Genomic DNA, 52,328 nt, shown 5'->3' on the forward strand with positions numbered 1-52,328 from the left:
GAGAGAAACAAAGTAAAGAAACGATAAGGTATTTATTGTCGATAAATACCTAGCGCAAAATACAAATCGGCAAGGAGGAAAATTTTTAGAAGAGGGGAGCGGCGGCGCAGGTTGTATTTGCTCCGAAATCGGGTTTTATCTTCTATTAATATTTCAGGTTAATAAAGCAAAAGGCCGTCTGAAAACCCCTCTCTTTTCAGACGGCCTTTTGCTGGGTATAATAAATTTACGAATCATTATTATTTCTGTTTAAATATAGGAGAAACGCATGAGTACCCGTACCGAACACGACACTATGGGCAATGTCGAAGTCCCGTCCGAAGCCTATTGGGGCGCGCAGACCCAGCGCAGCCGCAACAATTTCAAAATCGGCGGCGAAACCCTGCCGCAGCCGCTGATTTATGCTTTGGCTCTGGTGAAAAAAGCCGCCGCCGCCACCAATGTTTCCCTTGGCAGGATTAAGCCTGAGCAGGCGGATTTGATTACGCAGGCGGCGGACGACGTGTTGAACGGCAAGCTCGACGGGCAGTTCCCATTGGTAGTGTGGCAGACCGGCTCCGGTACGCAGTCCAATATGAACATGAACGAAGTGCTGGCGAACCGCGCCAACGAAATCGCCGGTACGGGTTTGGCGGCATATCAGCCCGTCCATCCCAACGACCATGTGAACCACGCGCAATCGACCAATGACGCGTTCCCGACCGCCATCCACGTCGCCGCCGCGATTGAAATCAACCGCCACCTTATTCCGGCAGTAAAAGCCTTGCGCGATACATTGGACAAAAAAGCCAAAGAATTCGCTCCCATCGTCAAAATTGGCCGTACCCATTTGCAGGACGCGACGCCGTTGACTTTGGGACAAGAGTTTTCCGGATACGTTTCCCAGCTCGATCACGGTTTAGGCCGTCTGAACGATGCGCTTAAAGACTTGTATGAACTTGCTTTGGGCGGCACTGCGGTCGGCACGGGTTTGAACAGCCATCCCGAATACGCCGAAAAAGCCGCCTCCAAACTCGCCGAATTGTCTGGCTTGCCGTTTGTCAGCGCGCCGAACAAATTTGAAGCCTTGGGCGGACGCGATTCCGCCGTTGCCGCTTCGGGCGCATTAAAAACGCTGGCGGCAAGCCTGAACAAAATCGCCAACGACATCCGCTGGCTGGCAAGCGGCCCGCGCTGCGGTTTGGGTGAAATCAAAATCCCCGAAAACGAGCCGGGTTCGTCCATCATGCCAGGCAAAGTCAACCCGACCCAATGCGAGGCGATGACCATGGTGTGCTGCCAAGTGTTCGGCAACGACGTTACCATCGGCATGGCGGGCGCGTCGGGCAATTTCGAGCTGAACGTCTATATGCCCGTTATCGCTTACAACCTCTTGCAATCCATCCGCCTGCTGGGCGATGCGTGCAACAGCTTCAACGAAAACTGCGCCGTCGGCATCGAACCTGTACCGGAAAAAATCGACTATTTCCTGCACCATTCCCTGATGCTGGTTACTGCGTTAAACCGTAAAATCGGCTACGAAAACGCCGCCAAAGTCGCCAAAACCGCCTACAAAAACGACAAATCGTTGCGCGAAACCGCCATCGAATTGGGCTTGTTGACAGGCGAAGAGTTTGACGAATTGGTTGTTCCTGCCGATATGGTTCATCCGCGTTAAGCTTTAATAATGAAACATGCCGTCTGAAAATGTGTTCAGACGGCATGTTTTTATGCTTCGCTTGTCTTTTCTTCGAATAGGGCAAAAATCATTGGCAGCAGATTGATGCCCATTAGAAATATGATTGAGCTCAAAAATGTACGCCAGGCGTAATGCCACGCTTCCGTTCTGTCTGCTTGGTGAAGGAGCGATGCAGTATAGCGGTTGTGTAGGGTTTTTGCGGTGTCATTGTTTTCCAAATAATCCAACGAAAGTACCAATAATTTGCCCGTGTCTTTGTGTTGTAAGAATTTGGCATGTTCAACCCAGATGCCCGGCTTGGCGTGTTCGCATAAAGATTCAATGCCGACGCAAGAGGCTAAGCTGTTTTGGTTGTTTTGCAAAATCGACAGCTCGTTTTTTTCAGCCTGCATGGCTATGGGGGAGGTTTGATGAAGGTATGCGCTCATGCCGCTGCGCTCTATTGCTTGAAAATCATGGAGCTGGCTGAATCCGCCATTTTCCCAGGCGACGAATACGGCATAGCATCCGCAGCATAGGCAGATCATGATCAATTTTAAGACAATGTTTTTCATCCTTGCTCCTTTTGTATGAAGATGGCGGCAAAGTCAGGAGGCGTGTTTTCTCGTTTGAAGGTAAGTTTAGGTTTATCTGTTTTTATTGTGAGGTTGAGTGTAACATAGGTAATCAAAAGGCCGTCTGAAAATTTTCAAACGGCCTTTTATTGTGTGTTTAGACGGGTTTAAGCCAACAATTCACGCCAGCGTTTGACTTGGAAACGGACTTGTTCAGGTGCGGTACCGCCCAAGTGGTTGCGCGCGTTTAAGCTGCCTTCGGGTGTCAGCACGCTGTACACGTCGTCGGTAATCAAATCGCTGAAACCTTGCAGGACTTCAAGCGGCAATTCGCTCAAATCAACGCCAGCTTCATCAGCATGGCGCACGGCTTGGGCAACAACTTCGTGGCTGTCGCGGAAAGGCATGCCTTTTTTCACCAAGTAATCCGCCAAGTCGGTAGCCGTTGCAAAACCCTGCATTACGGCGGCGCGCATATTGTCGGGTTTGACGGTCACGCCGCGCATCATGTCGGCGTAAATGCGCAGGGTGTCGATAAGCGTGTCGGCAGTATCAAACAAAGGCTCTTTGTCTTCCTGATTGTCTTTGTTGTATGCCAAAGGTTGCGATTTCATCAGGGTAACCAGGCCGATCAGGTGGCCAATTACGCGACCGGATTTACCGCGCACGAGTTCGGGTACATCGGGATTTTTCTTTTGCGGCATGATGGAAGAGCCGGTGCAGAAACGGTCGGCAATATCGATAAAGCCGAAACGCGGACTCATCCACAAAATCAATTCTTCGGAAAGACGGCTCAGGTGAACCATAATCAGAGAAGCGGCAGCCGTGAACTCAATAGCAAAATCGCGGTCAGATACGGCATCGAGCGAGTTTTGGCAGATTTGTTCAAAGCCCAACAGCTCGGCGGTAATTTCGCGTTGAATCGGGTAGGTGGTACCGGCAAGGGCTGCGGCACCGAGCGGCATACGGTTGACGCGTTTGCGGCAGTCGGCCATGCGCTCGAAATCGCGGCCGAGCATTTCAACATAGGCGAGCATGTGGTGCCCGAAGCTGACCGGTTGGGCAACTTGCAGGTGGGTAAAGCCGGGCATAACGGTTTCGGCGTTTTGTTCCGCCAAATCAACCAAGGCCGTCTGAAGGTTTTGAATCAGGCTTTGAATAACGGTAATTTGATCGCGCAGCCACAGGCGGATGTCGGTAGCGACTTGGTCGTTGCGGCTGCGGCCGGTGTGCAGGCGTTTGCCGGCATCGCCGATTTTGTCGGTAAGGCGGCGTTCGATGTTCATGTGGACATCTTCCAAATCCAGCGACCAGGAAATCGTTCCTTCTTTGATTTCTGCTATAATCTCGGCCATGCCCTGACGGATGGCGGAGAGGTCGTCTTCGCTCAAAACGCCCGACTGTGTCAGCATTTGCGCGTGTGCCAGCGAGCCTTGGATGTCCCATTCTGCCAGTCGTTTGTCAAAATCAATCGAGCCGGTATATTTTTTGACCAGCTCGGAAACAGGTTCGTTAAAACGGCCTGACCAGGTTTTGTCCTTGCTCATATCAGCATCCTTAAAATATAAATAAAAAACAGGGTCTACGTCTTCAATATAGCAGACCCGTCTATACATTATGAAAGAAAACGGTTGAAATCATGTCTATTATACGTCAAATAAACCAGAATTTCGCAGTGCCGGATTTGCGCAATTCCGCAACTTTGGTGCGCCTGCTTATTGTTCTATTAATCAGTTTGTTTATCTTTCCGTTGATGACGGTATCAGGCGTGCCTTATCCGGAACAGATTTTCCAACATTTTTCATGGGCTTGCCCCGTCATCCTCTTAATTTTACTTAAGGTCTATTTTTTACAGGCATTTGCGCCGTCCCTGCTTCGCTCGCAGTATAGTGTCGTGATTTCCTACGTCTCCAACCTGCTGATTTTCTTGTTTGTCGATGTAGTGATTTTGAAGACAGAGATGTGGCCGCTGATTCAACACTTCTTTTTGCTGACCTTTTTTTGTTTCAGTTTCATGTACATCGAAGCCGCCCGCCGCAACAGCCTTGTGCCTTCCATTTCCGAAGCCAGGCTGAGCGCGTTGACGGCGCGTATCCGTCCGCATTTCTTGTTTAACAGCCTGAATGCCGCCATCAGCTTAATCCGTCTGCGCCCGTATGATGCGGAAACTTTGCTGGAAAATCTGGCCAACCTGTTCCGTGCACAGCTGCGCGACGGCAGTCAAAACAGTACCTTGGGGCAGGAAATTGAGTGGGCGCAGGAATATATTGCCATCGAGCAAATCCGCATGGGGCATATGCGCGTACAGGTTATGTGGCAACACCATGCGCCCGACGATGCGGAAACGCCGCATCTGCTGCTGCAGCCGCTTTTGGAAAATGCCGTCTTTCATGGTGTCGAATCCACCCACCGCCCAGGGATAATTACGGTATTAACAAAATTGGAAAAATCCTCTATTTTCATCAGTATCGAGAATCCGTGCGGAACGGAACCTAATGAAAATACCAAGCCGCATAAAGGCAATTCTATGGCCTTACGCAACCTGAAAGAGCGCCTGACTTTGATGTATGACACCGATGCAAAAATCAGAAGCATCCAATCAGACGGCCTGTTCCGCGTTGAAATCATATTGCCGTACCGTAAAAAATCAGCCGAAGTTTCCCGTCTGTTTGGCTAAAACACCTAGAAGAGGGCGGCTTTAGATAGGTTGGACTATTAACACATTAAACAAAATAGTTTAAATTTATTACATTCAGCAACATAACTGTTCCCATTTTTTGAAAACTGGTCTATGATGGTCAAAAGGATTGTTCACAATCCTTAATTGCAAATCATTTGCAACTGCCCAGAAGAAAAAACAGAAAAAGGAACAAAGAGATGTTAGAAGCCTATCGTAAAGCCGCCGCCGAGCGCGCCGCCCTTGGTATTCCCGCCCTTCCTCTGACTGCTCAGCAGACTGCTGATTTGGTTGAGCTGCTGAAAAATCCACCTGCCGGTGAAGGTGAATTCTTGGTTGAGCTGTTGGCTCACCGCGTACCACCCGGCGTGGACGATGCTGCCAAAGTTAAAGCCTCATTTTTGGCTGCCGTTGCCGAAGGCAGCGCATCCAGTCCGCTGATTTCCCCTGAGTATGCTACCGAGCTGTTGGGTACCATGCTTGGCGGTTACAACATTCATGCACTCATCGAACTCTTGGACAACGACAAACTTGCACCTATCGCTGCAAATGGTCTGAAACACACTCTGTTGATGTTTGACTCTTTCCACGATGTTCAAGAAAAAGCCGAAAAAGGCAATAAATACGCGCAAGAAGTATTGCAATCTTGGGCAGATGCCGAATGGTTCACTTCTCGCGCCAAAGTTCCAGAAAAAATCACTGTTACCGTCTTCAAAGTCGACGGCGAAACCAATACAGACGACCTCTCTCCTGCACCTGACGCATGGAGCCGTCCTGATATCCCTCTGCACGCGCTGGCGATGTTGAAAAACCCGCGCGATGGCATCAATCCTGACAAACCTGGCGAAGTCGGTCCGATTAAATTGTTGGAAGAACTCAAAGCCAAAGGCCATCCGGTTGCTTACGTTGGCGACGTGGTCGGTACTGGTTCTTCACGTAAATCTGCTACCAACTCCGTGATTTGGCATACAGGCGAAGATATTCCGTTCGTGCCGAACAAACGTTTCGGTGGCGTATGCCTGGGTGGCAAAATTGCTCCTATTTTCTTCAATACTCAAGAAGACTCCGGCGCACTGCCGATTGAAGTCGATGTTTCCGCGCTGAAAATGGGTGATGTCGTCGATATCCTGCCTTATGAAGGCAAGATCGTGAAAAACGGCGAAACTGTTGCCGATTTTGAATTGAAATCACAAGTATTGCTGGATGAAGTACAAGCCGGTGGCCGTATCAACCTAATTATCGGTCGCGGCCTGACTGCCAAAGCGCGCGAAGCCCTGAAACTGCCTGCTTCTACCGAGTTCCGTCTGCCTCAAGCACCTGCCGAAAGCAAAGCCGGTTTTACCTTAGCCCAAAAAATGGTTGGTCGCGCCTGCGGTTTGTCAGAAGGCAAAGGCGTGCGCCCAGGTACTTACTGCGAACCACGTATGACTACTGTCGGCTCGCAAGATACTACCGGTCCGATGACTCGCGATGAATTGAAAGACTTGGCTTGCTTGGGCTTCTCAGCAGATATGGTAATGCAGTCTTTCTGTCACACCGCCGCTTATCCAAAACCTGTCGATGTGAGAACCCATAAAGAATTGCCTGCCTTCATCTCTACCCGTGGCGGTGTATCCCTGCGTCCGGGTGACGGCGTGATTCACTCATGGCTCAACCGTCTGTTGTTGCCTGATACAGTTGGTACCGGTGGCGACAGCCACACCCGTTTCCCTATCGGTATTTCTTTCCCTGCCGGCTCCGGCTTGGTTGCTTTCGCAGCAGCTACTGGTGTAATGCCGCTCGATATGCCTGAGTCTGTATTGGTACGTTTCAGCGGCAAACTGCAACCGGGCGTAACCCTGCGTGACTTGGTGAACGCCATTCCGCTGTACGCGATTAAACAAGGTTTGCTGACTGTTGCCAAAGCCGGTAAGAAAAATATCTTCTCCGGCCGCATCCTCGAAATCGAAGGCCTGCCTGATTTGAAAGTGGAACAAGCCTTTGAATTAACTGACGCGTCTGCTGAACGCTCCGCTGCAGGCTGTACTGTGAAGCTCAATAAAGAGCCGATTATCGAGTACATGAAATCCAACATTGTGTTGATGAAAAACATGATTGCCAACGGCTATCAAGATCCGCGCACTTTGGAACGCCGTATCAAAGCCATGGAAGCATGGTTGGCAAATCCGGAGCTGCTCGAAGCGGATAAAGATGCCGAATACGCCGCCGTGATTGAAATCAACATGGACGACATTAAAGAGCCGATTATTGCCTGCCCGAACGACCCTGACGACGTGTGCTTCATGTCTGAACGCTCCGGCACCAAAATCGACGAAGTGTTCATCGGTTCGTGCATGACCAACATCGGCCACTTCCGCGCAGCTTCCAAACTCTTGGAAGGTAAAACCGACATCCCGGTGCGTCTGTGGATGGCGCCTCCAACCAAAATGGATGCGAAAGAGTTGTCTGACGAAGGCCACTACGGCGTACTCGGCCGTGCAGGCGCGCGTATGGAAATGCCGGGTTGCTCATTGTGTATGGGTAACCAAGCACAAGTACATGAAGGCGCGACTGTAATGTCTACTTCTACCCGTAACTTCCCGAACCGTTTGGGTAAAAACACCTTTGTTTACCTCGGCTCGGCTGAGTTGGCGGCAATCTGCTCTAAACTGGGTAAAATCCCGACAGTTGAAGAATACCAAGCGAATATCGGTATCATCAACGAGCAGGGCGACCAAATCTACCGTTACATGAACTTCAACGAAATCGACAGCTACAACGAAGTAGCCGAAACCGTGAATGTTTAATGTAACAAGGTAAACCGATTTTCAGACGGCCTTAAATAATAAAGGCCGTCTGAAACGGAAAAATAAAGGACATGTTCATCACGTCCTTTATTTTTAGTTTAATAAAAGGCCGTCTGAAAGATAAGTTTCAGACGGCCTTTGTTAGGATAAATAATCAGAAAACCGATTAATCAGCGTTGTTTACTTTACGCCAAAACCAGGTTGGAGCAGGGCGCAAGGCTGACGCTCGTGACGGCTGCGGCGTGTTCTGCCGGCAATTTTACCGCAGACAATACCCGGATCGTTTTTCTCTTCTGCTTTTTTCGAGTTTTTGTCTGATTTATTCGCGTATTCGCTGCGTTTGTTTCTATCTTCGCGGCGAGAGCGGCTGTCGTTGTGCTGAACTGGTTGCGCTTCGGCTTCATCTTGATTGTCGGTGCCCCACCAATACGGCTCGAAGCCTTCGATGCGTTCCACATTCAAATCGCTGCCGATCAGCTCTTTAATGGATTCAAACATTTTCTGTTCGGTTTTATCCATCAAGGAAATGGCAACGCCGTCGGCACCGGCCCGGCCGGTACGTCCGATGCGGTGGACGTAGTCTTCAGGTTGGGTTGGCAGCTCGTAGTTGATGACGAAAGGCAACTCGGCAATATCCAGGCCGCGCGCTGCAACGTCGGTGGCAACCAAAACGCGTAATGTACCTTCTTTAAAGGCGTTGAGGGTTTCCAGTCGGCTTTGTTGGGATTTGTCGCCGTGGATGGATTGCGCGGCAATGTTGCGGCGGACGAGGTCGCGGGTAACTTGATCGACGCTTTGTTTGGTTTTGCAGAATACAATGACTTGATTCATATGCAAATCAACAATCAGACGTTCGAGCAGGTTGCGTTTTTTGAGTGCGTCAACGGCAATGATGTGTTGCTCGACATTGGCGTTGGTGGTATTTTGCGCAGCCACTTCAACCATTTCGGGCGTGTGCATAAAATCTTGCGCAAGCTTGCGGATAGGCGGTGAGAAAGTGGCGGAGAAAAGCAGGGTTTGCCGCTGTTTGGGCAGCATCTGCATGATTTTACGAATATCGTCGATGAAACCCATATCAAGCATACGGTCGGCTTCATCGAGTACAACGATTTCAACTTTGTTTAAATTGATATTTTTTTGTTTAACGTGGTCGAGCAGTCGGCCAACCGTGGCAACAACGATTTCACAACCGGCGCGCAAGTCGGTAGTTTGTTTGTCCATATTGATGCCGCCGAAGAGGACGGTATGGCGCAAAGGAAGATTTTTAATGTATGCCTGGACGTTTTGATCGATTTGATCGGCCAGTTCGCGGGTCGGGGTCAATACCAACATGCGGACAGGGTGCATGGCAGGGGAGGTGCTGGATGTAGCGTAGCGTTTCAGGCGTTCGAGGCTGGGCAGCATAAAGGCGGCGGTTTTACCTGTGCCGGTTTGTGCTGCGGCCAAAAGATCGTGTCCTGCCAAGGCTTTAGGAATTGCTGCGGCTTGGATAGGCGTCGGGTTTTCATACCCTTGATCGGTCAGGGCAGAGACCAATTCGCTGCCTAAACCGAGTGAAGAGAAAGGATTCATGATGGTGGCTTTCTGTTCAGACGGCCTTTTGAATAATGAGGCCGTCTGAAAAATCTGATTCTGAAATGGACAAACCGCAGTATGATTTTGATTCTGCGGTTTGAAAAAAATGGGGAGCGGAACAATCCGTCAAGTAGTCCATTATGCCATAAAAAGAGGGACTCCCCAAATGATGGTTGCGATTAGGAACAGCCACGTTTTGATATTTTTACAGTGAAAAAAACAGAAAAAATGACTGGTCTGCAAGATTTTGAGTTTATTGAGGATTAAGCATTTGTCTTAACTTCAATAGAATTAATTTATCAAAAACTTACAGGTTGAAATGAAACTAAATTGCACTCATGTACTCAATATTGAGGTACAGAGCTTGTTTTGTAGCCTGTATCTCCCGTTTAACGGTAAACCATAAAATCAAAATTTAGGAATATATAATTATGAAAACTTTATTAATCGCTCTTGCCACCGGTAGCCTGATGTTGGCAGCTTGTTCTTCTTCCAAACCTGAAGAAGCGGCAGCGCCACGCATCACTGTTGAAGAAGCGATGACTCAATGTCAACAAGCATCTGGTGAAAATGCTGATCGTGCTGTATTTGATGCTTGCATGAAAGGCAAAGGCTATCAACGTACAGCTGAATCAGTTGCTTCCGATCCTGCTGCGAGCCTGTAGCTGATTCTGAAACTGCTGTTCCTGCTAAAAAAGCAGCTGTTAAGAAAGCAAAAAAATAAGCTTCATAAAATTCAAGGCAGTCTCGTTCATCAATACTCCGGATGAAAGCAGGCTGTAGAGCAACTTGAAGACAAAGGCCGTCTGAATATGTTTCAGACGGCCTTTGTTTCGTATATGGAATTGTTCGGCAATATGGTTTAATTCAAAAAAAGACGTGTACGGTTACACGTCTTTTTCAAAGAATCAGTTTCACTGTTTGTATTCGCTGCCGTCTTTGCGGAAAAGTTTTGGCTGTTCGCCTTTTTCCACGACCTCTTTATTGATGACGACTTTGGCTACGTCTTTCAAATCAGGCAGGGCATACATGGTGTCCAAGAGGCAGCGTTCGACGATAGAGCGCAGACCGCGCGCACCGGTTTTGCGTTCCATTGCCAGTTTGGCGATGCTGCGCAAAGCGTCTTCTTCAAACTCAAGGTCGACATCTTCCATTTCAAACAAGGTTTGATATTGTTTGACCAAAGCATTTTTCGGTTCGGTCAAGATATTGACCAAAGCGTCTTCGTCCAATTCCGCTAATGTGGCAATCACGGGCAGACGGCCGATCAACTCGGGAATCAAACCGAATTTAATCAAGTCTTCAGGCTCGACGGTTTCAAACAGGGCTGAAATATCGGCGTTTTCATCTTTGCTGTGCACCGCCGCACCAAAGCCGATACCGCCTTTTTCAGTACGTTGGCGGATAACTTTTTCCAAGCCGGCAAACGCGCCGCCGCAGATAAAGAGGATGTTGGTGGTATCAACATTGATGAATTCTTGGTTCGGATGTTTGCGTCCGCCTTGAGGAGGAACGCTGGCTACAGTGCCTTCAATCAGTTTCAGCAAGGCTTGTTGCACACCTTCGCCGGATACGTCGCGCGTGATGGACGGATTGTCGCTTTTGCGTGAGATTTTATCGATTTCATCGATATAGACGATGCCGCGCTGGGCTTTTTCAACGTCAAAATCACATTTGCCCAAAAGTTTGGTGATGATTTGTTCGACGTCTTCACCGACATAACCGGCTTCGGTCAAAGTTGTGGCATCTGCCATGACAAAAGGGACATCCAGTTTGCGCGCCAAAGATTGCGCCAACAGGGTTTTACCTGAGCCGGTCGGACCGATAAGCAGGATGTTGGATTTGGACAATTCGACTTTGCCCTCTGCTTTCGGGTGGCGCAGGCGTTTGTAGTGGTTGTAAACCGATACTGCCAATGCTTTTTTTGCATGTTCCTGGCCGATAACGTGGTCGTTGAGGTTGGCCACGATTTCGGCAGGGGTAGGCAGTTTTTTCTCGGCGTTTTCTTCTTTTGCTTTGGCAAATTCGTTTTCAATCTCGCCGGACTCGTTGTCTTGCAGCATCAGGCCGCAAGTTTCCACGCATTCGTTGCAGATGAAGGCGTGTTCGCCTTCAATCAGATTTTTAACGTCGTTTTCAGACTTTCCGCAGAATGAACAGGTGCGTTTTTCTTCAGACATAATAATTTCTTCGTATGGTTGTATGGAGGCTGTGTTGTAAAGGGGAAACAGATATTTCGGGCGTATTGCCGGATTGAGGGAATGCCTCTGACAAAGGAGCCTAAGTATAATGACTATCTTGTGTTTTTTCAAATCAGAGCAGGTATCGCGCCGTATTGTCTGAGAAACAGATGAGGGCGTGGGATTTGAATATCTCGCAAACAAACGCAAAGTTTTCTCAACTCGCTTTACAATTGCCGAAAAATTTAACAGAATGTTGAATTAAATGTATTTTTTTGAATTGGCAGATATGAAATTCTATAAAACTTTAGGAATGGTATGGACAGGTGTGGCATTGGCCTTTGCTTCTGCGCCTGCCGTTGCCGATGATATGGATGTATTGGGACAATTTTTGGAGCAAAATTTCCCAGTTCAAAATGACCCGATGGAAGCTTTTGCGTTGAGCCATGCCGACCAAGTCGAAGCTCAGGCTGCTTTGGCCGGTCCTCTGCTTTCTTCGCAATCTGCTTTGATTTTCAATAATAAAACTGGTGAAGTGCTGTATCAGAAAAACCCTGATCGTGTCATGCCGATTGCCTCTATTTCCAAATTGATGAGCGCGATGGTGGTTTTGGATGCGCATCTGGATATGAACGAGCCTATTACGATTACCGAGGCTGAAATCGACCGTTTGAAAGGTACGGGCAGCCGTTTGAGCATCGGCACGACGCTGACACGCGGCGAACTGTTGCACCTGAGCCTGATGAGCAGTGAAAACCGTGCTACCCATGCATTGGGTCGTACCTATCCGGGCGGTATGAGTGCGTTTGTTGCGGCAATGAATGCCAAAGCGCAAAGCCTGGGTATGAGCAGCAGCCGTTTCTATGAGCCCACCGGTTTGAATTTCCAAAACGTTTCAACTGCGCGTGATTTGAACCGCATGGTTGCGGCAGCCAGCAAATATCCGCTGATCCGCAAAAATTCTACTTCAAATTACGGCTCGGTTTGGACGGCAAACGGTCGTCAAAACTACAAAAACTCCAATGCCTTGGTGCGTGAGGGCAGCTGGAATATTGAATTGCAGAAAACAGGCTATATCCGCGAGGCAGGACGTTCTATGGTGGTTAAGGCCAATGTACAGAATCAGCCGATTACCATTGTGTTGCTCAACTCTCCGTCTTCCACAACCCGCGTGAACGATGCGCGTAAGATTGAGTCTTGGATGTTGCAGCGCCGCTCTTAAATATTACGCTTAAAGGCCGTCTGAAACCGTTCAGACGGCCTTTTGTGTAAAGAGTATTAAATTTGGGTACAATGTCGTTACATTAACTTAAAAACACAGAGAGAAAACATGTTGAAAAAACTGAATAAAAAATATTGGGCCGGCATGGGCGTGATTTTGGCGTTGACCGGCTGTACTTCTGTAGCAGATATGGTTGGCTACGATACCGCGACTTTAAATGAAGACGCGGCTAAAAGTTACACACAAGTCATTCAGAAAGCGCGCGGTCAAAAAGCTTTGGATGTTTCATCTCCAACCGCTCAACGCGTTCAACGCGTGTTTGCACGTCTGCGTCCTCATGCTGAGCGCGCCAACAAAACCGGCGTGCCTTTCAACTGGCAGATGAATGTTATCCGCAGTGATGAAATGAATGCATGGGCAATGCCGGGCGGTAAAATGGCCGTGTACACCGGCATAGTAGAAAAATTGAAGCTGACGGATGATGAAATTGCCGCCGTTGTCGGCCATGAAATGACCCATGCTTTGTTGGAACACAGTAAAAAAGCTTTGGGCGGACAAGTATTGACCGGCTTGGGCGGTTCGATTTTGGCCAGCTCAACCGGTGTGGATGGTGATTTGGTCGGCTTGGGTGCAGATTTGTTGGCAACCAAACCGTTCTCACGCCATCAGGAAAGCGAAGCGGATGCCGGCGGTGTACGTTTAATGGCTGAAGCAGGCTACAATCCTGAGGCTGCGGTAAGCGTGTGGGAAAAAATGAACAAAGTACAGGGCGGCAGCTCGTTGTCTATTTTGTCGACTCACCCGACCAATCAGGCGCGTATCAATGCAATCCGCAAGATGTTGCCTGAAGTGATGCCGATTTATCAGAAAAACAAACGTTAATTTGACGTATTGATAATTTTGCCGGTTTGAACAGATGATTCAAACCGGCAAAGTTTTATGATTTCAGTCTGACAGTTTGGCAAATTTATCCCAATTTGCCTGAACGTAGGCTGCTGCGGTTTCCAAGTCTTCGTCGGCAACGTCATAATAATCGCCGTCAAGCTCTTCAAAATCGGGAAAAGCTTTGCGGATTTCGTCGAAATCCCTTTGCTCGTCTGCCATTTTTTCAATGGCTTCGCCGTGTTTTTTGTACAGGGCTTTGGCTTTGTCTAAGATTTTCGGTATCGGTTTGATGCGCCAGCGGCGTAGGCTGTCGGCAACCGGATTGCCGAAGATGTATTCTCCGTATCCTGAAGCGATAAGCTGTACAAAGCCGCCTTCTTGAACCTGGCTATCGAGATAGCAAAGGGCTGTCAATGTATGCTGTTCGTCATTGAGGCCGGACATTTCCTCGTCGCCTGCCTGTTCGGTGTGATCCAAATAGGTTGCGCTGAGTGTATAAAGAAATGAAGCAGAATCGGAAGTATCGAAATCTTGAAGGCGGAGCAGGGTGGTCATAATCATCAAAGGCCGTCTGAAAAAAGTGATTATATAATGTTTTCAGTCTGAACCTAGCGGCCGTTTTGCTTTACAATATCGGAAGATAAGAAAACATAGTGAGGAACCAAACCATGAGTACACAGTCTGAAAAAAACGTTGTAGTCATCAAGCCACAGGATTTGCCGCTGCATTGCTCTGGCCCTAATCATGAAACATGGAACGGCCATCCGCGTGTGTTCCTGCCGATTCAGTCCAACAGTGAGATTGAATGCCCATATTGCGGCACTTATTACCGTCTTGATGGCGAGATTCCGCATCATCATTACTAATCTATGCCTATGTTGAACAAAATCATCTGCGCTTTGTGCGTGGGTTTGTGCGCTGCGTGCGGCTCGTATAAGGCCGTGCGCCCTGATGCGCCGTTACCGGTCATTGCACAGGCGCAGACGTATTCTGTCCGTTATCAATCCGCACAAGGTCGGACGATTACTGCAATTTATATCAACAGCCACAGCCCGATGATGGTTGAGCTGCGTGAAGGCAATACGGTTGAGAAACTGGTGCAAGTCCGCTTGCGCAGTCAGGGTGTCGAGTACGCCAATCCAAGCTCGCGTTGGCAGATTGGTGATAGTTTTGCCGTATTGATTCGCGGTGGGAAAGAAGTTGTATTTAAAGAGATTGTGGAATAGGGCGGTTTAGCCTTTAGCCAAAAATTTGATTAAAGGTTTGGGCAAACCATAATCTGCCAAATGTTCCGCTGATACCCAAAGGCCGTCTGAAAGATGTTCAGACGGCCTTTGTTGCGTCTGAAAAGGGGTAATCATCAATAAGCGGTGGGTCAGGCGGTGGGTAAACGTGGTTTGTTCTTCAAGACCGTCTGAAATAATGCCGAAGCGTTCGGCGTAAGCATACAAATCGTCTAATTTTTCAAAACAGGGTACACAATACAGACCGCCCCAAATGCCTTTGGCAGGGCGTTTTTCAAGCAATAATGCGCCGTCAGAGTGATGAATAATCAGCCAATAAAGCGGTAGGGTTTGCACTTCGGGAGCAGTTTTTTTGCGGGGCAGTTCGTCAATGCGGTTTTGTTTTCTTGCTTCGCAGATGTCTGCCATAGGGCATTGATGGCACAAAGGTTTTGTCCGTTTGCAGACGGTTGCGCCCAAGTCCATCAAGCCTTGCGTGTAGGCAGGCATATCGGCGTTTTCAGACGGCAGCAGGCTTTCGGCGAGCGACCAGAGCGAGTTTTCAAATTTTTTGTCTTGCGGATTGCCGTCTTGGGCAAAAACACGGCAGAGAACGCGTTTGACGTTTCCGTCCAAGATGGTTTCTCGTCGGTTGAAAGCAAAGGCAGAAATGGCAGCGGCGGTGCTTCTGCCTACGCCGCAGAGCGTTTCCAAGTCTTTGCGCTCGGATGGAAAGACACCGCAGAATTGTCCGACAACTTGTTGCGCGGCTTTGTGCAGGTTGCGTGCGCGGCTGTAATAGCCCAAGCCTGCCCACAAGGATAAAACCTCGTCTTGCGGTGCGGCGGCAAGCGATTGCACGGTTGGGAATTTGGCTAAGAAACGCGGATAGTAGTCCAATACGGTAGCAACCTGCGTTTGTTGGAGCATGATTTCTGAAAGCCAGACGGAATAAGGGTCTTTGACCTGCCAAGGCAAGTCGTGACGGCCATGATGCCGTTGCCAATCGATGAGTCGTCGCGCGAAGGATGTGGGTGTGTTCATTAATATTTACTTTTTAATTATTTATTTTTAAAACAGTATGTTACACTATAACATACAAAATAATAATCAGGATTGACTTATCTGGTGGAGGGATATATAAATATAGTTAACGTGGATTTACGCTGTATTGTTAAAGTTTATTAACCGCTCAAGGAGATTCACATGAAAGCAATGGTTTATCATGGCGCAAACGACATTCGTTTCGAAGAAAAACCCCGCCCTCAAATTATCGATCCGACCGATGCAGTCGTCAAAATCGTTAAAACCACGATTTGCGGTACTGACTTGGGTATCTGGAAGGGTAAAAACCCTGAAGTTGCCGATGGTCGTATCCTCGGTCATGAGGGCATCGGTATTGTAGAAGAAGTCGGCGATGCTGTAAAAAACATCAAAGTCGGTGATAAAGTCATTATTTCATGTGTCAGCAAATGCTGTACTTGCGACAACTGTAAAATCCAACTTTATTCACACTGCCGCAACGGCGGTTGGATCTTGGGCTATATGATTGACGGTACTCAGGCCGAATACGTCCGTACGCCTTATGCCGACAATAGCTTGGTTCCGCTGCCTGACAACGTCAACGAAGAAGTTGCCCTGCTGTTGAGCGATGCCTTGCCTACCGCCCACGAAATCGGCGTGCAATATGGCGATGTGAAACCTGGCGATACCGTATTCATTGCAGGTGCCGGCCCTGTCGGTATGTCTGCGTTGCTGACCGCCCAACTGTATAGTCCTGCCGCCATCATCGTTTGCGATATGGATGAAAACCGTTTGAAACTGGCGAAAGAATTGGGCGCGACCCATACCATCAACCCTGCTTCCGGCGATGTAAGCAAGCAAGTTGCCGCTATCGTCGGCGAAGACGGCGTAGATTGCGCCATCGAAGCGGTCGGTATCCCTGCAACTTGGAATATGTGCCAAGACATCGTGAAACCCGGCGGTCATATTGCTGTAGTTGGCGTACATGGTCAATCCGTTGATTTTAAACTGGAAAAACTGTGGATTAAAAACCTTGCCATCACAACGGGCCTGGTTAACGCCAATACCACCGAAATGCTGATGAAAGCCATTTCCAGCAGCTCAGTGGATTACACCAAAATGATGACCCACCATTTCAAATTCAGCGAATTGGAAAAAGCTTACGATGTATTCAAACACGCTGCTGAAAACCAAGCCATGAAAGTGGTTTTGGAAGCGGATTGATTTGAAAATCGCTTAATATGTCGCTGATTATAAAGGCCGTCTGAACATTCAGACGGCCTTTTTGTATGGTTTTATTTTTTCTTCAACCAAACACCGCTTTCGATATGGTGGGTAAATGGGAATTGGTCGAACAGGGCGGCGCGTTCGATGGTATGGGTTTGACAGAGTGTGTCGAGGTTGGCGCGCAGGGTTTCAGGGTTGCAGGAAATATAGAGGACGTTGTCGAATCGGGCTATCAATTTGAGCGTCTCATCATCAACGCCGGCGCGAGGAGGATCGACAAAAATAGTTGAAAAATCATAGTTTTTTAAGTCGATGCCTTGTTCTTGCAGGCGGCGGAATTCACGGTTTTGAGTGTAGGCCTCGGTAAATTCTTCAGCAGACAGGCGGGCGATTTTAAGATTGGTAATTTGGTTGGCTTCAATATTCCATTGGGCGGCGTTGACGGAAGTTTTGGAAACTTCGGTCGCCAACACTTGATTGAAATGTTGTGAAAGCGGCAGGGTGAAATTGCCGTTGCCGCAGTACAACTCAAGCATGTCTTTGCCTAAGTTTTGCGCAGCATCACACGCCCAAGTCAGCATTTTTTGGCACACTTGGGCATTGGGTTGGGTAAAGCTACCCTCGATTTGACGATAGCGGAAAGTTTTGCCGTTGACTGTCAATGCTTCGGTTACGAAATCTTGGCTCAATACGATTTTTTGTCCGCGGCTGCGGCCGATGATGTGAATGCCCAAATTGTGCGCCAGCTCTTGCGCGGCTTGTTGCCATGCTTCGTTCAGCTTCTTGTGGTAAATCATGGTCACCAGCATTTCGCCGCTTAAAGTGGATAAAAATTCGACGGAGTACCAGCGGTTTTTCAGCTCGGGATGATTGGACGCGGCTTCAATCAGTTTCGGCATCAAGGCATTGATGGATTCGGATGCGGCAGGAAATTGGTCGCAACGGATCAGGCTTGCCCCGCTTGCCTTTTGCCCGCGTTCAAACATGGCGTAAAACATTTCGCCGCCTTCATGCCAGATGCGGAACTCGGCACGCATCCTGTAATGCTGTTCCGGAGATTCAAAGACTTCGATTTCAGGGAAATCCAGTCCTTGGAAAAGTTGCTGAAGATATTGCTTTTTGTCGGCTAGTTGTTGCTGGTAGGCAGTCATTGGGGCAGTCTTTCAGAAAATAATGGCGAATTATAATATAGTTGGCGCAAAGATACGAAAGGCCGTCTGAAACATCGGTTTCAGACGGCCTTTGATTTCAAAGCATCAGCTTGTCAATCAGCCTTGCATTTGTTTGGCTTGAACGGCAGTCAGGGCGATGGTGAAGACGATGTCTTCAATCAATGCGCCGCGGGACAAGTCGTTAACTGGTTTACGCAAACCTTGCAACAACGGGCCTACGCTCAGGACGTTGGCGCTGCGTTGTACGGCTTTGTAAGTACAGTTGCCGGTATTGAGGTCTGGGAAAACCAAAACGGTTGCTTGACCGGCAACAGCGCTACCCGGAGCTTTGGATTTGCCGATAGATGGAACGGTAGCTGCATCGTATTGCAACGGACCTTCGATAGCCAAATCAGGGCGTTTCTCTTTCGCCAGTTTGGTGGCTTCGATCACTGCATCGACATCAGGGCCGCTGCCTGAGTTGATGGTGGAGTAGGAAATCATGGCCACTTTGGGATCGATACCGAAGGCTTTGGCACTGTCAGCAGATTGAATGGCGATGTCGGCCAGTTGTTCAGGCGTTGGGTTCGGGTTAACCGCGCAGTCGCCGAATGCCAAAACTTGGTTAGGCAACAACATGAAGAATACGCTGGATACGAGGCTTGCACCAGGAGCGGTTTTAATCAGTTGCAGGGCAGGGCGGATGGTGTTGGCAGTGGTGTGGACTGCACCGGAAACCAAACCATCCACGTCGTTTTGAGCCATCATCATGGTACCCAGTACGACGGTATCTTGCAGCTGTTTGCGTGCATCTTCAGGAGTCAGGCCTTTGGATTTGCGCAATTCGCACATCGGCTCAACGTATTGTTCAACCAAAGAAGCAGGATCGATGATTTCCAAAGAATCAGGCAGGGAGATGCCGCGTTCTTTCGCTACGGCTTCAACTTCTTCGCGGGTCGCCAACAGTACGCAACGGGCGATGCCTTTTTCGTGACAGATAGCGGCAGCGGCGACGGTGCGTGGTTCTGCGCCTTCAGGCAGAACGATGCGCATATCGGCTTTGCGTGCGAAATCGATCAGGTTGTAACGGAATTGGGCTGGAGACAGACGTTTGGCTTCGCGTTTGGCCAAAGCGGATACGTCTTGCAGTTTGTCGCTGGAGCCGAAGAAAGTCAGGCCGGTTTGCTCGGCAACTTGTGCGCCTAAAGCAGCGGCTGCGCCGTCAATGATAAAGCCTTCCAATAAGCCTGGGGAGTTGGTGTAGAGCTGTTTGGCGAGGTTTAATTGTTGGGTAACGGCGGCTGCGTCGGTGTTGTCGGATTTCAGCGCCAATACAACGCCTGCGTCCAAAGACAGCGCTAATTCGACGTTTTTGCCTGCCAAGAACAATTTGTCCGCATCAGGAGTGATGCCTTCGATAACGAGGTTATCTGCGTTTAATGCGGCAACTTTACCGACAAGTGCGTCAAACCAGTCGTCGCTCTTGCCTTGAGCCAACAGGGCTTCTGTAGTGGAGTCAACGGCTTGGAAAACTTGCGCATTCAATGCCGCTGCAAATGCTTTTGCCGCTGCATCGGCGCTCAGGCCGGTAGATACCGGTGCGATCAGGATTTTTGCCATTTTGTGTCCTCTCTTTCGTTAATTGTAGAAGGGTGTTGCTGGGGCGCAGCTGGTGCTGCATTTTAACACTTCAGGATTGAAGTTTCTTTAATATATTCACGGTCATATTGATATATGTTATCAGGCCGTCTGAAAAGTATAAACGCAATGGGCTAAATTCATCAATCCCCCATTGCCGCTAAAAGCTCGGCTTGATGCTCGGCAATCAGGGCATTGGTGATTTCTTCTAAATCTCCGTCCATTACAAAATCCAGTTTGTGCAGGGTAAGGTTGATGCGGTGGTCGGTCACGCGGCCTTGTGGGTAGTTGTAGGTGCGGATGCGTTCGCTGCGGTCGCCGCTGCCGATCAGGGATTTGCGTTCGGCGGCTTCTTTGGCTTGGGCTTCGCGTTTTTGCGCGTCGTTTAAGCGGGCGGCGAGGACTTTCATCGCCTGCGCTTTGTTGGCGTGTTGGCTGCGGCCGTCTTGGCATTCGACCACCATGCCTGTCGGCAGGTGGGTAATGCGGACGGCGGAGTCGGTTTTGTTGATGTGCTGACCGCCGGCGCCGGATGCGCGGAAGGTATCGATGCGAAGGTCGGCGGGGTTCAACTCGATGTCTTCGAGTTCGTCAGCTTCAGGCATGACGGCGACGGTGCAGGCGGAAGTATGGATACGGCCTTGGCTTTCGGTGGCAGGGACGCGCTGTACGCGGTGACCGCCGGATTCAAATTTCAGACGGCTGTACGCGCCCAAGCCGATAATGCGGGCGATGACTTCTTTATAGCCGCCCAATTCGCTTTCGTTGGCGGAAACGATCTCAACCTGCCAGCGGTTGCGCTCGGCGTAGCGGCTGTACATACGCAGCAGATCGCCTGCAAACAGCGCGGCTTCGTCGCCGCCGGTACCGGCGCGCACTTCGATGAAGATGTTTTTGTCGTCGTCGGCATCTTTGGGCAGCAAGAGTTTTTGCAGTTCGGTATCGAGCGTGTCGATTTTGGCTTTCGCCGCTTCGATTTCTTCGGCGGCAAAGTCTTTCATTTCGGGGTCGGACAGCATTTCTTCGGCATCAGCCAAGTCGCTTTGCGCCAGCTGATAGTTTTGGAATACTTCGACCACGGGCGTCAATTCGGCGTGTTCGCGCGTGAGCTTGCGGTAGTTGTCCATATCGGACGTGGCTTCGGGCTGTCCGAGCAAATGCGTGACTTCTTCCAGTCGGTCGCTGAGTTGTTGTAGTTTTTCTAAGATAGACGGCTTCATAAATTTTCCAGAATACGGATGCCGTCGAGTGGTCTGCAACGGCGAAATAAGGAGTCATTATAATGGGTTTGAATGAAAATTTAAAAAGATATGATTGATTGGAAAGGCCGTCTGAAACCTGTTTTTAAGTTTCAGACGGCCTTTTTTTATATGGGCTTATTTAGGTGCAGCCAAGATGCCTGTTTGGTTCAGTAGGAACAAAACGGTAAAGCCGGTCAAATAAATCAAACCGATAATGGCGAGGAAGTTCATGCCCATCGTCAGTTTGTGGCGTTTGTCGCCTTTGACGAGGCGGTAGTTCAACCAAGCGAACACTGGGGCGGCAACGAAAGCGGTAATCATGGCGAATTTGAGCAGCTCGGCCATTGCGCTGTTGAACCAGAAAATCACGGCCAAGCCTGAGCCTGCGACCCAAATGTTCCATGCAAACAATTCGGCATTGCCGGTTTTGTCTTTACCACGCAGCAGGCGTACCGGTTCGGCAATCGCGCGGGCGTAGCCGTCCACTACGGTAATCGTCGTGCCGTACATACAGGCAAAGGCGATAAATGCCACCAGTGGACGCGACCATTCGCCGATGGTCACGGCGTACATATTAATCAGCTGACCGACATATTTGCCGCCCGCCATTTGCACTTCCTCTCCGTTGCCGTATTGGACATATGCACCCAAGGCCAAGAAGACGACCGCCAACACTGCGCTGGTGATGTAGCCGACATTGAAGTCGAAAATACCGTCGCGGTAGCTGGAAGGGTTGATGCGTTGTTTTTCGGTTACCCACAAAGAGTTAATGGCGGAAATCTCAATCGGTGCAGGCATCCAGCCCATCAGCGCGATGAGGAAGCCCAAGCCTGCCAGTGTCCATGGGGTAGGCTCGATAAAGTCGGGTTTCATCTGCATGCCGCGGGACATGGCCACGGCGGCTGCGGCGACGGTGGCGATGGTCAGGCTGACGATGATGATTTTGGAAACGTTGTCCAATGCTTTATAGCGGCCGCTTGCCAAAATCAGCAGGCAGGAAACCATAATCATGACGGATACCATGCCGGTATCGAAAGTCAGCGACGGGATTGCCATTTTGACGATGGCGGCGGTAACGATGGCGACTGCACCGGCATTAATCGTTGCCGATGCAATACATAAAATCAAAAATACCCACAAATAAACGCGGCTTTTTTCGGCATAGCCCTCAATCAGGCTTTTGCCTGTGTCCAGCGTGTAATGTGCGCTGAAGCGGAAAAACGGGTATTTGAACAGGTTGGTCAGAATAATAATCAGCGCAAGCTGCCAGCCGTAAAGTGCGCCTGCCTGCGTGGAGGCAATCAGGTGCGAGCCGCCGACTGCCGCCGAAGCCATCATGATACCCGGGCCCAGAGCATTGATTTTGCTCTTCCAGGTGGAAGCGTGTGTATGTTGTTCAGTCATAATTAGTTTCCGCCTTTTTCAGACGGCCTTATTATCAAAAAAAAGCATATTTTAACGTAAATAAAAAGTTTGCCCAATAATATGCGTAATACTTTTTATCAATCAAAGGGAAAATACGGTGTTAAAAAGCCGAGATGACGGAGTGAACGATATTTTGTGCCAAAAACATTTTTTCAGACGACCTTGTATCGCTTTTTATTCATGAATATGGGGTAGGGAGGGCTGAGTGTGTCCGTTTGGAAACGGAGCGGCCGGGCGAGGCTTTTTGATGCCTTGAGGTCGGCATATTAAGGGGAAGTATGGAGCAGGGAATCCACGTTTTGCTCGGTTATTTCAGCCAGTTGTGTCAGCGGTACGCCGCGCAGTTCGGCGGCAATTTCGGCGATACGGTGGATGTTAGCCGGGGTATTGGTTTCATGGCCGAGCATAAAAGGGCTGTCGGTTTCAAGAACGAAATCCATGTCATCTAAGGCTTGTAAGGCGGTACGGACTTTTTTGGCATTGGGATTGAGCAGCAGTGAGCCTATACCGATTTTGAAGCCGAGTTTTACCAAAATCCGCGCTTCTTCTACGCTGCCGGAGAAGGCGTGAACAATACCGCCTAGCGTGAAACCGGCGGTTTTGACGGCGGCGGCAATGGCGGCGGTGGCTTTCAGATTATGAATGATGACGCGGCGGTTGAGGTGTTGGGCGAGGGTAAGTTGGCGGATAAAGACGTCAGTCTGCGTGTTGCGTTGTGCTTGGGTTTGCTCTTTGCCATAAAAATCCAAGCCGATTTCACCAACCCATGCTTTCGGATGCCGGATTAATTCGGACTCTAACTCTTGGAATGCCGCCTCGTTGAGGCTGTCTGAAAACCACGGATGAATGCCCAAAGCGATATGGATGTTTTCAGGCGGCCTTTCCAACTGCGCAATTGCCTGCCAATCTTTCGGAGATGTAGCCGGTACGATAAAACGCGCGACACCGACGGCTTGCGCTTCGGCAAGCACGGCAGGCAGCGTGTCGGCAAGTTTAGGATCGGCAAGATGACAGTGTGTGTCGGTGAAAGTCATGTTTAATGGCGGTTACAGCAGATTTAATTGTCGCAATTCTTGTTGCACCTTATCCGCATTCCAGTCATGCGATACGGCAAGGGTCATCAGCGCAGTGGCGGTCTCCAGGTTGCATTTACCGCCGTTGATAATACCTGCCTGACGCAAAGCATCGCCTTGGGCATAAACGGCGGCGGCGCAACCTTGCGGCACTTGGCTGATGTTGAGCAGCAGTTTGCCTTGTTGCGTAAAGGCTTGAACGGATCGGACAAACGCATCGTTGCTCGGTGCATTGCCGTGGCCGTAGCTTTGCAGGATTAGGGCTTGTGCGGAAAGGTTGGGCAGGCCGTCTGAAAGTTCTTGCGCGGCATAACCAGGAATCAGCGTGCGGACGGAAACTTTGGCTTCAGGATTTGGAAGACGCGGTTTGAGGCCGTCTGAATGTTGGGTCGGGGCGGTGCGGATATTATGCCAACCTTTGTTTTCCTCCCATTCGGCGAGTGCGCCAAAATGCAGGTTGTCAAAACCTGCGGAGGTTTCGGTGCTGACCTTGCTGCTGCCGACGGCTGGGAAGAGCTTGCCGTCAAAGGCAATCGCCACTTGTTTGAGTTTGAGCGAGAAAGCGGAAACGGCGGTGGCAAGGTTGCGCGGTGCATCGCTGTTGGCGGCATCGTAAGGCCATTGCGAGCCGGTCAGGATAACGGGTTTGTCCAAACCTTGCAGCGAAAGGGCGAAGAGGTTGGCGGTGTACGTCATGGTATCCGTGCCGTGTAGCACCAAAATGCCGTCATAGTCAGGCAGCTTGGCGATAATAAGTTCCAACCAGTCGCGTTGGTTTTGCAGCGTTACTGCGGAAGAATCGATAAGCGGCTGGCAAACGTGCCATTCGAAATCAAGGCCGTCTGAAAAGGGGGCAAGGGCTTTATCGACGAGAGCGGTGTCGGGACGCAGGCCGACGCTGCTTTGGGTCATGCCGATGGTGCCGCCGGTGTAGAGGACGAAGATTTTTTGTTTCATGGTGTTTCTGATGAATGATAGAGGCCGTCTGAAAGAGGGGAAGTGTTTCAGACGGCCTGGAATGGTTTATTGATTGGCTTGTTTTTTGGCTTTTGCAGCGCGTTTTTCGTGTAATTTTTCACGGAAGAAGGTATGGCGGCGGTGTTTTTTCCACCAAATCCAGACGACAATGACTGCACCGATGCCCAGTACCGTAAAGATACCGGATTGCAGGCTGTGCATTTTTTCCATCAGCCAGTCGGTATTGCGTGCGCCGTATTCGCCCAGATAAATCCAAACAGGAACGGAAATCAGCGCGGCCAAGCCGTCCATCAGGATAAAGCGCAGGTAGGAAACCTTGCGGCTGATGCCGGCGGTCACGAAAACAGCGGTACGCAGGCCGGGCAGGAAGCGGGCGACGAATAAAACCCAGTTGCCGTATTTGTCAAATTTTTCCTGTACTTGGGCATAGCGTTTGGGCGTCATCACGCGGGCAATAGGTTTGAACTTGAGGATTTTCTGCCCCCACACGCGTCCGGCAACAAACATAAATCCATCACCCGCCAATACGCCGAGCATACCGACGACAACCATCCAATGCGAATTGGTATAACCCAATCCGGAAATCACGCCGCCGGTTACCAGTGTCAAATCTTCAGGAATCGGCACGCCGAAGCCGCAAATAACCAAAACGAAAAACACGGCCGCATAGCCGTATTCAACGAAAAAAGATTCTAAAAATGCAAACATGGCCGCCGTCCCACGATAGATATTGATTGATGACTGAATTAAGTTGGAATTTTACCAAAGATAAGGCCGTCTGAAAGCAATCACAAGCAGATATTGTTTAAATTTGACGGTAGTTTGCAAAAAATCTCGAAATTCGGACGTGGAAAGTTGGGATTTGAACAGATTTGGCAGGTACAATAGCCGCTGGTTTATCTTTCAAACCCGAAATGGCAGTCTGTTTTCAGACGGCCTGTTCAGGAAAATGAAATCATGAAATACAGAGATTTGCGAGAATTTATCGCCGGATTGGAAGCTGATGGCAAACTCAAGCGCATTCAGCATCCGGTGTCGCCGCATTTGGAAATGACTGAAATCGCCGACCGCGTGCTGCGTGCCGAAGGGCCGGCGTTGTTGTTTGAAAACCCGATTAAGCCTGACGGTACGCGTTATGATTATCCCGTGTTGGCGAATCTGTTCGGCACGCCCGAACGCGTGGCGTTGGGCATGGGCGCGGACAGCGTGTCCAAGCTGCGCGAAATCGGGCAGACGCTGGCGTATCTGAAAGAACCCGAACCGCCCAAAGGCATTAAAGACGCGTTTCCCAAATTGCCGTTGCTGAAAGATATTTGGAGCATGGCGCCGAACGTGGTGAAAAACGCGCCATGTCAGGAAATTGTATGGGAAGGCGAAGACGTAGATTTGTATAAACTTCCGATTCAGCATTGCTGGCCGGAAGACGTTGCGCCGCTGGTAACATGGGGCTTGACTGTAACGCGTGGTCCGCACAAAAAACGCCAAAATCTCGGCATTTACCGCCAACAATTAATCGGCAAAAATAAGCTGATTATGCGCTGGCTGTCGCATCGCGGCGGCGCGTTGGATTATCAGGAATTCCGCAAACTCAATCCCGATACGCCGTATCCCGTCGCCGTTGTGCTCGGTTGTGACCCTGCCACCATTTTGGGAGCGGTAACGCCTGTTCCCGATACTTTGAGCGAATACCAGTTTGCCGGACTGTTGCGCGGCTCACGGACGGAACTGGTGAAATGTATCGGCAACGATTTGCAAGTGCCTGCCCGTGCAGAAATCGTATTAGAAGGCGTGATTCATCCGAACGAAACCGCGTTGGAAGGCCCATACGGCGACCACACCGGCTATTACAATGAGCAGGATCATTTCCCTGTGTTTACGGTCGAGCGCATTACCATGCGAGAAAACCCGATTTACCATTCGACCTACACAGGCAAACCACCCGATGAGCCTGCCGTTTTGGGCGTGGCGTTGAACGAAGTGTTCGTACCGCTTTTGCAAAAGCAGTTCCCCGAAATCACCGATTTCTACCTGCCACCAGAAGGCTGCTCCTACCGCATGGCAGTGGTCAGCATGAAAAAACAATACGCCGGACATGCCAAGCGCGTGATGATGGGCTGCTGGTCGTTCCTTCGCCAGTTTATGTACACCAAATTCATCATCGTGGTCGATGACGACGTGAACGTGCGCGACTGGAAAGAAGTCATCTGGGCGGTAACCACGCGCATGGACCCTGTGCGCGACACCGTTTTGGTAGAAAACACGCCCATCGACTATCTCGACTTCGCCAGCCCCGTCAGCGGACTCGGCGGCAAAATGGGTTTGGATGCGACCAACAAGTGGCCGGGCGAAACCGACCGCGAATGGGGACGTGTGATCAAAAAAGACCCTGCCGTTACGGCCAAAATCGATGAGATTTGGGAGAGTTTGGGTTTGTAGATGTCGGATTTATTGGAATTTCTACTCCAAATATTGATGGAAATAATTGAGTCTATGTTTGAGGGGACGATAGAAATATTGAGGCTCGATTGGAGAGAAAGAAAACTCTCCAAAAAAGGCTATGTTGGCGATATGGTTTGCCATCATTGTTGCACTGATTGTGTATATGGTCATTCCTAAGTAAACATCTTATTCTGACAAGGCATCTGTTAAAAGGCCGTCTGAAACTTTTGGGGTTTCAGACGGCCTTTGACTTGAAAACCTAGCGTGGTTTGAGCCACTTCCATTGTTCTTGTATGGTTTCTTGCAGGGCTTTTTGTTTTTCTGCTGGTGTGTTCATGCCATTGGTCAAGCGGCTGTAGTCGAGGGTAATGGAAGGGTTTTGTACGGTTCCGCCGATTTTTAGGGGAATCGGTTTGTTTTTAGGTTGCAGCACGTTGCTGATAAGCAGGTTTTCCGATAGTTTTTGGGTATTCAAATCGGTATAGCCGCTGCTGACAACGTGCAAGCTGTCGGAAAACAGTTCGGTATTGATATGATGGCTGATGCCTTTCTCGATTTCACTATTGAGGGTGAAATGATGGAAAGGGGTTTTAAGGTTGCTGTTGTCGATTTTTTCCGAAGAGATGCCGTTTTTCAGAATGCTGTCCATATCAATACCGTGCCATGCACCGTTGGTAATATCGAGGAGCAGGCTGCCGTTTAGGGCTTGTATCATTTGGGCGCGGTCGTTGCCGGTGGTTTTAATATCGATAACGGCGTCGCCGCTGCCGCTGAAGCTGTGGAAACCGAACAGGTCTTGCAGCAACGGCTGAATTTGTATGCCTTTTGCGTTTTGCTGAAGGTGGTAGGAAGCAGGTTGGGTTGCCGCAATACTCAGGCCGCCCTCGGTTTTGCCGCCATAAAGCCCGGCTTTGAAACGGTGCAGGGCGATATGTTCTTTATCGGCGGTGAGCAGGGATTCGATGTTTTCTAATTGCAGGCCGGCAGTTTGAATGCTGCCGATTTGGAGGTTGGCCTCAATGTCGGGCAACCAGGATTTGGCTAACAGGGAAGGAAGATTCAGTGATGGCTGGGTTTTCAGGTCTTCCAAGTAAGGGGTCAGATTGAGTTTTTGTAAGGCGATACCGGCGTCAAGGTGCGGGTGCGGCTGGGCATCGCGTTGGTATTTAAAGGCCAAGGCGAGGGCTTGTCTGTCAAATGCGCCTTTCAGACGGCCTTCCCATGTATTGAGGCTGAAATTGGCCTGTCCTTCGAGGGTGCTGATGAATCGGGGGCGGGGAAGGCGGTTGATGGTGTCTTGCAGGGTACTGAGGTGCAGTTTGGGCGCATCGATGCCTTTGCCTTTTTGCCAAACCAACGGGCTGGAAAAGGTAAAGTTGGTTTGGAGGCGGTCGTTTTTATGGCTGCCTTTGAGTTCAAAATTGGCGGCAGTCAAAACGGTTGGATAGAGGTTGGCTTTGTCCAGTTTGAATGAACCGTCCCATTGGTTGTTTTCACTGCCGGCGGTCAATGCGCCGTTGAGTGTATTGAGGTGCAAATAGCCGTTTTTAAACTGCAAAAGGGGCGAACGTGCATTGATATGCAAGTTTTGATAGTCGCTTTCGGCTTGCAGATTGAAGTCGCGGAGTAGGGCGGTTTGGTTTTGCCAATTAAGGCTGCCTGCGATTTGGGCATCCAGCTTGTTTTTGAGTAATACGGTTTGCAGGTTTAATTTGAGGGCGGGAATGCTCCAGCCGGCATCATCTTGTACAAGATGGCCGGCGCCTTGCCAACTGATAGGGTTGCCTATGTTTTGCAGTGTGCCGCTGATATCGAATGGACGGCCGTCTGAATCGGCTCTGCGCAGGGAAAATTGCAGATCGTTTAAAGCAATATCCTGCTCTTTATTGTGATAGCGGATGCTGCCGCTATTGATGATGACACGGTTGAGCTGGAAGCTTTCTTTTGATGCATGGTTTTGTTGCAGGCAGGCAGGCAGGTGGTTCTTGGGGCCCAATGTCAGCGACGGATTGGAAAGAATCCATTTTTCAAGAATGGGGGCGTCTGACCATAGGCTGCTCCAGCCAAAGCCCATTTTGGATTCGGCAATGTTCAGCGTCGGCGTGTCTGGTTCGGAAGATGAAAGGCTGAGGTCTTTTAAAATAAGCGTAGGGCGCGGCAGCCATTTTCTGCTGATATTGGCGTTGTATTTGACTTGGCAGCCATGGGCAGAAAAGTTTTTCTGTATGAATGCGTCGATGTTTTCTGTATTGAATATGCGGAACATTAAGGCACTCAATACCGCCGCGAGGCATAAAAGCACGGCAATGCTGAAAACCAGGGTTTTCAGCCAAAATTTTCCTGAGTGCAACATGGAATGAACAGACAATTCAGATTCTCGCTTTGATGGGAGCTTTAAGGAGTGATTGGAAGTTTAAGCCTTGCTGCTTAAGCGTGTGGAAGTATAACACAGAGCGGGGGCCTGTGTTTCAGACGGCATCGGTATGTTAATAAAAAACACCGCCCGAAGGCGGTGTTGATTTAAGCATAAATTATTTACGCAGACCCAGGCGGGTAATCAGTGTACGGTAAGTATTAGGCTGAGTACGACGCAGGTAAGACAACAGGCGACGACGTTGGCTAACCATTTTCAACAGGCCGCGACGGCTGTGGTGGTCTTTAGGGTTGGCTTTGAAGTGAGGAGTCAGGTCGTTGATGCGGAAAGTCAACAGAGCGACTTGTACTTCAGAAGAGCCGGTATCGCCTTCTTTGCGTTGGAAATCTTTAACAATTTGTGCTTTTTGTTCTACGGTCAATGCCATGATGGATAACTCCGAAAATAAAAGAACCTTTTCAGGTTCGGACAAGTTTGCCAAGCCGAACGACCTAAGCAAACTCCTAAGTGCCTTTTTATAAAGACGGGCGGATTATGCCACAATTTGTCTTTGTGCGCCATATCTTTTCAGACGGCCAAAAAAAGCGGCGATACCTTTCAGTACCGCCAAAGCTGCTTTGGTGATAAAAACTAAACTTTATTTGCTTGCGCAACGGAAGCCCAAGTTATTTAAAACATATTTGGACTGCAGACTGGTGCGGATGCCGTAGCGTAAGAATGCTGCATAGTTGGACGGATCGCTTGAACCTACGGATGCGCCACTGCAAAACATTTGCGTATCGGCATTGCCTGACGAGAGCAGGCTGCTGTTGAAGTCTTCAGTCCATTCCCAAATCAGGCCGTGCATATCATATACGCCCCAATAGTTGGGTTTGTTTTTACCGATGTCGCGCAGACCGTTGCGACCGCCGTCTGCATACCAATCCAAGATGGTGCGGTTATAGCCAGGCTCGGCAGAGCCGTCTTTTTGAGTGGCAGAAGCCAAGCCTGCAAATTCCCACTCGTCAATAGTCGGCAGGCGTTTACCTTTGGAAACACAGTAAGCATTCGCGGCGAACCATGAAACATTGGTTACCGGATGTTTGAGTTCGCTGGCTTTAGGAGCAAAACTGTTGCTGCCGTTCTTTACCCAATGTTTCAGGTAAGCTTTTTCAGCATGTCTGGAACTGATTTTGCCTTTTTGCCATTGCGGATGCGTGTTCACAAATTCGGCAAACTCAGCATTAGTCACCGGATATTTGTCAAGCTGGAAGGGTTTGACTTTAATAAGGGAAGTTTCTTTTTTGAGATAGAGAGGACGGTAGCTGCCTCCTTCGATTTTTACCATTTCGGCAGCAAATGTATTGCCGCAGATTAAGGCACTGCCTAAGAGGAGGAGTTGTATGAGTTTCATGGTACGCCCTTATTATCGATTGAAACAGAAAATTTATTTTTCAGATAGCCTAATCATAACAAGGCCGTCTGAAAAATCAATCTGTCTGATTTGAACAGGAAGATTAATCGTGATGGAAGCCACTGCGGCTCTAAAGAGTAGGGCAGCAGTGGCTTGGCGTATTAAAAACCGAGAGATTATTTAGCGGCTTCAGAAGCACCAGACGCAGCTGCTGGAGCAGAAGTGGCAGCACCGGCAGGTTGGTAAACGGTGTCGCTCAGTTTTTTGGTCATGATTTCAGGGTTTTCATCACCCTCAACTTTCAATTGACCCAAAGCACCTTTGTTGAACGCACGGAAGATAGAGTGGTCAACCAAAGTGTAGCTGCCTGGAACGTCGACTTTGAATTCGATCATGGCGGCGCCACCGGCAGGAATCACAGTGCTTTGTACGTTTTCGTTAATCAGTTTACCACCTTCAACATATACTTTGTCGAAGATTTCGCCGATAACGTGGAAAGAAGATACCAAGTTAGGACCACCGTTACCAACGTACATACGAACAGTTTCACCAGTTTTAGCTTTCAGAGCGTTGTCGCCTGCGATAGAGCCTACGTGACCGTTGAATACAACGTATTCAGGTTGTTCAGCAATCGCTTTATCCATATCGAAAGGTTGCAAGCCTTGAGCACCTTTTTTACCTTTAGTATAGAAGTCGCCTTGTACGATGTAGAACTCTTTGTCCACTTTAGGCAGACCTTCTTTAGGTTCAACCAAGATCAAACCGTACATACCGTTGGCGATGTGCATACCTACAGGAGCAACGGCACAGTGGTAGATGTACAAGCCAGCTTGCAGTGCTTTGAAGCTGAAGGTAGAAGTGTGGCCAGGAGCAGTAAAGCTAGCTTCTGCACCACCGCCTTGACCGGTTGCAGCGTGGAAGTCAACGTTATGAGGAACGGTAGAAGAAGGATTGTTAGAGAATTCTACTTCTACGGTATCGCCTTCGCGTACACGGATCATTTGACCTGGAACGTCGCCGTTGAATGTCCAGTAGTGGTATTCAACACCGTCTTCCATGGTCATGGTTTTTTCGACGGTTTCCATTTTAACGCGTACTTTAGCCGGATGGTCGCGATCAGTTGGAGGTGGAACTTCCGGAGCGTGAGTTACGATAGCATCGATTACAGGCAGTTCTGAAGAAGGAGTTTCTGCAGCAGCTTGTGAGTTGGAAGCAGCAGGAGCTTCAGCAGAAGCGGTAGCAGCTGGAGTTTCAGCAGGTTTAGCAGCTTGCTCGCCGCATGCGGCCAATGCAAATACAGAAGCGATAAGTGCGGCTAAGGTTTGGCGTTTCATGTTTAAAGTTTCCTTATAGTAAGAAAAGTTAAGAATCCTGATAGGATGGTTCGAAGTTTTGTATGATTATGTAGGCGCTTGTTTGGTCATATTTTGATGTAAATCAAATTGTTCAGGGAATATGAATCTTTTACTACCTAAATACTCCTTTAGAAGTATAAAAAAATACATCGAAAAGTTTATTTTTGTGTAAAAATGTTAGCGAAAACTTAACATAAAATACGATAAAGGAGGGCTTGTATAGCTAAATGGGAATCAATATCATATAAGTTAATGGTTTTAAAGGAATATTATTGACAAAATATTTCTTTACTTATTAAACCGTGATACAATCTTTAACATTCATATTTGATGAATTAATACCCAACCACTTTTTACCAAAATTAAGGAGTACTTAAAATGGGACAGTACAAGAAGCTTTGGTACTTGCTGTTTGCCGTACTGGCAGTATGCTTTACCATTCTTGGTTATATGGGTAGCGAAGTCTATAAGAAGGCTCCGCCATACCCTGAACAAATCGTTTCTGCATCCGGCAAAGTCCTGATGACCAAAGACGATATTTTGGCAGGTCAATCTGCATGGCAAACTACCGGCGGTATGGAAGTCGGCTCTGTATTGGGTCACGGTGCATACCAAGCTCCGGACTGGACTGCCGACTGGCTGCACCGCGAGCTGGTTGCATGGTTGGATCTGACTGCGCAAGAAACTTACGGCAAAAAATTTGACGAAGTTTCTCCTGAAGAACAAGCTGTTCTGAAAACCCGTTTGGCTGACGAATACCGCAACCAAAGCCGTGTTAAGGAAGATGGTTCTGTCGTTGTCAGCGAAACCCGCGTGAAAGCGATCGAAAGCATCCTGCCTTACTACCATGGTGTGTACAGCGACGATCCTAAGTTCCAAACCACTCGCGAACACTTTGCAATGAAAAACAACACATTGCCAAGCCAAGAAGCGCGTGAAAAACTGTTCAACTTCTTCTTCTGGACTTCTTGGTCTGCTTCGACCAACCGTCCTGACGAGAATTTCACTTACACCAACAACTGGCCGCACGAGCCTTTGATCAACAACGTACCGACTACTGAAAACTACATGTGGTCTTTCACCAGCGTGGTATTGTTGCTGATGGGTATCGGCTTGCTGATGTGGGGTTACTCTTTCTTGACCAAACATGAAGAGGTTGAAGTACCTACTGAAGATCCTATCTCTAAAGTACAACTGACTCCTTCTCAAAAAGCGTTGGGCAAATATGTATTCCTGACTGTTGCGCTGTTTGTCGTACAAGTACTGTTGGGTGGTTTGACCGCTCACTATACTGTCGAAGGTCAAGGCTTCTACGGTATCGATACCGCACTGGGCTTTGAAATGGCCGACTGGTTCCCATATGCATTGACCCGTACTTGGCACATCCAATCCGCTATTTTCTGGATTGCAACCGGCTTCCTGACAGCAGGTCTGTTCTTGGCTCCGATTGTGAACGGCGGTAAAGATCCTAAATTCCAACGTGCCGGTGTGAACTTCCTGTACATCGCTCTGTTCATCGTAGTCGGCGGTTCTTACGCAGGTAACTTCTTTGCTTTGACTCACATCATTCCACCTGAGCTGAACTTCTGGTTCGGTCACCAAGGTTACGAATACTTGGATTTGGGTCGCTTCTGGCAACTTCTGCTGATGGTCGGCTTGCTGTTGTGGCTGTTCCTGATGTTGCGTTGCACCATCTCTGCCTTTAAAGAAAAAGGTACAGACAAAAACTTGTTGGCTATCTTCGTAGCTTCTATGGTCGGTGTGGGTGCGTTCTATGCTCCTGGCCTGTTCTACGGTGAGAAATCTCCAATCGCAGTGATGGAATACTGGCGTTGGTGGGTGGTTCACCTGTGGGTAGAAGGCTTCTTCGAAGTGTTCGCTACTGCAGCCTTCGCATTCATCTTCTACAACATGGGCTTTGTCCGCCGTAGTACTGCTACTGCTTCTACTCTGGCAGCTGCTGCAATCTTCATGTTGGGCGGTATCCCAGGTACATTGCACCATTTGTACTTCTCCGGCTCTACCTCTGCTTCTATGGCAATCGGTGCATGTTTCTCCGCTTTGGAAGTTGTACCTTTGGTTCTGCTGGGTCGTGAAGCTTACGAACACTGGTCTTACCAACACCTGTCCGACTGGGCAAAACGTCTGCGTTGGCCTCTGATGTGCTTCGTAGCAGTTGCCTTCTGGAACATGATCGGTGCCGGCGTATTCGGCTTCCTGATTAACCCGCCGATTTCCCTGTTCTACATCCAAGGTCTGAACACTACTGCAGTTCACGCTCACGCAGCTCTGTTCGGTGTGTATGGTTTCTTGGCTCTGGGCTTCGTATTGCTGGTTGCACGCTACCTGAAACCTAATGTTCAATTTGACGACAAACTGATGACTTGGGGCTTCTGGCTGCTGAACGGCGGTCTGGTGGGTATGATTGCCATCAGCCTGTTGCCGGTCGGCGTGATTCAAGCTTACGCTTCTATCACTCACGGTCTGTGGTATGCGCGTAGCGAAGAGTTCCTGCAAATGGAAATCTTGGATACCCTGCGTTGGGTTCGTACCGCTGCTGACTTGATCTTCATCGGTGGTGCTGTCTGTGTTGCTATCCAAGCTACCAAAATCGTATTCAGCCGCGATAAATAATCTTAAGCTGAATTAAATCGAAGGCCGTCTGAAAAGTTTTCAGACGGCCTTTCTGTTATAATTTCAACATTCTTAAATTGATAAGACAAAACATTATGTTCAACCAAGCTGCTCAAGAGCTGACCACTGTTCGCGATTTGCTGCGTTTCGCCGTCAGCCGTTTTAACGATGCCGGACTGTTTTTCGGACACGGAAGCGATAATGCCCATGACGAGGCAGCCTATCTGATTTTGCATACTTTGAACCTGCCTTTGGATACGTTGGAGCCTTATTTGGATGCCAAATTGTTGCAAAGTGAGAAGGAAGAGGTATTGTCCATTCTCGAACGCCGCGCAGTGGAGCATATTCCTGCCGCGTATCTGACGCATCAGGCATGGCAGGGCGAGTTTGATTTTTATGTTGATGAGCGCGTTATCGTGCCTCGTTCTTTCATTTACGAATTGCTGGGCGACGGTATCCGTCCTTGGATTGAACACGATGAGTTGGTACATCGAGCTTTGGATTTGTGTACCGGTAGCGGCTGTTTGGCCATTCAAATGGCGCATCACTATCCTGACGCACAAATCGATGCCGTTGATTTGAGCTTGGATGCGCTAGAAGTGGCCGCGATCAATATTGAAGATTATGGCTTAGAAGACCGCATCAGCTTGGTGCATACCGATTTGTTTGAAGGTCTGGATGATACCTACGACTTGATTGTTTCTAATCCGCCTTATGTCGATGCGGAATCTGTGGAGGCGTTACCTGATGAATACCTGCATGAGCCGGAATTGGCTTTGGGTAGTGGAGAAGATGGTTTGGATGCTACACGCCAAATCATTTTGCAGGCTGCGAAATATTTGAATCCGAAAGGTGTATTGTTGGTTGAAATCGGCCACAACCGCGAAGTATTGGAAGCGGCTTATCCGGAATTGCCGTTTACTTGGTTGGAAACCAGCGGTGGCGACGGGTTTGTATTCTTATTGACCCGTGAGCAATTGTTGGGTGAAGAATAAATTGTTTTAATGTAATTGAAACAGAGGCCGTCTGAAAAAAAATTCAGACGACCTCTGTTTTGTAATGTCTTTAATGTTTTAAGAAAATACAAATGCCTATGATATGTCGGCTGTGAAATCCAAGCAGGCTTTGAAACTATGGCTTATAATATTTGTCATAGTTTCTAATGTCAGTGGATTTTTATTACTGACTTTTTGTAGAACATATACTGCCAAACTCCATATTATGAATAATTATTTAAAATTAGGCCTGTTGGCTGCTGCTTTGTTCAGTATGCCCGTTGCCGCCTTTGCCCAGCAACATACCGTTTATTTCAATCAAAACGGTAAACTGACGGCGACCATGCCTTCGGTTGCTTATGTCCGCCAATACAAGATTGAGGCAGGCAAGGCGCAGGTGCAGGATTTTTACTATCCATCGATGAAAAAATATTCTGATCCTTACGAAGTACCTGCCAGTCAGATTAAGGTATTTGTGCCGGCGTTGGATAACGGTACGCTGACCCTGTGGCATTTCAACGGTCAGAAAAAGATGGTTGGCAGTTATCGCAACGGCAAACCGCATGGCGAATGGGTCAACTGGTATCCAAACGGCAAAAAATCTGCGGTAATGCCTTATCAAAATGGTCTGAGTGAAGGCGTGGGTTCCCGCTATTACCGAAATGGTGTGAAAGAAAGCGAAATCCAGTTTAAGCACGATAAAGCCAATGGTCATTGGAAACAATGGTATTCAGACGGCAGCCCGAAAACCGAAATGATGATGAGCAATGACAAACCAACGGAGATCATCAGTTGGGATGAAAATGGCCGCATCGTGTCTGAATTGAGTATTCGTAACGGCAAACGCAGCGGCATTATTTTGGATTGGTATGATGATGGTGCGAAGAAATCCGAGTTGGTGTATAAAGACGACCAGTTGGTGAAAAAAACCTTTTGGGATACAGACGGATACGTTCTCGAATAATTTTGACAATAAAAAACCGCAGGCTGATGGGCTTGCGGTTTTTTTATTACATACAGCCTTTGTTTTGGCATAGGGTAAATAACGGCGCGCCGCTTTCGCGGATTTTTTTGCCGCCGTCCAAGTCGGTAAACTCCAAAATAGCAGCTGTTTCGATTACTTCGCCGCCCAGTTTGCGGATCAGCTCGACACCTGCCAGCATTGTGCCGCCGGTTGCCACCAAATCATCTACCAATAAAACGCGTGCCCCCGGCTTGATGGCGTCGGTATGGATTTCTACCGTTGCTTCACCATATTCCAAAGCGTAACTTTGAGAAACCGTATCAAACGGCAGTTTGCCTTTTTTGCGGATGGGGACAAAGCCGACGTTCAGCTGATAGGCCAAAGCCGCGCCAATGATGAAGCCGCGCGCATCCAAGCCTGCCACGACATCAACTTTCTGCCCCATATAGCGGTAAACCAGTAAATCGACCAGCAGGCGGAAATATTCTGCGCTTTGCAAAACGGGAGTAATGTCATGAAACAAAATCCCTTTTTGCGGCCAGTTTTCAATTTTACGGATTTTGTCCGCCAAAGTTTCTACGCCCATTACTTCAGGATGAATCAACATCTCGACATTCCGAAATCAAAAAGTTTTTAACACGATATTGTAGCGGTCATATGCGGACTTGCCAAATTAATCGATACAATAGCCAAATTTTGCAACATGCCGTCTGAAATTTCGAGAAACATTGTGTTGTGTTATAATTTACAGGTACATACCATCGGCTGAACCACCATGCAAAATCATAAAAAAGGCAATATTTACATCATTTCTGCCGCTTCCGGCACAGGTAAAACGACCTTGGTGTCGCGCCTGTTGAAAAATCATGACGACATCCGTGTTTCTATTTCTCATACTACGCGCCAGCCGCGAGAGGGTGAGGTACATGGTGTGCATTACCACTTTGTTCCCAAAGAAGAATTTGAATCACTGATTGAGCAAAGAGCCTTTTTGGAACACGCCAATGTGTTCGGCAATTATTACGGCACCAGCATTGCCGGCGTAAATTCGCTGAGTGAAGAGGGCTATGACGTAATTTTGGAAATTGATGTGCAAGGTGCGGCGCAAGTGCGTAAATCGTTGCCTGAAGCCAGCAGTATTTTTATCCTGCCGCCTTCCTTTGAAGTTTTAGCGCAACGTTTGATCGGCCGTGGTACAGACAGCGAAGAAGTTATTCAAACACGCCTTTCAAAAGCCCGTCATGAGATTGAGCAATCCGTTTTGTTCGATTACGTCGTCGTGAATGACGATTTGGATCGTGCCGAAACCGATTTGTTCCACATTATTAAAGCAGGCCGTCTGAAAAAATCCTCTCAACAGGGATTTATCTCAAACCTGTTGGAAAATTCGTAAAAAACAGCGAAAATAACCGTTTATTTGAAACATAGAAAGAAAGCAAGCAAACATGGCCCGTATTACTACTGAAGATTGCACAGGTAAAATCCCTAACCACTTCGACCTTACCCTCGTTGCCGCCCGTCGCGCACGCCAATTAGAAAACGGCAATACGCCTTTGGTTGATGACATCCGCAACAACAAACCAACCGTTACCGCCCTGCGCGAAATCGCAGCCGGACAAATCGGAACCGAGCTGCTGACCCGCAACAAATAAACCAACCGGCAAACCGATAAAACCGTCGCGCGGACTGTATCGGTGCGATATAACAACCGATACAGTCTGACGGCTTAAAAATAGCCATAAAAGGCCGTCTGAAAATGCCAGCCCCACTGCCTACCGCCCCCTATGATCCGTTGACAGCAGAAGCGCGCGAGCTTCTGTTTCGCACCGCATCCTATCTCAATACCAATGAGCAGGCCGAGCTTGAAAGAGCCGTTGCCTACGCTTTCCATGCCCATGACGGACAAACCCGTAAAAGCGGCGAACCCTACATCACCCATCCCCTTGCTGTTGCCACGCAGCTTGCGATTTGGCACATGGATGCTCAAGGCCTCTGCGCAGGCGTTATGCACGATGTATTGGAAGATACGGGTGTAACCAAAGTCGAAATGGCGGCAGAATTCGGCGATACCATTGCTGAAATGGTAGACGGCCTCTCCAAGCTGGAAAAACTCAAATTTGAAGATCATGCCGAGCATCAGGCGGAAAGTTTCCGCAAACTTATCCTCGCCATGACCAAAGACGTGCGCGTCATCGTCGTCAAACTTGCCGACCGATTGCACAATATGCGTACCCTTGGCTCTATGCGTCCGGAAAAACGCCGCCGCATCGCCAAAGAAACCCTCGAAATCTATGCTCAAATCGCCAACCGCATTGGCCTGAACAATGCGTATCAAGAACTTCAAGACTTATCGTTCCAAAATCTCCACCCAAGACGCTACGAAACCCTGAAAAAAGCCATGAACAACAGCCGCAAAAATCGCCGCGATGTTGTCGGCAAAGTGTTGCGTGCATTCAGTCAGCGTTTGGTCGGTGTCAATATTGAAGCCAAAATCAAAGGCCGCGAGAAAAACTTATACAGCATCCATCAAAAAATGCTGGCTAAAAAGCTGCGTTTTGCCGAAGTGATGGATATTTACGGCTTTCGGGTCATCGTCAACAGCATTCCTGCCTGTTATGCCGCATTGGGTGCATTGCATAATTTATACCACCCCAAGCCCGGCCGTTTTAAAGACTATATCGCCATTCCGAAAAGCAACGGCTACCAAAGCCTGCACACGACCTTGGTCGGCCCTTACGGTTTGCCGATCGAAGTGCAAATCCGTACGCGTGAAATGGATGCTGTGGCTGAGGGCGGTATTGCCGGTCATTGGATTTACAAATCCGGTGAAAATACTCCGGACCAAGCCGTCCTCCATATGAACCGATGGATGAAAAATATTCTTGACCTGCAAGCCAGCAGCTCAAATGCCATCGAGTTTCTAGAGCATGTCAAAGTCGATTTGTTCCCCAACGAAGTCTATATCGTTACCCCGAAGGGCGATATCCTTACCTTGCCGAAAGGTGCGACACCGATTGACTTTGCCTATGCAGTTCACACCAATATCGGTCATAAAACCGTTGCCGCGCGTATCAATAACGTCATGATGCCGTTGCGCACCAAGCTGAAAACCGGCGATACGGTAGAAATCATTACTTCCGAGCATGCCAAGCCTAATGTGGCATGGTTGAACTTTACCGTTTCCAGCCGTGCGCGCAGTGCCATCCGCCAATACATTAAAAATCTGAATCGTCACGATGCCGTTGTTTTGGGTGAGAACCTGCTGCAAAAAGCTTTATCCAGCCTGTTGCCTAAAGATATCCTGCTTTCAGACGACCTCAAAGAAAAATACCTTGCCGATTTGAATACCAAACAAACCTCGTTTGAAGAGATTCTCTACAATGTCGGTATGGGACATACTTTGCCGGTACACGTTGCCATGCACATTGCCGAGTTGGCAGGCCAACATTTTGGCAGCACGGTCAAACTCAGTCCGATCAAAGTCAACGATCAGGAAACCGGCCGGATTCATTTTGCCGAATGTTGCCATCCGATTCCCGGCGATGCAATCCGCGCCTTATTGGTCAAAGACAAGGGTATGATTATCCACCGTGATACCTGTCAAACTTTGGTCAAAGCCGATCCGGAAGAGCAACTGGATGCGGGCTGGGACAGTTTGCGCAATCAAACGTATCGCACCATCCTCAACGTCAAATCCGAAGATGCGCATGGTTTGTTGGCATCAATGGCGCAAGCGATTTCCAATTCCGGTGCGGATATCGAATCTGTCGATACGCCAACCAAAGCGCAAGCAGGAACGGAAGGTTTTGTGGAATTTAAATTCACAATTAAAGTCAAGGACTTGGAACAGGTTAATCAGATTGTTCATGAGATGCATGCCAATCCGAATATCCGCAAAGTAATCCGAGGATAATTGTGAACAGCATGATAAGAAAAGGCCGTCTGAAAGTGTGTTCAGACGGCCTTTTGAGTATGTACGAACAAACTTCTTTCGGTTTGTTTTGAAGAAAAATAATGCTTCAGGTTGGATTTAACTTAACCAAAAACGGAAAACCAAGAAGAAAACCAAGACCAAAACGCCGGCCCAAACCAGCAACATGAATCCGGCCACTGCCTGACCCAAGCGGTAAACAGGGTTTTTGCGTTCGTCTTCGAGTAGGGGGGTGGATGTATCGTGTGGTTTGTCGGACATGATGAAGCTCTGATTAGATTATTGAATGAAAGCGTAAGGGTACGCCGATAGCCGTAAAGATTCAAGTAGGAATGATTATTGATAGAAGTCTTCTTCTTTATTCCATGCGGTTTTTAAGGCCGTCTGAATGGTGTCTGCACCAAAGCCGCGATACGCAAGGAAACGCGCTTGTTTTTGTTTTTCTTTCAAATCTTCAGCTTCTTGCTTGAATTTTTTACGCAAAACAGAAATGGCGGTTTGCAGCTCGTCCTCCCTGTCGGGTAAGAATTCCCGACAGTCGTCTGCATCGATACCTTGTTGCGCCAAGGCTTGTTTGAGGCGGAGCGTGCCGTAACGGTTACTCTTGCTGTGAATATAGGCTTCTGCATAACGCTGGTCGGATTGCCAATTTCGCTCGGCGAATTCGTCCAAAACCTTTTCCAATTCTTCTTCGCTTTCAGCGTGCGAAGCCAGTTTGCGTTTCAAGCCGACACGGCTGACTTCCTGACGAGAAAGAATATCCAAGGCGCGGGCGCGTAAGGTTTTGGGAGGTTTCATGGGGATATGGAAGGGGATGGATTTAACTACATTGAATTACATTTCAGAGGGCCTGATTGGGTGAAGGCACCGAAAAGGCCGTCTGAAAATAAAGCCGAATTATTCTTCGTCTTTGTTTTTTTGCGGTTGCAGATTTTCGTAGATTTCAGGCAGGGCACGAATCAATAAATCAGGTTTGGTCGCTTTGTCTTGAGAGAGCAAGGTCATGTCGCCGTAGCCGAATGTTACGCCGACGCTAAAGCAACCGGCCGCTTTGGCGGCAATAATGTCATTTTTAGAGTCGCCCACCATCAGCATATTGGCAACATCGATGCCCAAAACTTCGGCCGCATGTTGAAGCGGCAATGGGCTGGGTTTTTTCTCAGTCAGGCTGTCGCCGCCGAGAACCAAGCTGAAGTAGCCGTCGAGATTAAGCTGTTTCAGCAATTCAGCAGCCAGAATTTCATTTTTGTTGGTAATGACAACCAATGGAATACCCAAGGACTTGAGCAGGCCGAGACCGGCTTCGGTTTCAGGGTAGGGGCGGGTAAAGTCGCTCAAGTGCTCGCGATAATATTTCATAAAGAACACAAAGCCTTTTTCCCAGATTTCAGGATCGGCTTCTTTTTCACGATCATGGGTAATGACGCGATGAACCAGCTTGCTGATGCCGTCGCCGACATAACTTTCAACCGTTTGGGTAGGTAAAACAGGTAAACCCAAGTATGCACACATGGCTTGGGCTGCTGCGGCCAAATCGGGAACGGAATCACATAAGGTACCGTCCAAATCAAAGGCAACGGCTTGAACGTGTTCTAAAGCAGCAGTGGTCATTGAGTAGCTTTCTGTCATATTATTTAAGCGCTTATTTTAACATTGTTTGCCTGATTTGCCGATGTTTTGCTGATTCTTTAAAGGGATATTTGTTTAAATTGTTAACAATTTTTGCTGGTGTAAGGCCGTCAGTCTGTTGGTAATGTAGAAAGGATTTTGTCAACAAAAAGGGCGGTTTGGTAGGTATTAAAAAACAAAGGGTTTGTGTGCTTTTTTGAATGGTTTGATGAGCATTTATAGTAGGCCGTCTGAAAAATTTCCGGCTAGTGTGCCGATATTTTCAGACGGCCTCAAACTAAATTTATATATAAATGAATAGATTTGCTTTTTATCGACTACACGCTATTACATTTTTGTCCGTTTTTGTATATAGTAACGTGTGTGGCTCTCGTCTAATCATATGTATGAAAAGGAAAAATACATGTCCGCATCTGCTGTAAAAGAAACGCTGAATCCGTTTGAAATTGCGCAAAAACAAGTGAAAACTGCCTGCGACCGTCTGAATGCCGACCCAGCAGTATTTGAAATCTTGAAAAAGCCGCAACGTGTTTTGGAAGTCAACTTCCCTGTCAAACTCGACAACGGTACAGTAGAAAACTTCACCGGCTACCGTTCACAACACAATAATGCCGTCGGCCCTTACAAAGGCGGCGTGCGTTTCCATCCTCATGTGAATATGGACGAGGTTAAAGCCCTGTCTATCTGGATGACCATCAAATGCTGCGTAGCTGGTATTCCTTACGGCGGCGGTAAAGGCGGTATTACTTTGGATCCGCGTAACTATTCCGAAGCGGAATTGGAACGCATTGCCCGCGCTTATTCCGAAGCCATTTCTCCGCTGATCGGCGAGAAAATCGATATCCCTGCCCCTGATGTGAACACCAACGGCAAAATCATGTCTTGGATGGTTGATGCCTATGAAAATGTAGTGAAACATTCTGCACCGGGCGTGTTCACCGGCAAACCGGTTGAATTTGGCGGCTCCTTGGCGCGTACCGAAGCCACCGGTTACGGCGTAAACTTCGCCGCCGTCCAAGCTTTGGAAAAACTGGGCAAAGACGTGAAGGGTGCTACTTACGCCATTCAAGGTTTCGGTAACGTGGGCTATCACACCGGTTACTATGCACACAAAGCCGGTGCGAAAATCGTTGCCGTATCTACTGTTGACGTTGCCATCTACAACGAAAACGGCTTGGATATGGAAGCAATCATCAAAGAATTCCAAACCAAAGGTTTCATCACCAACGAAGCCGGCTACGGCAAAGAAATCAGCAATGCCGAACTTTTGGCTTTGGAAGTGGACGTACTCGCCCCTTGCGCGCTGGAAAACCAACTGACTTCTGAAAACGCCGGTAAAGTCCGCGCGAAAATCGTGGTTGAAGGTGCAAACGGTCCGACTACTCCTGAAGCCGACGTTATCCTGCGTCAAAACGGCGTATTGGTTGTTCCTGATATTTTGGCAAACTGCGGCGGTGTGGTTGTATCCTATTTTGAATGGGTACAAAACCTGCAAGGCTACTACTGGGAGTTTGACGAAGTTCAAGAGAAAGAAACCGTTGTTCTGCGCCGTGCGTTCCGCGATATTTGGAACTTGGCTCAAGAATACGATGTTGACCTGCGTACCGCTTCTTACATGATGAGTATCCGTCGTGTTGAAAAAGCAATGAAACTGCGCGGTTGGTATTAATCGGTTGACCGATAGCTAAGACAAGGCCGTCTGAAACTTGTTTTCAGACGGCCTTGATGTTTTTGATAAGAGCCTTTACAAATTTTTATCCACCTTGATTCCATTTCATTCAAACTCAGCTATAATCCCCTTTTTTGACCTTTCCGGAAAAGACATAATCATGAACAAAACTTTCAAATTCAGCGCATTGGCTTTGTCTGCTTTGTTGGCACTGACTGCTTGCAACCAAAAAGACACTGCCGCTAAAGATGCCCCTGCTGCTTCCGCAGCTTCAAATGCGACTGCAGATGCTTCTGCCATCGGTTCTACTGCCCAACAAGCCAGCTACGCAATGGGTGTGGACATCGGCCGTTCATTGAAACAAATGAAAGACCAAGGTACGGAAATCGATTTGAAAGTCTTCACCGAAGCCATGGAGGCCATGTTTGAAGGTAAAGAAGTTAAAATGACTGAAGCTCAAGCTCAGGAAGTGATGATGAAATTCCTGCAAGAGCAACAAGAAAAAGCGGCTGCCAAACGTGCTGAAGATGCCAAAGTAAACTTGGAAAAAGGCGAAGCGTTCTTAAAAGAAAACGCGACTAAAGAAGGCGTGAAAACCAGCGCTTCCGGTCTGCAATACAAAATCACCAAAGAAGGCGAAGGTAAAAAACCAACTAAAGACGACATGGTTACCGTTGAATACGAAGGCCGTCTGATTGATGGTACCGTATTTGACAGCAGCAAAGCCAACGGCGGCCCAGTCAGCTTCCCTGTAAGCCAAGTGATTCCAGGTTGGACTGAAGGTATCCAACTCTTGAAAGAAGGCGGCGAAGCAACATTCTATATCCCGGCTAAATTGGCTTACCGCGAAGTGGGCGCCGGCGATAAAATCGGCCCGAACGCTACTTTGGTATTCGACGTGAAACTGGTTAAAGTCGGCGCTCCTGATGCTGCTGCACAACAACCAGTACAAGTTGACGTACAAAAAGTTCAATAATCCGAATCAAGGCTTACGCCCTTAAACAACGGATAATAGGCCGTCTGAAAAAATTCCGTTTCAGACGGCCTTTGTTCCAAACCAACAAGGAATTATGATGAAAAACATCGTCATCCTTATTTCCGGACGCGGCAGCAATATGCAGGCGATTGTGAATGCCGATATTCTTGATGCCAACATTGCAGCCGTATTGAGTAACAACGAGACCGCAGCCGGATTGGCATGGGCGGCAGAGCGCGGTATAGCCACCGACAGTTTAAACCATAAAAACTTCGACTCGCGTCTGGCATTTGATCAGGCCATGATGGAAAAAATCGATGCCTATCAGCCGGATTTGGTGGTGTTGGCGGGTTTTATGCGCATTTTGACTCCCGAATTCTGCGCCCATTATGAAAACCGCCTGATCAATATCCATCCGTCCATCCTGCCTTCCTTTACCGGTTTGCATACCCATGAGCGCGCATTGGAAGCAGGTTGCCGAGTGGCAGGCTGCACCATCCATTTCGTAACCCCTGAGCTGGATTGCGGCCCGATTATTTCGCAAGGCATTGTGCCTATTTTGGACGGCGATACTGCCGACGACGTTGCCGCACGCGTGCTGACGGTTGAACACCAGCTGTTTCCGCAAGCCGTTGCCGATTTTGTTGCAGGCCGTCTGAAAATCGAAGGCAACCGCGTTTTGAATGCACAACACAATGCCGCCGGTCAAAGCCTGCTGGCTTGATTGAAACACCATACACACAAGGAAAACATCATGAATCCGATTAAAACAACCTTGCTGACACTTTCCCTGTTCACAGCCTCCGTCGGCGCGCAAGCCGCTGAATTGCCGCAATCTGCCGTTTTACAATACTCAGGCAGCTACGGTATTCCTGCGACCATGACCTTTACACGCAGCGGCAACCAATACAAAATCGTCTCTACCATCAAAGTACCGCTTTACAATATCCGCTTTGAATCCGGCGGCAGCATCAACGGCACGACCCTGCATCCGTCTTACTACAAAGATGTACGCGGCGGTAAATTGTATGCCGAGGCCAAATTCTCCGGCGGCAACATCACTTACGGCAAAGCAGGTGATTTGAAAACCGAAAAATCCGGCCCAGCCATGGACTTGTTCACTTTGGCATGGCAACTGGCCGCCAATGACGTGCGCCTGCCGTCAGGTTTGAAAATTACCAACGGTAAAAAACTGTACACCGTCGGCAGCATGAACAAAATCGGCAGCGAAAGCTATAAACTGAACGGCGGTACAACGCCTGTAAGCAAATATCGCGTCCGCCGCGGTGACGATACCGTTACTTACTCGTTTGCTTCCGATATCGACAATATCCCTGCGCAAATCAGCTATACCGATGATGGTAAAACCTACAACCTGAAACTGACTTCCGTCAAAATCAACGGTAAAGTAGTGAAACCGTAATCTTTATTTGCTCAAACAAGAAGGCCGTCTGAAAAGTTTTCAGACGGCCTTCTTATCTTTACAGCAACACAATATCGTATTGTTCCTGCGTGTAGGCGGTTTCGACTGCCAGTGAAATCGGCTTGCCGATAAAGTCTATCAACATTGCCAGCGATTGTGATTCTTCGTCTAGGAACAAGTCGATGACATTCGGAGCGGCCAAAATGCGGAAGGCTTGGACATCGTAGCGGCGCGCTTCGCGGACGATTTCGCGTTGGATTTCGTAGCACACGGTTTGCGGCGTTTTCAGACGGCCCCGGCCTTGGCAGGAAGGGCAGGGTTCGCAGAGGATTTGGCTTAAGTTTTCACGCGAACGTTTGCGGGTCAGTTCGACAAGGCCCAAACTGGTAAAGCCGTTGAGGGTGACGCGGGTGCGGTCGAAACTGAGGGCTTTGGCAAGCTCTTGCAGGACGGCTTCGCGGTGGATTTCCTGCGCCATATCGATGAAGTCGATGATGATGATGCCGCCGAGATTGCGCAGGCGAAGTTCGCGGGCGATGGTGTGGCAGGCTTCGAGGTTGGTGCGGAAGATGGTTTCATCAAAATTGCGCGCGCCGACAAAGCCGCCGGTGTTGACATCGATGGTGGTCATGGCTTCGGTGGACTCGATGATGAGGTAGCTGCCGAAGTTGAGGTTGACGCGCGGTTGCAGGGCGCGGGCGATTTCCTGCTCGATGTTGTGGGTTTCAAATAGGGGGCGTTCGCCTTTGAACAGTTCGATTCTGCCCAATGCACCTTGAACGTATTGTTCGGCAAACTGGGTCATGCGGCGGTGGTTTTCAGTGGAGTCGACCAGGATTTTGTGCGTATCGAGGCTGAACATATCGCGCAAAACGCGCAGGCTCAAAGGCAAATCTTGATAGAGCAGGGTTTCGGGCGGCTGGATTTTTGCTTGTTTTTGAATGTGTTCCCACACTTTGGTCAGATAGTTGATGTCTGATTGCAGTTGCTCATCGGAGGCGTTTTCAGCGTTGGTGCGGATGATGTAGCCGTGGCAGGCGTTTTCGGGCAGCAGATTGTTGAGGCGCTCCCTCAAACTGCTGCGTTCGGCATCGTCTTCAATGCGTTGGGAAATGCCGATGTGGTCTTCTTGCGGAAGATGGACGAGGAAACGGCCGGCCAGTGAGATTTGGGTGGATAGGCGCGCGCCTTTGGTATTGATGGGGTCTTTGATGACCTGAACCAAGACAGACTGGCCTTCAAAGAGCATGTGTTCGATGCGTTGGGTTTCGTCCGGATTGCGGCGTTGTTCGAGGACGTCGACGATATGCAGAAATGCGGCGCGTTCCAATCCGATATCGATGAACGCGCTTTGCATGCCGGGGAGGACACGTTTGACGACGCCCAAATAAATATTGCCGACCAAGCTGTGGCCGCTGTTGCGCTCGATGTGCAGCTCGCAGATATTGTTCTCTTCCAAAACGGCCACACGCGTTTCTTGCGGCGTGATGTTGACGAGGACGGTTTCGGACGGACGCACGGCGTCCTTGGGGATGGGAATTCCTGAAAGCATGGGGATACCTGATTTTGAATAGAAAAACTTTTGCGATGTGTCCTTCTCCAAAAAACAAATGGCAAAAGTCATTCTGCGAAAGCGCTTATCATACTTTAATTATGGTTTTTCCGCATCTGCACAAATGTTTATGGCCAAGAGGCCGTCTGAATGTTTTTTACAACCGTACGGCGGGAACACTTGTAAAATAACGCTTATGCCCATATAGTCATGAACATTGGTATTTTGGAAGAAATCATGCAAACCGTTACTGTTTATACCGGTCCATATTGCCCGTACTGCACCATGGCGAAAAGGCTGTTGCAGGCGGTGGGTGTGAAAGAAATCAACGAAATCCGCATCGACGGCAATCCGGAAGTTTTTGCCGAAATGCAGCAGCTTTCCGGCCAGCGCAGCGTGCCGCAGATTTTTATCGGCGATACCCATGTCGGTGGCTTTACCGATTTGTACCGCTTGCAGCAGGAAGGCAAGTTGGACGAATTACTGAATCCTTAACCCTTAACTTAGGAAAATAAAATGAGCGAAGAATTGCAACCCGTATTCAGCGTTGAGCGTCTGTATGTAAAAGACTTGTCTTTGGAAGTGCCTCATGCACCACAAATCTTCTTGGAACAAGGCGAGCCTGAAGTCGATATGCGCGTTTCTACCGGCAACACCAAACTGGAAGACGGCTTCTACAGCGTTGACGTTACCGTTACCGTGACTGCCAAACTGAACGAAGAGCGCACCATGTTCTTGAACGAAGTTACCCAAAGCGGCATCTTCCGTCTGGAAAACATTCCTGAAGAAGACGTACAACTGCTGCTGGGCGTTGCTTGTCCAAACATCCTGTTCCCTTACGCACGCGAAGCCATTTCCAACAGCGTAACCCGCGCCGGCTTCCCACCTGTATTACTCGCTCCGATCAACTTCGAAGCAATCTACCAACAACAACAGGAAGCTAACGCTTAATCGCGTTATACCTAAATTGAGGCCGTCTGAAACATTGCGTTCAGACGGCCTTTTTTTATCTAAAAATCAGGACATAAGAAAAAATCTATAACAAAAAGTTCATATATTAATGCAATAAGTATATAATGATATCGTTTATCATTACGATCTAATTTTAAATTTTATAGGTTATATACCATTTAAAATCAATAAATTGTAATTTTTATCTAGCAGATAAATAGATTCTATTAATTAAGGAAATAGTTGTGAAACCTGATTTTCAAATGAAAACAATTTGTTTGTTATTAGTGCTGCCTTGCCAAACTGTTTTTGCAGATACGGGACATCAAGAAGTGGAACATGTAGACATGGATACGGTCAAGGTCAGTGGTAAACGGCAGGCACAAAGGAATACCGAGCGCAGTCAGTCTTATACAATCGGAACGATGGCAACGGCGACTGGGTTGCGTATTTCAGGCAAGGATACGCCGCAGTCGGTGAGCGTAATGACACGTCGGCAGCTAGATGATAAAGCAATATATTCTTTAGAAGATGCAATGAAAAACACTACGGGAATCAACGTGGTTCGGGATTCGGGCCTGCAAACTCGTTTTTTGTCTCGTGGTTTCTATGTTGATCAGATTGGTGAAGACGGTATTACCACTAATGTGTCTGGACGTTCGGGCTATACGGCAAAAATCGATGTCTCACCCAGTACAGACCTGGCTGTTTATGATCATATTGAGGTTGTCAGAGGTGCAACCGGTCTTACTCAGTCCAATTCTGAACCGGGTGGAACCATTAATTTAATCCGTAAGCGGCCAACAGCTCTGTTTAAGAATACAGGTGAAATCAGCACTGACCATAGGGGCAGCAAGCGTTTGGCCTTGGATGTATCTGGAAGCTTGAATAATGAACATACGGTACGCGGTAGGCTGGTTGGTGTTCATGAGGACCACCGCTCTTTTAAAGAGGGTGTATGGAACAAGAAAGACATGGTTTATGGTGTGATTGATACGGATTTGAGTGATAACAGTATGCTGACTTTGGGGGGTACTTATCAGAAAAATAAAGATATTCCCGATTTTGCCGGCGTGATTTTACCTTGTGAGGATCAAAAAACTGCGGCCTTCAGCTCCAGTCCGGCCTGTAACAATCCTTTGAAATTGCCACGTAATACTTATTTGGGTGAAACCTCATGGTCACGCCTGAATGCTGATAAATACAATATTTTTTCCGGTTTCAAACATGTCTTTGACAATGGATGGCAACTCAATGCCGAAATTTCTTATACGCGTAATGATTCAGATGCCAAAGTCGGACAATTTTTTCTGAAAAACGAACACGCGGCAGGGATTTCAGCATCTGCGGCAACGGGTTTCTTAACCGAGAAGGGAGAGGTTATCCCTTTTGAGCCTAAAGACAAGGCGTTGGCAAAATTAAAAGAATATCGTGATGGCGTCACGAAAACATATGAAGAGAAAAAAGCAGATTACGTTGCCCATCGTTTCGATGCATCTGCTTTTGAACAATATCGCTCCCAAAGGGCGGCAGCACGTCGGGCAGGTTTTGATCAATGTATGCAGGACATTGGTTTGGATTTTCTGTGCAACGACTGGCAGGATCCGGGTGTAGAAGTAGATAAAAAAGAGTTTGTTGATAAGGAGCTTGCAAAGCAAGGCATTATTAACAATGCAGAAGGTTTGTTTCCCAACCGTCTATACGACTCAGCATACAATCTTCGCCACACATACAACCGCCGTTACAACTTCATGCCGTTGCACTATACCAAACACGATGTGCAATGGGGCTTTAAGCTAGATCTGACAGGTAACTACCGCCTGCTTGGGCGTGAACATGATTTCTTTGTCGGCTATGCGTATAACAATGAAAAAATTCGTTCTGCTTATACGGAAATATATCAAAACCGTTATTTTGTCCGTCCTCAAGGTTATGCAGGTGCAGGCAGTTGCGGCATTCATCCCGATGGTCCGGAGCGTAATCCTTTAGAAAAAGGCATTGTCGAACCAGATTGGCATATTTATAACGAAAAAGGTAATAACAAGATCTATGTGCCGGAATGCAGTGGCGCGCATGTTACCAAATATACTCCCCGTTTGGATGCGGAGGGCAAGCCTGTCTGGACAGTCAACGACAATGGTGAGCGCGTAATGGTGCAAGATCCTGTTTACGAATTGGATGCAAATGGAAACAAAATACAGGAGCGGGATGAAGAGGGAAATTTGAAATGGGCAAACCAATATCTGAAAACGCCGCTGTGGAAAACTGTTCAGGTTGCAGATGATCATGTTCCGGCGTTATACAATTATTCGAAATACCTTAACACGAATAAAACACATTCTTTGACTGTCAGTACCCGCTTTAATGCAACCAACCGTCTGCATCTCTTGGGCGGTATGCACTATACGCGCTATGAAACCACACAAGCCAAAGAAATGCCTGTACGCTATGGCCAGCCTGCTACGGCATTTCAAACTGAGAGCAGTAACAAAATCGACAAAGAACACTACACCTCAAAAATGCAAAGTCATAGGTTCACGCCATATGCAGGCATTACCTACGACCTGACACCGCAACAAAGCTTGTATGCCAGCTATACTAAGATTTTTAAACAACAGGATAACGTTGATGTAACCAGCAAATCCGTTCTTCCACCACTCATCGGGACTAACTATGAAATAGGTTGGAAAGGGTCGTTCTTGCAAGGCCGTCTGAATGCTTCGCTTGCCTTATTTGTTTTACAGCAGAAAAACCGAACCGTTGTCGATTTCGGATTTGTTCCCGATACTAGTCGTAACGGAGGTTCATTCCAAACCATCGCCAAACCTGTGGGTAAGGTTAAGAGCAGCGGTGCAGAACTTGAATTGGCTGGCGAATTGTCGGAAAACTGGCGTATTTTTGTTGGCTACACATATAACAAAAGTAAGTATAAAAATGCTGCAGAAGTCAATGCGGAGCGGTTGGAGAAAAACACGACTGCCGACCCATATAACTTCAGTAACTTCACGCCGGTACATATGTTCCGCCTCGGTACAAGCTACCGCTTGCCTCAAACTAAGTTGACCTTGGGTGGTGGAATATCCGCGCAAAGTCGCACAAGTAGCCTTTACAATATTCGCCAAGGAGGCTACGGACTTATAGATGGCTTTGTTCAATATGACTTTCACAAACACGGCAGAATCAGCCTGATCGGAACGAACCTGGCTGACAGGACGTATTTTGAAAACAACTACAACCGTACGCGAGGTCAAAACAATTTCTATGGCGAACCGCGGACAGTCAAATTGAAATTGGATTGGCATTTCTAGAGCGAATGGATCATTATTTGGTATGTGAACATTATTGGCCAAATTCCTGATAAAAGTATGGATTGAACATCCTTCTTTTTTGAAAGCTGTTTTCTAACAATGGCTGAAGTTGATTCGATAGCCGGCGTATTTTCAAATATTCATTTGTTTCAAGTATTCAGCTTTGAAGGCCGTCTGAAACATTGCGTTCAGACGGCCT

General features: G+C 48.4%; 45 protein-coding genes. 23 read left to right on the forward strand and 22 right to left on the reverse strand.

Annotation, left to right across the window (positions count from 1 at the left end; all coding sequences use genetic code 11):
- Window positions 1-268: 268 nt before the first annotated feature.
- Window positions 269-1,657 carry a class II fumarate hydratase gene (gene fumC, locus HMPREF2675_RS05720; RefSeq protein WP_070814354.1) on the forward strand — a complete coding sequence of 463 codons (1,389 nt, stop codon included), beginning with the start codon at window positions 269-271 and terminating at the stop codon, window positions 1,655-1,657.
- Between the two features lie 50 nt (window positions 1,658-1,707).
- On the opposite strand, the gene HMPREF2675_RS05725 is transcribed toward fumC, so the two are convergent.
- Together HMPREF2675_RS05725 and argH are read right to left on the reverse strand one after the other, a co-directional pair.
- Window positions 1,708-2,232 (reverse strand): hypothetical protein, encoded by a 525-nt coding sequence (locus tag HMPREF2675_RS05725; RefSeq protein WP_070814355.1) that lies wholly within the window; start codon window positions 2,230-2,232, stop codon window positions 1,708-1,710.
- 167 nt (window positions 2,233-2,399) lie between these two features.
- On the reverse strand, window positions 2,400-3,779 hold the full coding sequence (argH, locus tag HMPREF2675_RS05730; protein ID WP_070814356.1) for an argininosuccinate lyase: 1,380 nt from the start codon (window positions 3,777-3,779) through the stop codon (window positions 2,400-2,402).
- 92 nt (window positions 3,780-3,871) lie between these two features.
- Between argH and HMPREF2675_RS05735 the strand changes: the two genes are divergently transcribed.
- Together HMPREF2675_RS05735 and acnB are read left to right on the forward strand one after the other, a co-directional pair.
- Window positions 3,872-4,909 (forward strand): sensor histidine kinase, encoded by a 1,038-nt coding sequence (locus HMPREF2675_RS05735; protein ID WP_070814357.1) that lies wholly within the window; start codon window positions 3,872-3,874, stop codon window positions 4,907-4,909.
- Between the two features lie 200 nt (window positions 4,910-5,109).
- Window positions 5,110-7,695 (forward strand): bifunctional aconitate hydratase 2/2-methylisocitrate dehydratase, encoded by a 2,586-nt coding sequence (gene acnB / locus HMPREF2675_RS05740; RefSeq protein WP_070814358.1) that lies wholly within the window; start codon window positions 5,110-5,112, stop codon window positions 7,693-7,695.
- A gap of 180 nt (window positions 7,696-7,875) precedes the next feature.
- Here acnB and HMPREF2675_RS05745 read toward each other — a convergent pair whose 3' ends face one another.
- On the reverse strand, window positions 7,876-9,270 hold the full coding sequence (locus tag HMPREF2675_RS05745; RefSeq protein WP_141759959.1) for a DEAD/DEAH box helicase: 1,395 nt from the start codon (window positions 9,268-9,270) through the stop codon (window positions 7,876-7,878).
- Window positions 9,271-9,701: 431 nt separating this feature from the next.
- On the opposite strand from HMPREF2675_RS05745, the gene HMPREF2675_RS05750 reads away from it, so the two are divergent.
- Complete coding sequence (locus HMPREF2675_RS05750) at window positions 9,702-9,935, forward strand: hypothetical protein (protein WP_070814360.1); 234 nt, start codon at window positions 9,702-9,704, stop codon at window positions 9,933-9,935.
- A 249-nt stretch (window positions 9,936-10,184) separates the two neighbouring features.
- Here HMPREF2675_RS05750 and clpX read toward each other — a convergent pair whose 3' ends face one another.
- Window positions 10,185-11,450 (reverse strand): ATP-dependent Clp protease ATP-binding subunit ClpX, encoded by a 1,266-nt coding sequence (clpX, locus tag HMPREF2675_RS05755; RefSeq protein ID WP_070814361.1) that lies wholly within the window; start codon window positions 11,448-11,450, stop codon window positions 10,185-10,187.
- A 289-nt stretch (window positions 11,451-11,739) separates the two neighbouring features.
- Here clpX and HMPREF2675_RS05760 point away from each other — a divergent pair, with 289 nt between their 5' ends.
- Entirely contained in the window at window positions 11,740-12,672 is a 933-nt protein-coding gene (locus HMPREF2675_RS05760) for a serine hydrolase (RefSeq protein WP_210399849.1), read from the forward strand.
- Window positions 12,673-12,780: 108 nt separating this feature from the next.
- Window positions 12,781-13,554 (forward strand): M48 family metallopeptidase, encoded by a 774-nt coding sequence (locus tag HMPREF2675_RS05765; RefSeq protein ID WP_070814363.1) that lies wholly within the window; start codon window positions 12,781-12,783, stop codon window positions 13,552-13,554.
- Window positions 13,555-13,617: 63 nt separating this feature from the next.
- Here HMPREF2675_RS05765 and HMPREF2675_RS05770 read toward each other — a convergent pair whose 3' ends face one another.
- Window positions 13,618-14,112 carry a DMP19 family protein gene (locus HMPREF2675_RS05770; protein WP_070814487.1) on the reverse strand — a complete coding sequence of 165 codons (495 nt, stop codon included), beginning with the start codon at window positions 14,110-14,112 and terminating at the stop codon, window positions 13,618-13,620.
- 113 nt (window positions 14,113-14,225) lie between these two features.
- Here HMPREF2675_RS05770 and HMPREF2675_RS10970 point away from each other — a divergent pair, with 113 nt between their 5' ends.
- Both HMPREF2675_RS10970 and HMPREF2675_RS05780 read left to right on the forward strand, forming a co-directional pair.
- Complete coding sequence (locus tag HMPREF2675_RS10970) at window positions 14,226-14,423, forward strand: zinc-finger domain-containing protein (RefSeq protein WP_003745781.1); 198 nt, start codon at window positions 14,226-14,228, stop codon at window positions 14,421-14,423.
- Between the two features lie 3 nt (window positions 14,424-14,426).
- Entirely contained in the window at window positions 14,427-14,783 is a 357-nt protein-coding gene (locus HMPREF2675_RS05780) for a hypothetical protein (protein WP_070814365.1), read from the forward strand.
- 6 nt (window positions 14,784-14,789) lie between these two features.
- Here the strand turns inward: HMPREF2675_RS05780 and mutY are convergent, their stop codons facing one another.
- Complete coding sequence (gene mutY / locus HMPREF2675_RS05785) at window positions 14,790-15,824, reverse strand: A/G-specific adenine glycosylase (RefSeq protein ID WP_070814366.1); 1,035 nt, start codon at window positions 15,822-15,824, stop codon at window positions 14,790-14,792.
- Window positions 15,825-15,986: 162 nt separating this feature from the next.
- Here mutY and HMPREF2675_RS05790 point away from each other — a divergent pair, with 162 nt between their 5' ends.
- A complete protein-coding gene (locus tag HMPREF2675_RS05790; protein WP_049335428.1) occupies window positions 15,987-17,027 on the forward strand; it encodes a zinc-dependent alcohol dehydrogenase family protein in 1,041 nt (346 codons plus the stop codon).
- Window positions 17,028-17,098: 71 nt separating this feature from the next.
- Here HMPREF2675_RS05790 and trmA read toward each other — a convergent pair whose 3' ends face one another.
- The 7 genes from trmA to HMPREF2675_RS05825 form a co-directional block, all read right to left on the reverse strand.
- Window positions 17,099-18,181, reverse strand: a complete 1,083-nt coding sequence (gene trmA / locus HMPREF2675_RS05795; RefSeq protein ID WP_070814367.1) for a tRNA (uridine(54)-C5)-methyltransferase TrmA — start codon at window positions 18,179-18,181, stop codon at window positions 17,099-17,101.
- 117 nt (window positions 18,182-18,298) lie between these two features.
- Complete coding sequence (gene pta, locus HMPREF2675_RS05800) at window positions 18,299-19,801, reverse strand: phosphate acetyltransferase (protein WP_070814368.1); 1,503 nt, start codon at window positions 19,799-19,801, stop codon at window positions 18,299-18,301.
- 161 nt (window positions 19,802-19,962) lie between these two features.
- The gene (prfA, locus tag HMPREF2675_RS05805; protein ID WP_003745798.1) at window positions 19,963-21,039 is read right to left on the reverse strand and encodes a peptide chain release factor 1; all 1,077 of its coding nucleotides are present in this window, start codon (window positions 21,037-21,039) and stop codon (window positions 19,963-19,965) included.
- A 156-nt stretch (window positions 21,040-21,195) separates the two neighbouring features.
- On the reverse strand, window positions 21,196-22,464 hold the full coding sequence (locus tag HMPREF2675_RS05810; RefSeq protein ID WP_070814369.1) for an Nramp family divalent metal transporter: 1,269 nt from the start codon (window positions 22,462-22,464) through the stop codon (window positions 21,196-21,198).
- Window positions 22,465-22,751: 287 nt separating this feature from the next.
- Complete coding sequence (locus HMPREF2675_RS05815; protein WP_070814370.1) at window positions 22,752-23,519, reverse strand: TatD family hydrolase; 768 nt, start codon at window positions 23,517-23,519, stop codon at window positions 22,752-22,754.
- 12 nt (window positions 23,520-23,531) lie between these two features.
- Window positions 23,532-24,515 carry an asparaginase gene (locus HMPREF2675_RS05820; RefSeq protein WP_070814371.1) on the reverse strand — a complete coding sequence of 328 codons (984 nt, stop codon included), beginning with the start codon at window positions 24,513-24,515 and terminating at the stop codon, window positions 23,532-23,534.
- Window positions 24,516-24,581: 66 nt separating this feature from the next.
- On the reverse strand, window positions 24,582-25,244 hold the full coding sequence (locus HMPREF2675_RS05825) for a DedA family protein (RefSeq protein ID WP_070814372.1): 663 nt from the start codon (window positions 25,242-25,244) through the stop codon (window positions 24,582-24,584).
- Window positions 25,245-25,493: 249 nt separating this feature from the next.
- Here HMPREF2675_RS05825 and ubiD point away from each other — a divergent pair, with 249 nt between their 5' ends.
- Window positions 25,494-26,972, forward strand: a complete 1,479-nt coding sequence (gene ubiD, locus HMPREF2675_RS05830; RefSeq protein ID WP_070814373.1) for a 4-hydroxy-3-polyprenylbenzoate decarboxylase — start codon at window positions 25,494-25,496, stop codon at window positions 26,970-26,972.
- 262 nt (window positions 26,973-27,234) lie between these two features.
- Here ubiD and HMPREF2675_RS05835 read toward each other — a convergent pair whose 3' ends face one another.
- The 4 genes from HMPREF2675_RS05835 to nirK all read right to left on the reverse strand — a co-directional run bounded on the left by HMPREF2675_RS05835 (window position 27,235) and on the right by nirK (window position 32,076).
- Entirely contained in the window at window positions 27,235-29,328 is a 2,094-nt protein-coding gene (locus HMPREF2675_RS05835; RefSeq protein WP_070814374.1) for an AsmA family protein, read from the reverse strand.
- A gap of 178 nt (window positions 29,329-29,506) precedes the next feature.
- Window positions 29,507-29,776: a 30S ribosomal protein S15 gene (gene rpsO / locus HMPREF2675_RS05840; RefSeq protein WP_070814375.1), complete on the reverse strand. Its 270-nt coding sequence runs from the start codon at window positions 29,774-29,776 to the stop codon at window positions 29,507-29,509.
- 210 nt (window positions 29,777-29,986) lie between these two features.
- The gene (locus HMPREF2675_RS05845) at window positions 29,987-30,742 is read right to left on the reverse strand and encodes a formylglycine-generating enzyme family protein (RefSeq protein WP_070814376.1); all 756 of its coding nucleotides are present in this window, start codon (window positions 30,740-30,742) and stop codon (window positions 29,987-29,989) included.
- 176 nt (window positions 30,743-30,918) lie between these two features.
- Complete coding sequence (gene nirK, locus HMPREF2675_RS05850) at window positions 30,919-32,076, reverse strand: copper-containing nitrite reductase (RefSeq protein WP_070814377.1); 1,158 nt, start codon at window positions 32,074-32,076, stop codon at window positions 30,919-30,921.
- A 399-nt stretch (window positions 32,077-32,475) separates the two neighbouring features.
- Between nirK and HMPREF2675_RS05855 the strand changes: the two genes are divergently transcribed.
- The 3 genes from HMPREF2675_RS05855 to HMPREF2675_RS05865 all read left to right on the forward strand — a co-directional run bounded on the left by HMPREF2675_RS05855 (window position 32,476) and on the right by HMPREF2675_RS05865 (window position 36,690).
- A complete protein-coding gene (locus HMPREF2675_RS05855; protein WP_070814378.1) occupies window positions 32,476-34,731 on the forward strand; it encodes a nitric-oxide reductase large subunit in 2,256 nt (751 codons plus the stop codon).
- Window positions 34,732-34,826: 95 nt separating this feature from the next.
- Window positions 34,827-35,726 carry a 50S ribosomal protein L3 N(5)-glutamine methyltransferase gene (prmB, locus tag HMPREF2675_RS05860; RefSeq protein WP_070814379.1) on the forward strand — a complete coding sequence of 300 codons (900 nt, stop codon included), beginning with the start codon at window positions 34,827-34,829 and terminating at the stop codon, window positions 35,724-35,726.
- A 274-nt stretch (window positions 35,727-36,000) separates the two neighbouring features.
- Window positions 36,001-36,690, forward strand: a complete 690-nt coding sequence (locus HMPREF2675_RS05865; RefSeq protein WP_231900181.1) for a toxin-antitoxin system YwqK family antitoxin — start codon at window positions 36,001-36,003, stop codon at window positions 36,688-36,690.
- 46 nt (window positions 36,691-36,736) lie between these two features.
- On the opposite strand, the gene HMPREF2675_RS05870 is transcribed toward HMPREF2675_RS05865, so the two are convergent.
- Window positions 36,737-37,297, reverse strand: a complete 561-nt coding sequence (locus HMPREF2675_RS05870; protein ID WP_070814381.1) for an adenine phosphoribosyltransferase — start codon at window positions 37,295-37,297, stop codon at window positions 36,737-36,739.
- A 168-nt stretch (window positions 37,298-37,465) separates the two neighbouring features.
- Here HMPREF2675_RS05870 and gmk point away from each other — a divergent pair, with 168 nt between their 5' ends.
- The 3 genes from gmk to HMPREF2675_RS05885 all read left to right on the forward strand — a co-directional run bounded on the left by gmk (window position 37,466) and on the right by HMPREF2675_RS05885 (window position 40,603).
- A complete protein-coding gene (gene gmk, locus HMPREF2675_RS05875) occupies window positions 37,466-38,083 on the forward strand; it encodes a guanylate kinase (RefSeq protein ID WP_070814382.1) in 618 nt (205 codons plus the stop codon).
- Window positions 38,084-38,135: 52 nt separating this feature from the next.
- Complete coding sequence (rpoZ, locus tag HMPREF2675_RS05880) at window positions 38,136-38,342, forward strand: DNA-directed RNA polymerase subunit omega (protein WP_003682294.1); 207 nt, start codon at window positions 38,136-38,138, stop codon at window positions 38,340-38,342.
- Between the two features lie 104 nt (window positions 38,343-38,446).
- On the forward strand, window positions 38,447-40,603 hold the full coding sequence (locus HMPREF2675_RS05885) for a RelA/SpoT family protein (protein ID WP_070814383.1): 2,157 nt from the start codon (window positions 38,447-38,449) through the stop codon (window positions 40,601-40,603).
- Window positions 40,604-40,720: 117 nt separating this feature from the next.
- Here the strand turns inward: HMPREF2675_RS05885 and HMPREF2675_RS11390 are convergent, their stop codons facing one another.
- The 3 genes from HMPREF2675_RS11390 to HMPREF2675_RS05895 form a co-directional block, all read right to left on the reverse strand.
- Window positions 40,721-40,882, reverse strand: a complete 162-nt coding sequence (locus HMPREF2675_RS11390) for a hypothetical protein (protein ID WP_168167157.1) — start codon at window positions 40,880-40,882, stop codon at window positions 40,721-40,723.
- Window positions 40,883-40,957: 75 nt separating this feature from the next.
- Window positions 40,958-41,419 carry a recombination regulator RecX gene (recX, locus tag HMPREF2675_RS05890; protein WP_070814384.1) on the reverse strand — a complete coding sequence of 154 codons (462 nt, stop codon included), beginning with the start codon at window positions 41,417-41,419 and terminating at the stop codon, window positions 40,958-40,960.
- Window positions 41,420-41,518: 99 nt separating this feature from the next.
- Window positions 41,519-42,232 (reverse strand): phosphoglycolate phosphatase, encoded by a 714-nt coding sequence (locus HMPREF2675_RS05895; RefSeq protein WP_070814385.1) that lies wholly within the window; start codon window positions 42,230-42,232, stop codon window positions 41,519-41,521.
- A gap of 421 nt (window positions 42,233-42,653) precedes the next feature.
- On the opposite strand from HMPREF2675_RS05895, the gene HMPREF2675_RS05900 reads away from it, so the two are divergent.
- From HMPREF2675_RS05900 to HMPREF2675_RS05915, 4 genes are all read left to right on the forward strand, one after another.
- Entirely contained in the window at window positions 42,654-43,919 is a 1,266-nt protein-coding gene (locus HMPREF2675_RS05900) for a Glu/Leu/Phe/Val family dehydrogenase (RefSeq protein ID WP_063067944.1), read from the forward strand.
- A gap of 160 nt (window positions 43,920-44,079) precedes the next feature.
- Window positions 44,080-44,895: an FKBP-type peptidyl-prolyl cis-trans isomerase gene (locus HMPREF2675_RS05905; RefSeq protein WP_070504422.1), complete on the forward strand. Its 816-nt coding sequence runs from the start codon at window positions 44,080-44,082 to the stop codon at window positions 44,893-44,895.
- A gap of 97 nt (window positions 44,896-44,992) precedes the next feature.
- Entirely contained in the window at window positions 44,993-45,619 is a 627-nt protein-coding gene (purN, locus tag HMPREF2675_RS05910) for a phosphoribosylglycinamide formyltransferase (RefSeq protein ID WP_049335461.1), read from the forward strand.
- 30 nt (window positions 45,620-45,649) lie between these two features.
- Entirely contained in the window at window positions 45,650-46,318 is a 669-nt protein-coding gene (locus HMPREF2675_RS05915) for a membrane protein (RefSeq protein ID WP_049335462.1), read from the forward strand.
- Between the two features lie 58 nt (window positions 46,319-46,376).
- On the opposite strand, the gene HMPREF2675_RS05920 is transcribed toward HMPREF2675_RS05915, so the two are convergent.
- Entirely contained in the window at window positions 46,377-47,870 is a 1,494-nt protein-coding gene (locus HMPREF2675_RS05920; protein ID WP_049335464.1) for an Rne/Rng family ribonuclease, read from the reverse strand.
- Between the two features lie 237 nt (window positions 47,871-48,107).
- Here HMPREF2675_RS05920 and grxC point away from each other — a divergent pair, with 237 nt between their 5' ends.
- From grxC to HMPREF2675_RS05935, 3 genes are all read left to right on the forward strand, one after another.
- Window positions 48,108-48,365: a glutaredoxin 3 gene (gene grxC / locus HMPREF2675_RS05925; protein WP_003684090.1), complete on the forward strand. Its 258-nt coding sequence runs from the start codon at window positions 48,108-48,110 to the stop codon at window positions 48,363-48,365.
- 21 nt (window positions 48,366-48,386) lie between these two features.
- Window positions 48,387-48,821: a protein-export chaperone SecB gene (secB, locus tag HMPREF2675_RS05930; RefSeq protein WP_003745844.1), complete on the forward strand. Its 435-nt coding sequence runs from the start codon at window positions 48,387-48,389 to the stop codon at window positions 48,819-48,821.
- Window positions 48,822-49,084: 263 nt separating this feature from the next.
- Window positions 49,085-52,129 (forward strand): TonB-dependent siderophore receptor, encoded by a 3,045-nt coding sequence (locus tag HMPREF2675_RS05935; RefSeq protein WP_070814488.1) that lies wholly within the window; start codon window positions 49,085-49,087, stop codon window positions 52,127-52,129.
- Window positions 52,130-52,328: the final 199 nt, after the last annotated feature.

It is taken from the genome of Neisseria sp. HMSC061H08, assembly GCF_001836795.1.
Taxonomy (GTDB): domain Bacteria; phylum Pseudomonadota; class Gammaproteobacteria; order Burkholderiales; family Neisseriaceae; genus Neisseria; species Neisseria subflava_A.

Coding starts and splice junctions, on each gene's coding strand:
- fumC (WP_070814354.1), top strand. CDS start 269: ATGAGTACCCGTACCGAACACGACACTATGGGCAATGTCGAAGTCCCG.
- HMPREF2675_RS05725 (WP_070814355.1), bottom strand. CDS start 2,232: ATGAAAAACATTGTCTTAAAATTGATCATGATCTGCCTATGCTGCGGA.
- argH (WP_070814356.1), bottom strand. CDS start 3,779: ATGAGCAAGGACAAAACCTGGTCAGGCCGTTTTAACGAACCTGTTTCC.
- HMPREF2675_RS05735 (WP_070814357.1), top strand. CDS start 3,872: ATGTCTATTATACGTCAAATAAACCAGAATTTCGCAGTGCCGGATTTG.
- acnB (WP_070814358.1), top strand. CDS start 5,110: ATGTTAGAAGCCTATCGTAAAGCCGCCGCCGAGCGCGCCGCCCTTGGT.
- HMPREF2675_RS05750 (WP_070814360.1), top strand. CDS start 9,702: ATGAAAACTTTATTAATCGCTCTTGCCACCGGTAGCCTGATGTTGGCA.
- clpX (WP_070814361.1), bottom strand. CDS start 11,450: ATGTCTGAAGAAAAACGCACCTGTTCATTCTGCGGAAAGTCTGAAAAC.
- HMPREF2675_RS05760 (WP_210399849.1), top strand. CDS start 11,740: ATGAAATTCTATAAAACTTTAGGAATGGTATGGACAGGTGTGGCATTG.
- HMPREF2675_RS05765 (WP_070814363.1), top strand. CDS start 12,781: ATGTTGAAAAAACTGAATAAAAAATATTGGGCCGGCATGGGCGTGATT.
- HMPREF2675_RS05770 (WP_070814487.1), bottom strand. CDS start 14,112: ATGACCACCCTGCTCCGCCTTCAAGATTTCGATACTTCCGATTCTGCT.
- HMPREF2675_RS10970 (WP_003745781.1), top strand. CDS start 14,226: ATGAGTACACAGTCTGAAAAAAACGTTGTAGTCATCAAGCCACAGGAT.
- HMPREF2675_RS05780 (WP_070814365.1), top strand. CDS start 14,427: ATGCCTATGTTGAACAAAATCATCTGCGCTTTGTGCGTGGGTTTGTGC.
- mutY (WP_070814366.1), bottom strand. CDS start 15,824: ATGAACACACCCACATCCTTCGCGCGACGACTCATCGATTGGCAACGG.
- HMPREF2675_RS05790 (WP_049335428.1), top strand. CDS start 15,987: ATGAAAGCAATGGTTTATCATGGCGCAAACGACATTCGTTTCGAAGAA.
- trmA (WP_070814367.1), bottom strand. CDS start 18,181: ATGACTGCCTACCAGCAACAACTAGCCGACAAAAAGCAATATCTTCAG.
- pta (WP_070814368.1), bottom strand. CDS start 19,801: ATGGCAAAAATCCTGATCGCACCGGTATCTACCGGCCTGAGCGCCGAT.
- prfA (WP_003745798.1), bottom strand. CDS start 21,039: ATGAAGCCGTCTATCTTAGAAAAACTACAACAACTCAGCGACCGACTG.
- HMPREF2675_RS05810 (WP_070814369.1), bottom strand. CDS start 22,464: ATGACTGAACAACATACACACGCTTCCACCTGGAAGAGCAAAATCAAT.
- HMPREF2675_RS05815 (WP_070814370.1), bottom strand. CDS start 23,519: ATGACTTTCACCGACACACACTGTCATCTTGCCGATCCTAAACTTGCC.
- HMPREF2675_RS05820 (WP_070814371.1), bottom strand. CDS start 24,515: ATGAAACAAAAAATCTTCGTCCTCTACACCGGCGGCACCATCGGCATG.
- HMPREF2675_RS05825 (WP_070814372.1), bottom strand. CDS start 25,244: ATGTTTGCATTTTTAGAATCTTTTTTCGTTGAATACGGCTATGCGGCC.
- ubiD (WP_070814373.1), top strand. CDS start 25,494: ATGAAATACAGAGATTTGCGAGAATTTATCGCCGGATTGGAAGCTGAT.
- HMPREF2675_RS05835 (WP_070814374.1), bottom strand. CDS start 29,328: ATGTTGCACTCAGGAAAATTTTGGCTGAAAACCCTGGTTTTCAGCATT.
- rpsO (WP_070814375.1), bottom strand. CDS start 29,776: ATGGCATTGACCGTAGAACAAAAAGCACAAATTGTTAAAGATTTCCAA.
- HMPREF2675_RS05845 (WP_070814376.1), bottom strand. CDS start 30,742: ATGAAACTCATACAACTCCTCCTCTTAGGCAGTGCCTTAATCTGCGGC.
- nirK (WP_070814377.1), bottom strand. CDS start 32,076: ATGAAACGCCAAACCTTAGCCGCACTTATCGCTTCTGTATTTGCATTG.
- HMPREF2675_RS05855 (WP_070814378.1), top strand. CDS start 32,476: ATGGGACAGTACAAGAAGCTTTGGTACTTGCTGTTTGCCGTACTGGCA.
- prmB (WP_070814379.1), top strand. CDS start 34,827: ATGTTCAACCAAGCTGCTCAAGAGCTGACCACTGTTCGCGATTTGCTG.
- HMPREF2675_RS05865 (WP_231900181.1), top strand. CDS start 36,001: ATGCCCGTTGCCGCCTTTGCCCAGCAACATACCGTTTATTTCAATCAA.
- HMPREF2675_RS05870 (WP_070814381.1), bottom strand. CDS start 37,297: ATGTTGATTCATCCTGAAGTAATGGGCGTAGAAACTTTGGCGGACAAA.
- gmk (WP_070814382.1), top strand. CDS start 37,466: ATGCAAAATCATAAAAAAGGCAATATTTACATCATTTCTGCCGCTTCC.
- rpoZ (WP_003682294.1), top strand. CDS start 38,136: ATGGCCCGTATTACTACTGAAGATTGCACAGGTAAAATCCCTAACCAC.
- HMPREF2675_RS05885 (WP_070814383.1), top strand. CDS start 38,447: ATGCCAGCCCCACTGCCTACCGCCCCCTATGATCCGTTGACAGCAGAA.
- HMPREF2675_RS11390 (WP_168167157.1), bottom strand. CDS start 40,882: ATGTCCGACAAACCACACGATACATCCACCCCCCTACTCGAAGACGAA.
- recX (WP_070814384.1), bottom strand. CDS start 41,419: ATGAAACCTCCCAAAACCTTACGCGCCCGCGCCTTGGATATTCTTTCT.
- HMPREF2675_RS05895 (WP_070814385.1), bottom strand. CDS start 42,232: ATGACCACTGCTGCTTTAGAACACGTTCAAGCCGTTGCCTTTGATTTG.
- HMPREF2675_RS05900 (WP_063067944.1), top strand. CDS start 42,654: ATGTCCGCATCTGCTGTAAAAGAAACGCTGAATCCGTTTGAAATTGCG.
- HMPREF2675_RS05905 (WP_070504422.1), top strand. CDS start 44,080: ATGAACAAAACTTTCAAATTCAGCGCATTGGCTTTGTCTGCTTTGTTG.
- purN (WP_049335461.1), top strand. CDS start 44,993: ATGAAAAACATCGTCATCCTTATTTCCGGACGCGGCAGCAATATGCAG.
- HMPREF2675_RS05915 (WP_049335462.1), top strand. CDS start 45,650: ATGAATCCGATTAAAACAACCTTGCTGACACTTTCCCTGTTCACAGCC.
- HMPREF2675_RS05920 (WP_049335464.1), bottom strand. CDS start 47,870: ATGCTTTCAGGAATTCCCATCCCCAAGGACGCCGTGCGTCCGTCCGAA.
- grxC (WP_003684090.1), top strand. CDS start 48,108: ATGCAAACCGTTACTGTTTATACCGGTCCATATTGCCCGTACTGCACC.
- secB (WP_003745844.1), top strand. CDS start 48,387: ATGAGCGAAGAATTGCAACCCGTATTCAGCGTTGAGCGTCTGTATGTA.
- HMPREF2675_RS05935 (WP_070814488.1), top strand. CDS start 49,085: ATGAAAACAATTTGTTTGTTATTAGTGCTGCCTTGCCAAACTGTTTTT.